Genomic DNA, 57169 nt, shown 5'->3' with positions numbered 1-57169 from the left:
CCTGCCCTGCTTCTCGACATTCTTGGTGATCCGCGTGCGCAGCACCTCGAACAGGCGCGGAACGACCACCATGATCGTCGGGCGCACTTCCTCGATGTTCGAGGCGAGTTTTTCGAGGCCTTCCGAATAATAGATCTCGCCGCCGAGCCCGATCGGGAAATGCTGGCCGCCGGTATGCTCATAGGCATGGCTGAGCGGCAGGAAGGACAGGAACACTTCATCCTCCCAGCCGAAATCCTCCGAGATGATCTCGCAGCAGCCGGCGACGTTGTGGAGGATCGCGCCATGATGCTGCATCACCCCGCGCGGGCTCCCGCCGGTGCCGCTGGTGTAGATGATGCATGCGAGGTCCTCGCGCCTGAAGGTCGCGCCGGCGGCGAAGGCGTCGGGGTCGGCGGGGTGGCGCGCGATCAGGTCGTTCCAGTCGTGGAAGTCCATCGTCCCCGACTGGCCGGCGCGCACTTCGTCGATGCCGATCACCATCCGCGCCGAGGAGGAGCGGATCGCGGCGGGGAGCAGCGTCTTGGCGAGCTTGGTGTTCGATACGACGATCGCGCAGGCGCCCGAATTCTCGATGATGTGCTGGTGATCGCGCTCGGTGTTGGTGGTGTAGGTCGGCACGGTGACGCAGCCCGCTGCCATGATCGCGAGATCGGTGATGCAGAATTCCGGCCGGTTCTCGGAGACCAGCATCACGCGGTCGCCCGGCTTGAGCCCGAGGTCCTGCAGCGCGGTGGCGAGGCTGGCGACCTGGCGTGCGGCCTCCGCCCAGCTGGTCGGCTGCCACTTGCCGCCACTCTTGTGCCAGAGGAAGGGCTTGTCGCCCTTCTCGCGCGCCCGCGTGAAGAACATCTGGACGAGGTTTTCGAACCGTTCGAGCTTCCGCATCATCTTCCCCTCCGGGCGCCGCTCGGGCGGCGTCCCTTTATTTTGCCTATTCGGCCGGGCGGTTGGGCCGGGCGCCCACGCGCGTGATTTCGCTCACGCTGCCGTCCTGCTGCATCACAACGCCTTCGCTGCGCGGATCGGCCCCGCCGGCCCATTTGCCGCCGACGCGCTCTATCGCATTGGCCTTGAGCCCGAGCGGCGCAACCTGCACGCGCTCGCCCAGCGCCTCGAGCGCCGGCACCATGGCCTCGCGCTCGGTACCTTTCTCGATCAGCGCGACCTGGCCGGGCGCGTAGATCAGGCCGAGACCGATCGCGTCCTGCGCCGGCAGCTTCCAGTCGACCACGGCGATGATCGCCTTGGCCACCTGCACGATGATCGTCGATCCGCCCGCCGCGCCGACCGCGAGACGGACCTCGCCGTTCGGGGCGTAAACGATCGAGGGCGCCATTGAGCTGCGCGGGCGCTTGCCGCCCTCGACGCGATTGGCGACGAGATAGCCGTCCTTCACCGGCGCGATGTCGAAATCGGTGAGCTCGTTGTTGAGCATCGTGCCGTCGACCGACAGGCCCGAGCCGAACGAGCCCTCGATCGTCGTGGTCACCTGCGCGACGTTGCCGGCGTCATCGGCGACCGACAGCGAGGTCGTTCCCGGCACTTCGCTGGTCGGCGCGCGCACCCGCGGCGGCGCCCCCGGCGGCGTGCCCGCGGTGACGTTGGTCATCGAGCGGTCGGTGCGGATCAGCGCCGAGCGGCCGGCGATATATTTCGGGTCGAGCAGGCCCTTGAGCGGGATCTTCACGAAATCGGGATCGCCGAGGTACATGTCGCGATCGGCATAAGCGAGGCGCGAGCTCTCGGCGAACAAATGCCATGCGACCGGCGAGTCCTTGCCCAGCTTCGCCATGTCGAAGCGCTCGAGCTGCTTGAGGATCATCAGCACCGCGATGCCACCCGACGAGGGCGGGCCCATCGAGCAGATCCTGTGCTTGCGATAGCTGCCGCACAGCACCGGCCGGTCCTTGGCTTCGTAGGAAGCGAGATCGCCGACGGTCATCTTCGACGGGTTGCGCTCGGCATGGTTGACGGTGTCGACCAGCTTCTGCGCCTGCGGGCCGACATAGAAGCTGTCCGGCCCCAGCTTCGCGACGCGCTCGAGCAACGCGGCCTGCTCGGGGTTGCGCGCGATCGCGCCGATCGCGAGCGGCTTGCCGTCGGGCCCGGCATAGAGCGCGCGCCCGGCGGGGGTGACATGGCCGGCATAGCGGCTGAGCGCGTTGTTGAGCCGCGGCGAGACCGCGAAGCCGTCGCGCGCCAGCCTGATCGCCGGCTCGAACAGCGTCGCCCAGGGCAGCTTGCCGCCCTTGCTGTGGGCCAGCGCCATCGCGCGCAGCGTGCCGGGCACGCCGACGCTGCGGCCGCCGGGAACCGCGTCCGAATGGCTGAGCGGCTTGCCGTCGGGTCCGAAGAACCAGCGCATGTCCGCCGCCATCGGCGCCGCCTCGCGGCCGTCGACCGTGGTGGTGGCCTTCTTCTTCGCGTCATATTGGACGAAAAAGGCGCCGCCGCCGATCCCGGCGCTCTGCGGCTCGACGACGTTGAGCGCGAGCATCGTCGCGATCGCGGCGTCGGTCGCGGTGCCGCCCTTGCGGAGGATCTCGACGCCCGCCGCGGCGGCGCGCGGGTCCGCCGCGCTGACGACGCCCTGTGCCGCGGCGGCGAAGGGCAGGAACAGGACGACGAGCAGCGCGACCAATTTTTTCATGAGCCGAGCCGTAGCGGGCTTTGGCCAGCGGGCAAAGACGCTACGTCAGGCCGTCGCGGCCAGCCCGCGCACGATCGCGCGTGCCAGCCCGGGACCGCGATAGACCAGCGCGCTATAGACCTGCACCAGCACCGCGCCGGCATCGAGCCGCCGCTTCGCCTCGTCGGCCCCGTCGATTCCGCCGGCCGAGATCAGCGGCAATTGCCCGCCGCTCGCTTCGCGCGCCTCGATCAGCTTGGCGCGGGCGAGGTCGCGCAGCGGCGCCCCCGAAAGCCCGCCGGCCTCGGCCCTTTCGGGCGCGCGCAGGCTGTCGGGGCGGCCGATCGTGGTGTTCGAGACGATCAGCGCGTCGATGCGGTTGTCGATCGCGGCGCGGATCGCGCCGTCCAGTCCGGCGCGATCGAGATCGGGCGCGACCTTGAGGAAGATCGGAGTCGAGCCGCGCGCGGCGTCGCAGGCGGCGAGCAGCTCGTCGAGCGCCGGGCGTGCCTGGAGGTCGCGCAGCCCCGGCGTGTTGGGCGAGCTGACGTTGATGGTGATGTAATCGGCATGCGCCGCCGCCTTGCCGACCCCGACGGCATAGTCGGCGACGCGATCGGTCGAATCCTTGTTGGCGCCGACGTTGATGCCGAGCACCCCCGGCCGCCTGCGCATCGCCGCGATCCGGCCGAGCGCGGCGTCGATGCCGTGATTGTTGAACCCCATCCGATTGATCACCGCCTCGTCCTCGACGAGACGGAACAGCCGCGGCCTGGGATTGCCGGGCTGCGGGCGCGGCGTGAGCGTGCCGACCTCGACCGCGCCGAAGCCGAGCCCGAACAGCCCCGCGATCGCCTCGGCATTCTTGTCGAGCCCCGCGGCGAGGCCCACCGGATTGGGGAAGTCGATTCCCGCGACTCGGACGGCGAGCGACCGGTCGGCAGGCGAGTCGCCGGCGAACGGCGTTCCCAGCCCGCCCCAAAGCTGCAGTGCAGCGATCGTGGCGCGATGCGCGGTCTCGGGATCGAGCGCGAAGAGGGCGGAACGAAGCGGATAGGCCATGGCGGCGCCTTCGCACCGCAGCGGCCACGCGTCAAAAATTATGGAAAAATACGGGATGTCGAATCCGTCCAATACGTGGGCGGGCGCTTGGGCTAATCGGGTTTTGCGACCCGAGGGGTTTCTTCTTCAACGGGGGGAACCCTTTCCACTGACCCGGCCGGGCAACCGGCCGGGTCACTTTTATCTGTGCGCCCCGCTCGTTATAGACATGTGCGAGACACAGATTCGGGGAAACCGGGGGGCTCGGGTCGCATATGAGGGTCGCAACCACACACAATACCGACGTCGCCAGCGCGAAAGCCGAAATTCCGGCCGCGCCGACCGTCGAGCTGAAGCGTGCCAAGGGGCGGCTGCTCCCGCACGTCGAATCCTATTATCTGTTCCGTTCGGACGGACCGGCCGAGTTCGAGCGCGCCGAGCGCATCGATATCGGCCATATCCGCTTCCTGATCCGCGGCGAGGGCGAGATGACCTTCCCCGACGGCCATGTCGAGAAGCTCAAGCCGATCATGGTGGCGGGCCCGGGCACCGCCGCCGCGAGCTATCGGATGCGCGGGCCGGTGCTGTGTTTCGGCGTGGTGCTGCGCGCGATCGGCTGGAAGGCGCTGATCGGCATTCCCGCGCACAAGGTCACCGATCACATCATCGATGGCGAGAAATTGTTCTGCGAGCGCGCTCCGCGGCTGCTCGAGCAATTGCACGCGATGACCGAGCTCGACGAGATGATCTCGGCGATCGCGCCGCAGCTGATCATGCGCCAGGAGGAAGTGAAGCCCGTTCCCGAGGCGCATTTCCCGTTCCTCAACGCCGTGCGCGACTGGGGCGCGAGCGAGGATCCGACGATCGACGCGCTCTACGCCACGATCGAGGCGAGCTCCGGGCTCGGCGAGCGCCAGGTCCAGCGGCTCTGCCTCGAATATTTCGGCGGGCCGCCGACCAAGCTCAAGCGCAAGTTCCGCGCGATCCGCGCCGCGATGCAGATCTTCCAGGGCGCGCCGATCTCGGATGTGGTCGGCCCGTTCGCCGATCAGTCGCACATGATCAACGAGGTCAAGCACTTCACCGGCCACACGCCGACGAGTCTCCGCGGCAATGTCGATCCGGCGCTCGCGCTGACGCTGCAGAACACCGGGCTGCACTTCCTGCCCGAAGTCATCCCCGAACCGGTTGACCTTCGCGCCGCTTAGGGCCATCTGCAATCGGACAGAATCAATCCGATTGATGCCCGCGGCGCGGTTGCGCCGAGGGCGGCTGGAGCAGAATGCGTCTTTCGAGCCTTGCCGATTATGCCGTGGTGATGATGGCCGCCGCCGCGCGCCATTGCGGCGCGTCGTGCCGGCTCAACGCGACCGCGCTCGCCGGCGAGACCGGGCTGCCGCTGCCGACGGTGCAGAAGCTGGTCAGCAAGCTGTCCGCCGCGGGGCTGCTCGAAAGCGCGCGCGGCACCGGCGGCGGCTTCCGCCTCGCCCGCCCGGCGGCGGCGATCACCGTCGCCGACATCGTTGAGGCGATCGAGGGGCCGATCGCGCTCACTGCCTGCGTCGACAGCGGCAAGCATGATTGCTGCGTCGAGGAAACCTGCCGCGTCAAACCGCATTGGAATGCCGTCAACGGCGCCGTAAAGGGCGCGCTCGCGGGCATCTCGCTCTCCCAACTCTCCGCTTCTCCGACGCCGGGGGCCTCGCGCCCCGAGCCCGGCGATCGGATCCCGGCGTTCGCCGGGGAACAGGTGTAAAATGGCTACCAGGAATGCCGAGGCGCTCGCCGCCGCGAACAAGAAGTACGAATGGGGCTTCGCCTCGGATGTCGAGCAGGAATTCGCGCCCAAGGGGCTGAGCGAGGACACCGTCCGCTATATCAGCGCCAAGAAGAGCGAGCCCGAATGGATGCTCGACTGGCGGCTGAAGGCGTTCCGCATGTGGCAGGAAATGGAGCTGCCGCAATGGGCGAAGCTGCAGATTCCCGAGATCGATTACCAGGACGCCTATTATTACGCCGAGCCCAAGCACAAGAAGACGATCGCCTCGCTCGACGATCTCGATCCCGAGATTCGACGCACCTATGAGAAGCTCGGCATCCCGATCGAGGAGCAGAAGGTGCTCGCCGGGGTCGAGGGCGCGCGCAAAGTCGCGGTCGACGCGGTGTTTGACAGCGTCTCGGTCGCGACCACCTTCCGCGAGGAGCTGAAGGCCGCCGGCGTCATCTTCCTGTCGATCTCGGAGGCGATCCGCGAATATCCCGAGCTGGTGAAGAAGTGGCTCGGCAAGGTCGTGCCCGTCCGCGACAATTTCTTCTCGGCGCTCAACTCGGCGGTCTTCTCCGACGGCACCTTCGTCTATGTGCCCGAGGGCGTGCGCTGCCCGATGGAGCTGAGCACCTATTTCCGCATCAATGCCGAGAATACCGGCCAGTTCGAGCGCACGCTGATCGTCGCCGACAAGGGCGCGTACGTCTCGTATCTCGAAGGCTGCACCGCGCCGATGCGCGACGAGAACCAGCTCCACGCCGCGGTGGTCGAGCTGGTCGCATTGGACGATGCCGAGATCAAATATTCGACCGTGCAGAACTGGTATCCCGGCGACGAGAACGGTGTCGGCGGCATCTTCAACTTCGTCACCAAGCGCGCCTTGTGCGCGGGGACGAACTCGAAGGTCAGCTGGACCCAGGTCGAGACCGGCAGCGCGATCACGTGGAAATATCCGTCGTGCATCCTGCAAGGCGACGGCTCGGTCGGCGAATTCTATTCGGTCGCGGTGACCAATGGCCGCCAGCAGGCCGATACCGGCACCAAGATGCTCCATCTCGGCAAGAACACCCGCTCGACGATCGTGTCGAAGGGCATTTCGGCCGGGCGCAGCGACAACACCTATCGCGGCAAGGTGCTGGTCCAGCCCGGCGCCGAGAATGTCCGCAACTTCACCCAGTGCGACAGCCTGTTGCTCGGCGACCAGTGCGGCGCGCACACCGTGCCCTATATCGAGGTCAAGAACCCGAGCGCGCAGATCGAGCACGAGGCGACCACCTCGAAGATCAGCGAGGACCAGCTCTTCTACGCGATGCAGCGCGGTCTCGATCAGGAGGCCGCGGTGGCGCTGATCGTCAACGGCTTCGCGCGCGAGGTGCTCAAGCAGCTGCCGATGGAATTCGCAGTCGAGGCGCAGAAGCTGCTCGGAATCTCGCTGGAGGGCTCTGTCGGCTGATGTTCGCCGCGCTGCTTCTCCTGCTCGCGCAAAACGTGCCTGCCGGATCTTCGCCCGCGGAAGCGGTGGAGACCGAGGAGGTCGTCGTGCAGGCGAAGCTCGGGCTGACGACGATGCTATTCGACAAGGGCTCGGACGGCAGGCTGCGCAATTGCCGGGTGATGGTGTCGAGCGGCAGCCAGAAGCGCGATACCGCGGCGTGCCAGGCGACGCCGGTCTGCTATGCGAAGACCGCCGATCAGGTGACCGATTGCCGCGCGCTCGGCCTGCTCGAGCTGGCGGCGGCCGCGGTGCCCGAGGCGCGCCCGGCAGGGGCTGGCGCGCCGCAGGCCTTCACCTTGCCCAAGCTCAACGACGACCGGCCGAAGCTGGCCGACGGCCAGGCCGGCCCGCTCGGGCTGCAGGAGCCGAGCCGCGAGACCGAGCGTCAGCGCGTCGTGCTGCCGCCCTTGCCCAAGGCGCCGTCGAACGGGCCGGTGGTCCGTTTCGGGCCGGCGCAGGAGGCAGGCGAATGAGCACGGCACGCGCTATGCAGAGGACGGGGCCAATGTTCGCGCCCCCGGGAGTATCGATATGATCCTTGCTACCATGCTGGCCTTCGCGGCCGGCGCCGCGGGCGGTGTCGCGGTGGAGGGCGTGCCCCAGATCGGCATCGCCACGCGGCACGCGCGCTGCATCGTCCGCGAGATCGGGGTGGCGCCGGCCGAGGATGGCGCGCGCGCCACCAGGGTCGCCGCCGCGGTGAAGGGCTGCCGCGCGTTCACCGAGGGGGATTTCACCCAGGGCCGGGTGCTGCTCGGCGATCGGCCGGTCAACCGGCGTTGGTGGGGCCGCATGCAGGTCACGCTCGACGCGGTCGAGGCCGATATCGTCGCCGCGGTGATCCAGCCCAAGCAATACAAGATCATCTGGGAGCTGCCCGATGGCGGGCGCGTCGACGCCTATAATGCGCCCGAGCCGCTGACCGTGATCAAGCTGCTCACGGTGCCGCTATGATTCTCGCGCTCGGCCTTGTGCTGCTCGGCATGCAGGATGCGCCGGGCGAGGAGATCGTCATCACCGGCAAGGCGCGTCCGTTGCAGATCAGCGTCCAGCTCGATGGGAAGCGCCGCGTCCGCGCCTGCGCGATCGCGCAGTCGAGCGGCGACGACAGCTTCGATCGGCTGACCTGCGAGACCGTCGCCGCCTGCTCGCGCGAAGAAGATCGCAGCCTCAAGGCCGTGAAGGCGTGCACCCAGACCCGCATGACCGCCGTGCTGAACGATCAGTTCAGCGGCAACGACGGCAACCCATAGGAATATGATGCTCAAGATCGACAATCTCCGCGCCGAAGTCGACGGCAAGGAAATCCTCAAGGGGCTCAGCCTCGACGTGAACGCGGGCGAGGTCCACGCGATCATGGGGCCGAACGGCGCGGGCAAGTCGACGCTCGGCTATGTGCTGGGCGGCCGCCCCGGCTACGAGCCGACTGGCGGCAGCGTCACCTTCGCCGGGGAGGATCTGCTGGAAAAGAGCGCGCATGAGCGCGCCGCGGCGGGGCTGTTCCTCGGCTTCCAGTATCCGGTCGAGATTCCGGGCATCTCGAACGTCCAGTTCCTCCGCGAGGCGCTCAACGCCCAGCGCCGCGGCCGCGGCGAGGGGCCGCTGTCGGGCGGCGAGTTCCTCAAGCTCGCCCGCGCCCAGGCCGATGCGCTCGGGATGGATCACGAGATGCTCAAGCGCCCGGTCAATGTCGGCTTTTCGGGCGGCGAGAAGAAGCGGAACGAGATGGTCCAGATGGGCATCATCGGCCCGAAGCTGGCGATCCTCGACGAGACCGATTCGGGGCTCGACATCGACGCGCTCAAGGCGGTGGGCGAGGGGATCAACCGGATCATGCGCGCGCCGGACAAGGCGGTGCTGCTGATCACCCACTATCAGCGCCTGCTCGATTATGTGCAGCCCGATTTCGTCCACGTCCTCGCCGAAGGCCGCATCGTCCGCTCGGGCGGCCCCGAGCTCGCGCACGAACTCGAGCGCGAAGGCTATGGCGCGGTAGCGGCGTGATCCTGGCCATGCTCCTCATGCTCCAGAGCGCGCCGCCGGCGCCGCCGCCCGAAGAGGAAATTCTCGTGCTGTCGCGCAAGATGCGCCTGATCGAAGTCGACATAAAGGCGCCCCGGCGCCGCGGAAAGCTGGTGCTGGAGCGTTGCCGCGTCACCAATCCGACCGGCCGGCCCGAGCTCGACGCGATTCCATGCGAGGCGGCCCGGGCCTGCATGCTCGACAATCCGGCGACGCGGAAGCAGCTCTCGCAGTGCGTCGAAGACAAGGCGCAAGTCCGGCTGGATGCCGTCGTCGCGGCATGGCGGACAGCGGCATGACCATTCTCGAACTTCCTTCGCCGCGGCTCGAGGAATGGCGCTGGGCCGACATGGCGACGCTCAAGGCGGCGGCCGACGCCGAACCGCGCGACGCCGGTATCAGGCCCGCCGATCTCTTTCTCGATGGTGACGGCCCGCGCCTGCTCTTCGTCGACGGCGTGTTCGAGCCCGCGCACAGCCGGCCCGGCCCGGTCAAGGTCGCGCGCTGGGCGCCCGAGACCGTGCATCCGCTCGGCGGGATGGCCGAAGGCGAGGGCTGGGTGCTGTCGCTCGAGGCCGAAGCGGCGGTCACCGGGATCCAGATCGTCCATCTCGGCTCGGGCGGTGAGAGCCATGTCCCCGCGCGGATCGCGCTCGGCGAGGATGCCGTGGCGACCATGGTCGAGACCTATGCCGGGACCGGCTGGGCCAATCGCTTCGCCCGGTTCGACCTCGCCCGCGGCGCGCGGCTGATGCGCTCGGTGCGGCTGCTCCAGGCCGACGGCTTCGTGTCGCTCCGCGACGAGGCGGTGATCGGCGAGGCGGCCAGCCTCGTCTCGATCTTCCTCGGTGCCGGCGGCATGGGCAGCCGGATCGACGGCGCGCTGACGCTCACCGGCAAGGGCGCGTTCGCCGAGATGGGCGGCGCGCTGCTCACTTCGGGCACGCAGAAGCAGGAAGCCGCGGTCGCGGTCCGGCACGAGGCGATCGAAGGCACCTCGCGCCAGCTGTGGCGTGCGGTCGCGGCGAACCGATCGGTCGCCAGCCTCGCCGCCCGTGTCGAAGTCGCGCGCGGCGCGCAGCAGACCGATGGCGAGCAGTCGCTGCGCGGGCTGTTGCTCGAGCGCGCGGCGACGGTGAACCTCAAGCCAGAGCTCGAGATCTTCGCCGACGACGTGAAGTGCGCCCATGGCGCGACGGTCGGCGAGCTCGATGCCCGCGCGCTGTTCTATCTCCAGAGCCGCGGCATCGACGAGGCGCGCGCCAAGGCGCTGCTCACCCACGCCTTCGTCGCAGACGCGCTCGGGCGGATCGGCGACGACGCTGTCCGCGCGGCGTTCGAGGCCGATGCGGCGCGGTGGCTGGAGGCTGCGCTGTGAGCGTGACCACCGACACCCGCCCGCTCGATCTGCTTGCCGATTTCCCGGCGATCCCGGCGGGCTGGGCCTATCTCGACACCGCCGCGACTTCGCAGAAGCCGAAGCCCGTGCTCGACGCGATCAACCGCGGCTATGGCGAGACCTATGCCACCGTCCATCGCGGCGTGTACCAGCGCTCGGCCGACATGACCTTGGCGTTCGAGGCGGCGCGCGAGCGGGTCGCCAGGTTCATCGGCGGCAAGCCGCAGGAGACGGTCTTCGTTCGCGGCGCGACCGAGGCGATCAACCTCGTCGCCGCATGTCTGCTGGAAAATAGGGACAGTCCCCATTTTCTGAAGCGCGGGGACCGCATCCTGCTGTCGATGCTCGAGCATCACTCCAATATCGTGCCTTGGCAGATGGTCGCCGAAAAGGTCGGCGCACATATCGACGTGATCCCGCTCACCGCCGATCAGCGCATCGATCTCGACGCGATGGCGGCGATGATCACCCCCGCGCACAAGCTCGTCGCGCTCGCGCATGTCTCCAACGTGCTCGGCTCGGTGCTCGACGCGAGGCGCGCCACCGAGATCGCCCATTCGGTCGGCGCCAAGATCCTGCTCGACGGCTGCCAGGCCGTGCCGCGCCTGCCGGTCGACGTCGCCGCGATCGGCTGCGACTTCTACGTCTTCTCGGGCCACAAGCTCTACGGCCCCACCGGGATCGGCGTGCTCTGGGGGCGCTACGAATTGCTCGACGCGATGCCGCCCTGGCAAGGTGGCGGATCGATGATCGACCGCGTCACCTTCGCGAAGGCCACCTACGCGCCGCCGCCCGGCCGCTTCGAGGCGGGCACCCCGCACATCATCGGCGTGGTCGGGCTGCATGCCGCGGTCGACTATGTCGAGCGCATCGGGCTCGATCGCATCCATGCGCACGAGACCGCGCTCGTCCGCCAGGCGCGCGAGGCGCTCGGCCAGATCAACAGCGTCCGGCTGTTCGGCCCCGAAGACAGCGCGGGGATCGTCAGTTTCGCGGTCGAGGGGGTGCATCCGCACGACGTCGCCACCATCTTGGATGAAGCCAATGTCGCGATCCGCGCCGGCCATCATTGCGCCCAGCCTTTGATGGACGCGCTGGGCGTGCCGGCGACGGCGCGGGCGAGCTTCGGCGTGTATAATGGCGCGGACGACATCGCCGCGCTGGTGAAGGGTATCGAGCGCGTGACGAGGATTTTCGGGTGAACGAGGAACGCAAGATCGCGATTGAGGAAGTCGACGCCGTCGAGGCGCCGCCCAAGGCGCGCGTCGACGCTGTTGATGCGCCGACCGAGGGATCGGCCGACGGCGTGCACGAGACCTTCGAGCGCAAGCGCGACTATCTGACCGGCTTTCTCCAGCAGAAACCCGAGCCGCATCCCGCGGGCGAGCCCGGCGGCGCATTGTATGAATCGGTGATCGAGGCGCTCAAGGAAATCTACGATCCCGAGATCCCGGTGAACATCTACGATCTCGGGCTGATCTATGGCGTCGACATCACCGCCGATGGCCATGCCGCGGTGCAGATGACGCTGACCACCCCGCATTGCCCGGTGGCCGAATCGATGCCCGGCGAGGTCGAGCTGCGTGTCGGCTCGGTGCCCGGGATCGGCCATGCCGAAGTCAATCTCGTCTGGGATCCGCCCTGGGACCCGCAGAAGATGAGCGACGAGGCCAAGCTCGAACTGGGGATGCTGTGATGGTTGCGGTCCGCGAACGTCCGCCCGCGCTCAAGCTCACTGCCGCCGCCGAGCAGCGCATCGCCGATCTGATGGCCAAGGCGCCCGAAGGCACGGTGGGCGTCAAGCTGTCGACCCCGCGGCGCGGCTGTTCGGGGCTCGCCTATTCGGTCGATTACGTCGCCGCGGCCAATCCTTTCGACGAGAAGATCGAGACGCCCGGCGGCACCTTCTATGTCGATGGCGGCTCGATCCTCTATCTGATCGGCTCGACGATGGACTGGCAGGAGGATGATTTCACCGCCGGCTTCGTCTTCCAGAACCCCAACGCCAAGGGCAGCTGCGGCTGCGGCGAGAGCTTCACCGTCTAGGCCGCCAGCCGGCCGCGCATGCCCGCGGCCATCTCGGCATGGAAGGCCGCGTCGTCGTCGATGCCGAGCGATTCGTAGAACATCGCGAGGTTCTGCGCGGCGAGCCAGCTGCCACAGCCTTCGACCGAGCCGTCGAGACCGGGCTGCTCGCCGATCTCGAGGCAGCGTTTCCACGCGCCTTCGACGATCGGCAGATAATCCTGCATCGCCCGATCGGGGCGGCGGCTCGCGGCCTCGAGATAGAGATCGGCGACCCCGAAATAGAAATCGGGCGAGCGCGGCCAATGGCCATGCTCGGCGTCGGCGAAGGCGAGCGCTTCGTCGAGGCGCGCGGCGCGCTTGAGCGCCTGCAGCGTCGCGACCACCACCCCGTGGCGCCACGCATCGCCCGGCGATCCGGTGCGGTGCGCCGTCAGCAAGGCGTCGGCGGCATCGCCCGCCTGCCCACGCACCAGATGCTCGCGGCCGAGCTGGAACCAGAGATACGAATCCTGCGGGTGCGCCTCGAGTTCGGCGCGCAGCAGCGCTTCGTTGCGCCCCGCCTTGCGCGCGAGCTGCGCCGCCTCGAACCCATCATGGCGCAGCGCAAGCGGCAGCACCGTCTTCGGCAGCGGCGATACCGGCTGTTCGTGGATCCGGCCTTCGTAGCGCACCCCGCGCGGCAGAATCCGCGGGATGAACTTGCGCGCCGCCGCCGCATCGCTGCCGCTGATGATCCGCACGCAGCCGACGAAGCGCGCCGGCGCGGGCGCCGGCGGCAGCGTGCCGGGGCCGAGCGCGCGGGCATCGTCCGCGATCCACTCGTCGGCGTCGAGGATCAGGTTCCAGTCGGCGTTCGAATGCGCGAGCGCCGCGTTGCGCGCCGCTGCGAAATCGTCGCACCACGCGAAATGGTGCAGCGTCGCGCCGCAGCTCCGCGCGATCGCCACAGTGTCGTCGGTCGATCCGGTGTCGAGCACGATCATCGCATCGACGTGCGGTCGCGCGCTTGTCAGGCAGCGCGCGATGCAGCGCGCCTCGTTGCGGACGATCATGACGAGCGCCAAACGCGGCACGTTCAATCCTTCATTTTCGGTAGCAGACGTCACCCTCCATTATAGGACGCTTGGCGGCTGTGCCGCGCCGCCGGATCGGCTACAGCGTCCGGCTCACGCGTCGGAGATTTGAGACCCATGCCCTATCCGCAGCCCTGGCACGCCGATCCCGCCCGCTACGACGGCCGCATGCCCTATCGCCGCTGCGGTCGGTCTGGGCTCGATCTGCCGGCGATCAGCCTCGGGCTCTGGCAGAATTTCGGCGGCACCGACATATTCGAGACCGGCCGCGCGATGCTGCGCCGCGCGTTCGATCGCGGCGTCACCCATTTCGATCTCGCGAACAATTACGGCCCACCTTATGGCTCGGCCGAGGAGAATTTCGGCCGGGTGATGGCGGCCGATTTCGCGCCGCATCGCGACGAGCTGATCGTCTCGACCAAGGCGGGCTGGGACATGTGGCCCGGGCCGTACGGCGATGTCGGCGGATCGAAGAAATATCTCATCGCCTCGTGCGATCAGAGCCTCCAGCGCATGGGGCTCGATTATGTCGACATCTTCTATTCGCACCGCGTCGATCCGAAGACTCCGCTCGAGGAGACGATGGGCGCGCTCGCCCAGATCCACCGGCAGGGCAAGGCGCTCTATGTCGGCATCTCGAGCTATTCGCCCGAGCTGACTCGCCGCGCCGCCGCGATCCTCGCCGAGCACAAGGTGCCGCTGCTCATCCACCAGCCGAGCTATTCGATGCTCAATCGCTGGATCGAGGGCGATCTGCTCGATACGCTCGGCGAGATCGGCACCGGCTGCATCGCCTTTTCGCCGCTCGCCCAGGGCATGCTCTCGTCCAAATATCTGAACGGCGTCCCCACCGATGCGCGTGCCGCAAAGGGCGGCTCGCTCAGTCAGGGCCTGCTCGGCGACGAGAACATCGCCCGGATCCGCGCGCTCAACGCGATCGCCGAACGCCGCGGCCAGACGCTCGCGCAGATGGCGATCGCCTGGGTGCTGCGCGATCCCCGGGTGACTTCGGCGCTGATCGGCGCACGCACGGTCGAACAGCTCGACAATTCGCTCGACGCGGTCAACCGGCTCGACTTCACCGATGCCGAGCTCGCCGAAATCGATACCCATGCAACCGAAGGCGCGATCGATCTTTGGAAGGTATCGTCCACGCTAGAGGAATTGCCGCAGACATGAGCGTCGCCTTCCGTCGCGACAGCGACGAGGAACATAAGGAACCGAAGTTCGAGATCCCGCTTCCGGCCGGCCCCAATCTGGTCACGGCGCGCGGGCTGGCGCTGATCGAGGCCAGGGTGGCCGAACTCGAAGGCGCGATTGCCGCCGAGCCCGAGGACGAGGCGCGCGAGGCGCTGAAGCGCGAGCTGCGCTATTGGAACACCCGGCGCACCACGGCCGAGATCGCGCCGCCGCCCGAGGATGGCGTGGTCGGTATCGGCTCGCGCGTGCGCGTCCGGCTGGCAGGCAAGGAACGGGCGATCGACGTGGTCGGCCATGACGAGGCCGATCCGCATGCCGATCGGCTGGCCTTCTCCGCGCCGCTCGCCCAGGCGCTGCTCGGCGCCGAGGCAGGCGAACGAGTCGATTTCAACGGCCGGCCCGAAGCGATCGAGATCGTCGAGGTCTCCGCGATCCCGGATTGAGCGTTCCGTTTCGATGAGCCTGTTCCCCGGCGAAGGCCGGGGCCCAGTCGCGGTGCGTTTCGAGAGAGCGGTCTCTGCTCGCTTGGTTCGCCGAGGCTGGGCCCCGGCCTTCGCCGGGGAGCAACCACATCATGACCAGAACGCCGCGGTGATACTTCCCACAAAAGAAAACCGCCGCTCCATCGCTGGAGCGGCGGTCTTTTCCGTTCCCGAAGGCGCGGGCTTAGAAGCCCACCACCAGCGAACCCATGAAGGTGCGCGGGTAGCCGATCTGCGAGTTCGGCGCGTTGCCGTACGCAGTGATCGCACCGGTGCCGTTGAAGGTCGGGCCCTGGTTCAGCGCGCCGTTGCCGCTGTTGAGCGAGCTCACCCACAGCTCGTCGAACACGTTGAGCACATTGAGCTGGAAGTAGGTCTTGTCGTTCAGACCTGCCCAGGTGAGCGGGAGACGCGCGTTGAAGTCGACGAGCGTATAGGCGGGGACCTTGTTGCCGAACACCTGGATCGTACGGGTGGTCGGCTGGCCGGCCGGCGGGTTCACCACGGCGACGATCTGCTGCACCGGCTCGTTGGTGTCGTAGATGTAGCGCGGGCCGGTCCGCTTCACGTTGAAGCCGAGATCGACGAAGCCGAGAGTGGCCTGTGCGCCACCGCCGAAGGTGTAGATCGGCGCGTTCGATTCACGCTTGCCCTTGGTGGCGGCGTAGATCGGCGCTCCCGTCGACGTGCGGCCGGCGACGACGTCGTCCTGGATCTCCGATTCGAGATACGAACCGAAGGCATAGACGCTCAGCGCGCTGATCGGGCGATAGGCGATCGTGCCGTCGAAGCCGAAGCGCTTCACCTTGCCGAGGTTGCGGTACACGGTCTTGTCGAGCTCTGCGTCGTACGACGAGGCCAGACGGTTCTCATAGTTGGTGTACCACGCCGCGACCTGCGCCTGCACCTTCGACGAGCGATAGCGCAGACCGGTTTCGAGGTTGTCGGTGGTCTCCGGCTTCGGGTTCGCCTGGTCGGCGGTCACCGGATAGAAGAACGCGTTGTACAGGTTGTCCGTACCCGGGACCTGGATGCTCTGCGAGAAGTTGCCGTAGAGCGACAGCTTGTCGGTGATGTCGGCGACATAACCGATGTTCGGCAGTGCGCGCTTGTAGTTGACGATGCGCTGCTGCGGCCCCTGGGTCGGGAAGGTGCAGTTGACTGCGCCGGCCACGCAGGTCGCGCCGTCGACATTGGCCGCCGCGGGAACGGTCTGCGTCGGGTTGGCAGCGAGCCAGGCCGCCTGGGCGGCGCTGTCCGAACCGAAGCACTCGACGAAGCCCGCCGCGCTCGACGTGGCGCAATAGTTGTTCAGGTTGCGGCGCAGGATCTTGTAGCTGATGCCGGCGTCGACGCGCAGCGTGCCGTCGAAGAACTCGCCATTATACTGCGCCGCGAGCTGGTGCAGGATGGCGTAGGACAGACGGTCGCGCTTCTGGAGCGCACGGCCGTTCACGTCGAGCACCGGATCGTTGACCGGGAAGACGTCGAAAGGCTTGCCGTTATACTGCAGGAAGCCGGTCTCGCCGGTCTGGCGGTGACGCGCGCGATCCCAGGTGTAGGCGACGCGGACGGTCTGGCCGGGCGAAACCGTGTAGCGCAGCGACGAGATCACGCCGATGCGATAGGTCTGTGTCTGGCTCGGCGCGAGCAGGCGGACGGTGTCGAGCGTGTCGCCGTCGCCGTTGAGGTCACGGCCGAAATAGGGCGTGCCGCCGATATAGCCGACCTGGCAGCTCACCGCCGCGCCGTTCGGCGTGGTGTTGCAGTTCGCGGCGCCGCCGGTCGGGTTCACGTCGCGACGCACTTCCTGGCCGACGACGGTGCCGCCGCCATTCGCCTTGGTGTACTGGAAGCTCGGATCGACCGCGAGGACGAGGCCTTCGGCCAGCGTGAAGCGCGAGTTGATGCGGATGTTGCCGGTGTTCGACGGGTTGAAGCGCTCGTCGAAGACCGAGCCGCAGCTGTTCGCGGTGTCGGCGATGCCGGCACGCTGGGTGTTGGTGATCTGGCAGAGCGGCACGGTGTATTCGCGCTCGTCCCGCGTGATCGGGAAGCGGTCGCTCGAGTTGGGGCCGACGTTGCGCGCGCCGAGGTCCACACCGGCCGCCGAAAGCTGCCGCAGATCGGTACGCAGCGGCACCGAGCCCTGGAAGTTGTTGCGGTTCTCGTTGTAGTGGCCGGCGATTGCGATGAAGTCGCCATTGTCGCCCAGCGGCTGGTACAGCTTGGCGTTGTACTGCTGCTTCTCGACCTGCGCACGGGCGTTGAACGGCGAATGGTTGCGCGCCGTGCTCGCCGAGACGAAGGCGCGGGTGCCGAACGACGTGAAGGTGCCGGTGTCGACCATGCCGAAGATGCGGAAGAAGTCGAAATCGCCCGCCGAGCCGATCAGCTTGACGCCGAAATCCTCGCCCGGGGTGCGCGTGCGGTAGTTCACCGTCGAGCCGGTGGCGCCGGCGGTCGGGCTGTCCACGTCGGTGGTGCCCATGTTGACGTTGACCTGCTCGATCAGCTCGGGGTCGAGCTGCTGGTTGCCGTAGATGGCATAGTTGCCCGAGTCATTGAGCGGGATGCCGTCGAAGGTCTGGCTGATGCGGGTCGATTCGAAGCCGCGGATGTTGAGCGAGCCACCCGACGAGCCGAACGGATCGTTGTTGGTGTAGCTCACGCCCGGCAGCTGGTTGATCAGGTCGTTGACCGACTGGCCCGGCGCCTGGCGCTGGATGAACTCCTGGTTCAGCACGCCGCGGGTCTTCGTGGTGTCCGGAACCACGATGCCGTTCACGCCGTTCTGCGTGCGCGTGCCGGTGACGACGACTTCCTCGCCGCCCTCCTCGAAGTCGATCGTACCGGTCGACTGCGCGTAGGCGCTCGCCGGAATCAACAGCGCGGCAAAAGCCACGCCCGCAAAAAGCTTGGTGCGCATTTCTTAGAATGTCCCTTTCGGAGTGCCCTAGGTGCACAAATCACGCGGTGCGGTTCACCGTCGCGGCCGCCCATGGAATTCAATTATGTCGACTCGATGACAGTCAATCGGGGACGCTCAACCAAGCTGTTGGTAACAGTTGATTCATTTTTGTGCGTTGCAAAAAGGTCACTTAACCGCAGCGACGATCTCCACCCATTCCGCTTCCGAAATGACCTTGATGCCCAGCTCGGCGGCCTTTTTGAGCTTCGATCCCGCGCCCGGCCCGGCGATCACCAGATCGGTCTTCGCCGACACCGATCCGGCGACGCGCGCGCCGAGCGATTCGGCCTGCGCCTTGGCTTCGTCGCGGCTCAGCGTCTCGAGGCTGCCGGTGAACACCAGCGTCTGGCCGGTGACCTGCGAGGCGCGGGTCTCGACGACGAAGGGCGGCGGTGAAACCTCGCCGAGCAGGTCTGCCCAGACGTCGCGATTATGCGGTTCGTGGAAGAAGTCGGCGAGTGCCTGGCCGACCGCGCCGCCGACATTCTCGACGCCGATATGCTCGGCGATCGCCTTGTCGAGCCGGGCGCGATGCTTTGCTTCGGTCTCGCCGAGCTGGGCGGGCGTGGCGTCGCGGAGCGCGATGACCTCGTCGGCGAGCGCCTGCAGCGCGGCGAGCGTGGTGTAGCGCTTCAAAAGGTCGCGCGCGGTGATCGCGCCGATGTGGCGGATGCCGAGGCCGAACAGCAGCCGGGCGGCGTCGGGCGCGCGCTTGGCCTCGATCGCGGCGAGCAGCGCGTCGACTGACTTTTCCTGCCAGCCCTCGCGCCCGAGCAGGTCATCGCGATGCGCGGCGAGGCGGAAGATGTCGGCGGGCTCGGCGATCCAGCCGAGATCGAGCAGCTCGGCCAGCGTCTTCTCGCCCAGCCCCTCGATGTCGAGCGCGCCGCGGCTGACGAAATGCTTGAGCCGCTCGAGCCGCTGCGCCGGGCAGATCAGCCCGCCGGTGCAGCGGATATCGACTTCGCCTTCCTCGGCGACGGCTTCGGAATCGCAGATCGGGCAATGATCGGGGAACGCCCATGGCGCGCGCGCCTCGTCGCGGGTCAGGTTCTCGACGATCTGCGGGATCACGTCGCCGGCGCGCTGCAGGATCACGCGGTCGCCCGGGCGAACGCCCAGCCGCGCGATCTCGTCGGCATTGTGCAGCGTCGCGTTGGTGACGACGACGCCGCCCACCGTCACCGGCTCGAGCCGTGCGACCGGAGTGAGCTTGCCGGTCCGCCCGACCTGGATGTCGATCGCGCGCAGCGTCGTCTGCGCCCGCTCGGCGGGGAATTTGTGCGCGATGCCCCAGCGCGGGGCGCGGCCGACGAAACCGAGCCGGCTCTGCCAGTCGAGCCGGTCGACCTTGTAGACGACGCCGTCGATATCGAACGGCAGGTCGGCGCGCACCGCCTCGATCGTCTTGTACTGCGCCAGCGCCGCGTCGAGAGCGACCGGGCCGACGAACAGGTCCGAGACCGGAAAGCCCATCGCGCGGATCGCCGCGATCACGCCGGTCTGCGTCTCGCCCGGCAGCGCGGTCACTTCGCCCCAGCCCCAGGCGAGGAAGCGCAGCGGCCGCGACGCAGTGACGCTCGCGTCCTTCTGGCGCAGCGATCCCGCCGCGGCGTTGCGCGGATTGGCGAACTGGCGCGCTTCCTTGCCGGTCTCCGCCGCCTCGGCGAGCAGCCGTGCGTTCAGCGCCGCGAAGTCCTGCTTCGCCATGTACACTTCGCCGCGCACCTCGAACACGTCGGGCGCGCCCTCGATCGCCTGCGGGATGTCGGCGATGGTGCGGACATTGGCGGTGACGTCCTCGCCGATCTGGCCGTCGCCGCGGGTGAGCGCCTGGACGAGCCGCCCCTTCTCATAGCGCAGCGCGCAGGACAGGCCGTCGATCTTGGGTTCGGCGGTCAGCGCCACCGGCTCGCTCTCCGCCAGCGCGAGAAAGCGCCGCACCCGGCCGAGAAAATCGGCGACGTCTTCGTCCGCGAACGCGTTGTCCAGGCTGAACATCGGCCGCGCATGCGCAACCTTGGCGAGCCGCCCGCCCGGCGCGGCGCCGACCAGCCTCGACGGCGAATCGCTGCGCACCAGCTCGGGAAAGGCCGCCTCGATCGCCGTGTTCCGGCGCATCAGCGCGTCATAATTGGCGTCGCTGATCTCGGGTGCGTCCTCGGCGTGATAGAGCCGGTTGTGGTGCGCGATCTCGGCCGCGAGCCGTTCGAGCTCGGCGGCGGCGTCTTCATGGGTCTCGGGCAGCGCGAAGGTCATGGCCCGCGGATTAGGGGAGCGGGCGGGGGGCGATCAAGCTTGATCGCGCGCGCGGCCCCCGCGACAAGGGCGCATGCGCCTGCTCAAGCCTGCCCTTGCCGGGCTATTGTGGATCGTCGTGGTCCTCTGCCTCGCGATCACCATCCTCCCGCACTTCCTCGATCGCATCTATTATCGCGGCCCCGCGAGCGCGCATTTCGACGGCGCGCATTTCTTCAATCCCGATGGCGACGATGACCGGCTTGCTGCCGGGCCGAGCCCCACCCGGCTGATCGCGCAGCGGCTGTTCGGCGATTCCACGCAACCCGTCTGGCCCGCGGATGTCGCGGTGCAGCCGTCGAAGCCGCCGGCGCGGGTCGAAGGCGCGGCGATGCGGGTCACCTGGATCGGCCACGCCACCGTGCTGGTGCAGGCCGACGGGATCAACATCCTCACCGATCCGGTGTGGAGCGAACGCGCCGGCCCGTTCGGCTTCGGCCCGTCGCGCGTCGCGGCGCCGGGCGTGCGCTTCGAGGACCTGCCCCGGATCGACCTCGTCCTCGTCAGCCACAATCACTACGACCATATGGATCTCGCCACGCTCGAGCGGCTCCGCGACCGCGATCATCCGCAGATCGTCACCTCGCTGGGCAATGATGCGGTGATCGGCAGCGTCGGCGTGCGCAGCGTCGCGCTCGACTGGGGGCAGACCGTCCTCGATGGCGCTACCCGGGCCGAGGATCCCCATGCGCTCCATGAATGCGTCCGGGGATGCCGGCGCTACGCGGTGACGGTCACGCGCAACCATCATTGGGACAGCCGCTGGTTCGCCGATCGCAATCGCGCGCTGTGGTCGAGCTTCGTCGTCCAGCTTCCCCACGGCAATGTCTTCTTCGCCGGCGATACCGGGCTCGGCGACGGCAAATGGCCGGCCGAGGCCGCGGCGCTCGGCCCGATCCGCTTCGCCGCGATCCCGATCGGCGCGTTCCGCTTCGAGGAAGGGCAGATGGCGAGCGGCAGCCATATCGGCCCGCAGGGCGCGCTCGCGGTGTGGGACGGGCTCGGCCGGCCCTTCGCGCTGCCGATCCATTGGGGCACTTTCCGCCTCTCGCGCGAAGCCCGGGATACGCCGCCGAAGATGCTCGACGCGATGCTGCGCTGCGCCGGCAGCGATCCGGCGCGGTTCGCGCCCGTGGCGATCGGCGTGCCGATCGATGTGCCGCCGCTCGGTGCGGCGCCGCCCCGCCCCGATATGGCACGCGTGGAGCAGTGCGTGCGCGCGGGCCGGTTTGCGCGGCTCCGCTGAACGCTTGAGGCGCCGCGCGCCACGGACTATTCTCGCGGCCGGGAGAGGGGCACTGGAACGGATCCATCGCCGCGCGTCGCGCGCGCCGCAACGCTACGATACCGCGATCGATCGCGCCGGGCTCGCGCTCGGCGCGGGCAGCGCGCTCGCCGGGCTCATCGTGCTCGCGCTGGTGCTGCTCGGCGGCCAGAGCGATCCGCTCAACCTGCTCAAGGGCTGGCTGATCGGCAGCGTCTTCTCGGGAATCGCGATCACCGCGGTCGGCGGCCCGATCTGGCTGGCGCTCCATGTCGCCGGACTGCGCCGCGCCTGGCATGCCGCTTTGGTCGGCGCGATGACTGCGATGCTGATCTTCGTCGGGGCGCAGACCTATGGCTTCGGGATGTTCGCCATGCCCGAGATCGACGGCCGCACCTGGCTGTTCCGCTGGCTCAGCGCGCTGGCGTCGAGCGCGCTCCTCGCCGTCATTTCCGCCATCATCGCTGCGCTGATGTGGCGGATCGCCTATCGCCGCCGCACCGACTGAGCGGCCTCAGCCGGCCGTGCCGGCGCACTCGCCGAGGCGCGCGCCGGTCGAGCGCATCCGGACCAGCGAGAAGCCCGGTTTGCCGGCCGTGCCGGTGCGGGTCTCGATGCCGACGTCGAAGCCGGTGGGCGCGCTGGTGCCGTTGATCCGCAGCTCGGTGATCGGCCCGTTGGGCTTCTTGCAGCGGATTTCGGCATCGACCTTGCCGCCCTTGGCGACATAGCGGACGAAGGTGCACTCGCCCGCCGCCTTTTCGAGTTTGGAGATGTCGAAGGGCTTCAATTGCTCGGCGGTCTTGCATTCGGTCGCGTCGCGCTCGAGCTTCTTCGCCATTGCGAGCTGCGCGGCATTGTCGCTGCCGGGGCCGACATCGACGCTCTCGATCCGTAGCGCGGCCTTCCACAGCCCCGGCCTGGCGGCGGTCTTCGGCGCAGCCGCCTTGAGCAGCTTCGCAACCTGCGCGGTCGGCGCATTGGTCACCTCGATCTCGCCGGTCTCGGCGGCGTGCTTCTCCTCGGCCGACTGACAGGCGGAGAGCGCAAGTGCAGCGGTTCCGAGGACGAGGATGGCGCGCATAAATGGTTCCCTGAAGGTGTTGCGCTTCCAAAAGCCGAATTGATGTCGCTTGGCAATCCGGGCTTCGTGGGAAGCGGCCGCGTCCGACCCACTTCCGATGGGGTCGCATGGCCTGGCTTCGCGCAAAAGCGGGCGCGGTCCGGCTCGCAAATCGACGCGTCGGAACCCCGGAATCACGCCAATCTGCCACCCTTGCGTTGAAGGTCGCCATTCCGGCGACCAAGGCTGCCCGCATGCCCCGTGGCCTGCTTGGACGCCGCCGGGGCCTATTGTAGCCCGGTTCGCAGGTGCATCGGGGGGATCCGCCGCAGCGATGCGGGCGTGGTCGACGCCAGACCGACAATGTTCGAGGGAGTCGATGAGCAAGCTGCGACTTATCCCGTCACTGGCTTTCGGCCTGATGCTCACGAGCGCGGCGAACCCGCCGCCGCCCGCCGCCGCCCCGCTCGCCGCCAAATGCGTCAGGGGATGGTCGGGGTCGGTTCAATTCACGCGCAAGCAAACGAGTTCGGTGTCCAAGTCCGTGCCGCGGATCGCCGGCAAGGGCATTCAGACCACCAGTTCGACGACGAGTTACGACTATTCGGCGCTGATCACGGTCCGGGAGACGCCCGAACGGACGGGGGACAGCGTCGCCAGGGCCAGGGCGACCTCGCTGCTCACTTTCTCCGAAAGCCGTTCGTCGACGGACCAGCTCATGTGCAGCGGTGAGCGTCAGCCGCGGACGATGTCGGGTTCCTTCACCACGAAACGGGAAACGCGCGCCGAGACGCCGGGCGTGCCTGCAACCTTCGGCGTCACGATGAGCTCCAACGGAGCCTATTCGATCGGCATCACCCTGCCATCGCTCCATTCGACGAGTACCGGTTCCAACTCGAGCAGCTACAGCGGCCAGTGCAAGCCCAAGGAAGGCGGCAGCACCACCGTGCCGGTTTCCTACGGCCGCACCGACCCCATCTCCTTCTCCACCGACGGCTCGCACCGCGCGCCGCTCTCCAACCTCGATCATCTGTCGAACAGCTACTCGAAGACGTATGGCAACATCACCGATACGCTGCGCTGGAATCTCCGGCGGTGCGGCTCGCCGCTTCGCATGGTGGACCTCAAGTTCGAGGACATGAAGTTTCCTAACTGGGAAGAATGGCGCGAGATCACGCCTCAGAATCGCACGATTGACGGCAATATCGTAAAAATGAAAGCGATCGTCGCCAATGATTCAAGCGAGGAACAGTCTGCCAAGCTGGTGTTCAAGGATAGGAGTAGTTTGAAAGGGGCCGACCCGAGAGATGCAGATCTACTGAAGGAGATTTCTTTCAGTGTCGCGGCCGGCGAGGAGAAAACCGTTGAATTCTTGTGGGATTCATCGGGCTATGCCTGGTTCGACAGCGGCCAGCAGAGGTCGCGCCAGATTATCAAGGCCGAAATCTGGGACAAGAACAAGAAGATCGACGATCTCGAACGTAATTTGAACCTCGCGCCCAGGCCACTCGTGCTGGTCCATGGCTACTGGACCGATTGGTTGATGTGGAGAGCCTGGTCCAGCATGCTCAACGACACGCATTACGGTGGCTGGCAGGCATTCGCGGTTGGCGAACGGCCGGAAAAGGGAAAGATGGACATGGGCGAAAGCGCTACGTCCTTCAAACCCACCAAGACGATCAGCCAAAACGCCGCCGAACTGGCAAGCTATATCCGATATGCGCAGGAATTCTCGAATGCGTGGCATGTGGACATCGTCGCGCACACGATGGGAGGTCTCGTCGCGCGGCAATATATCCACCAGTCGATGCCGATCTACCCGGATCGCAAGCCACAGGTTGTGCACCTCATGATGATGGGAACGCCGAATCTGGGCACCCCCTGCGCCGACATCATGAGCGCACCCCTCGAGGCGGTGGGCAAGCGGGTCGAGGCGTTGCGGGAAATGCGGACGAGTGTCGTCGCGCAGTTCAACAAGCAGATCTTCGAGCGCAAGGGCGTGGAATTCTCGGCGCTCGCCGGCGCCTCCAGCATCCTCTCGCTTCCAAGATGCTATTCGATGGAATCCCATGACGGCTTTACACCGGTGCCGTCCCAGCTGTGGACGATTGCGGACACGGCCAGGATGAACATTGCGTACGACGAAATGGCCAGCGGAGGGGTCTTCGGCTATTTCGTGTTGCCGAGGGTCAGAAGAGCCCCCGACGGCCGGGAGCGGGGGCAGGTGATAGAGCCTCCGACCCGCAGGAGATTTTAGCACCGTCCCATAACCTGATATCCGTCAGCGCCGGTTCCTGTCTACGGAGCGGACGATCAAGATATCGAGAGGTCGGGTCGCGCCGGTGTCGACCGATGGCCACTCTGCCAATGCGGGCTTGCACGCCTTGCAATGTAGGATTTCGGCTGCTGCCCTGCGCGCCGGTCCGGCCCGGCATAGGCCTGGCCGCGCTCTTTGACGCCGTCGATTTCCCTACAGCCTTGCGCAACAAGATTTCCTACCGGCGCAACGCGAGAGTCGTTCTATCGCGACTCTTGCGACTCTAGACCCGCCAACGCCTACAAAAAGCCGGCTTCCGGTTCCTACAGTCGCGATCGTTTGCGTCCTCGCGCAAAGGCCCCATATTCGCTGCGATGCCTATTCAGATCCGCACCAGTCTCGATGAGCCGGATACCGGCCAGAGCTTCGTCCCGCATCGCCCCAATCGCCCCGAAAAGGTCGAGGGGGGCAGGGCGTTCAAGCTGATCAGCGACTATCAGCCTTCGGGCGATCAGCGCTTCGCGATCCCCGAGCTGGTCGAGCAGGCGCGCGCCGGCGAGCGCGATCAGGTGCTGCTCGGGGTCACCGGCTCGGGCAAGACCTATACCATGGCCAAGGTGATCGAGGAGCTCCAGCGCCCGGCGCTGATCCTCGCGCCCAACAAGATCCTCGCCGCGCAGCTCTATGGCGAGTTCAAGAGCTTCTTCCCCGAGAACGCAGTCGAGTATTTCGTCAGCTATTACGATTATTACCAGCCCGAGGCCTATGTGCCGCGGTCGGATACCTACATCGAGAAGGAAAGCTCGGTGAACGAGGCGATCGACCGGATGCGTCACTCGGCCACCCGCGCGCTGCTCGAGCGCGACGACGTGATCATCGTCGCTTCGGTCTCGTGCCTCTACGGCATCGGCTCGGTCGAGACCTATTCGGCGATGATCTTCGATCTGAAGAAGGGCAAGGTCGAGGATCAGCGCGAGATCATCCGCAAGCTCGTCGCGCTCCAGTACAAGCGCAACGACCAGGCGTTCGCGCGCGGCAATTTCCGGGTGCGCGGCGACAGCCTCGAGATCTTCCCGTCGCACTATGAAGACACCGCGTGGCGGATCTCGTTCTTCGGCGACGAGATCGAGGAGATCACCGAGTTCGATCCGCTGACCGGCGCCAAGGTCGCCAGCCTCGATTATGTCCGCGTCTTCGCCAACTCGCACTATGTGACGCCGGGGCCGACGCTCAAGCAGGCGATGGAGGGCATCCGCCACGAGCTCGCCGAGCGGCTGAAGGAGCTCGAGGCCGAAGGCAAATTGCTCGAGCACCAGCGGCTCGAGCAGCGCACCAATTTCGACCTCGAGATGATCGCCGCTACCGGCAGCTGCGCGGGCATCGAGAATTACAGCCGCTTCCTCACCGGGCGCCTGCCCGGCGAGCCGCCGCCCACCCTGTTCGAATATCTGCCTGAGAACGCGCTGCTCTTCGTCGACGAGAGCCACCAGACGATCGGCCAGATCAACGGCATGTCGCGCGGCGATCACAAGCGCAAGATCACGCTTGCCGAATATGGCTTCCGCCTGCCCTCGGCGATCGACAACCGCCCGCTGCGGTTTAACGAATGGGACGCGATGCGTCCGCAGACCACCTATGTCTCGGCGACCCCGGGCGGGTGGGAGATGGAGCAGTCGGGCGGCGTGTTCGTCGAGCAGGTGATCCGCCCGACCGGACTGATCGACCCGCCGGTCGAGATCCGCCCGGTCGAGGAGCAGGTCCAGGACCTGATCCAGGAGTGCAAGAAGACCGCCGCGCTCGGCTATCGCACGCTGGTGACCACGCTCACCAAGCGCATGGCCGAGGATTTGACCGAATATATGCACGAGGCGGGGATCAAGGTCCGCTACATGCATTCGGACACCGAGACGCTCGAGCGCATCGAGCTGATCCGCGATCTCCGCATGGGGGTGTACGACGTGCTCGTCGGCATCAACCTGCTGCGCGAGGGGCTCGACATCCCCGAATGCGGGCTGGTCGCGATCCTCGATGCCGACAAGGAGGGCTTCCTCCGCTCCGAGACCTCGCTGGTCCAGACCATCGGTCGCGCCGCGCGCAACGTCGAGGGGCGGGTGATCCTCTATGCCGACCGCATGACCGGCAGCATGGAGCGCGCGCTCGCCGAGACCAATCGCCGCCGCGAGAAGCAGCAGGCGTATAATGTCGAGCACGGCATCACGCCCGAGACGGTCAAGAAGAACATCGGCGACATCATCGCGCATGTCGCGTCGAAGGATCAGGTCACCGTCGAGATCGACGCCGATCGCCCGCACATGGTCGGCCACAATCTCCGCGCCTATATCGAGGAACTCGAGAAGAAGATGCGCGATGCCGCCGCCAATCTCGAATTCGAGGAGGCCGGCCGGCTGCGCGACGAGATCCGCGCGCTCGAGGCCGAGGAGCTCGGCCTGCCCGAAGGCGATCGCAAGGCGCCGGTCATGGGCCGGTCGAACGAAGGAAAGCCGGGCACCCGCAAGACGCGTTACGGAAAGCAGACCAAGATGCGGATGGGCGGCGGCGCGCGCCGCCGCTGATCGCGGCGTCTATTACCCAAGCATAACGAATGGATATGCTTCGATAGCGATTCCGGGCCGGGGACTCTACGGACTTACCGTCGATTGCCAGTCATGCTTTTAGCTTCCCCGGCAATCAGGGAGTCGTTCGGGGTGATATCGGAGCTTTGCGCAGAACATCGGGCACTCGAAGCTCATGCCGCGCAATTGCTCGAGATCGTCGCCGCCCCGGTTCCCGATGCCGCCGCGGTTGCCGCGTTGCGCTGGGGCCTTGCGCAGGCGCTGCTCGATCATTGCAACCGCGAGGATCTGCTGATCTACGATCGCCTGCTCTCCTCGGGCGATGCGATCGCGACCAATATCGCGTGGCGCTATCGCCAGGAGCACGGCCTGCTCGGCCCGACCTTCGCCAACTACATCGCGGCCTGGCCGGTCGGCCGGATCAATCGCGAATGGGAGCGGTTTCGCGCCGAGACCGAAGCGCTGATGGCGGGCCTCGCCGAGCGGATCGAGCGCGAGGAGCAAGTGCTCTACAGCCATGTCGAGCGGATCATCGCGCGCCGGCGGGCGGCTGCCTGATCGCGGCCTGATCGACGGTTGAGGCGGCGGGGGACTTCCCGCATAAGGCGCGCCATGCGTCGTTCCTCCGTGTTCGCCGGCATCGCCTTCGGGGCCCTGCCGCTCGCCGCCTGCGTCGCCCCCAGCGCGCCGCCGCCGCGCCCTGCGCCGCCGGTCGCCATTCCCGCGCCCGCGCCCACGCCGACCCCTGCGCCGCCGCCGCCGGCCAGCGCCGACTGGCGCGACTGGCCGGTAACCCCGGGCGACTGGAGTGGGCGCCCCGACGGGCAGGGCGGCGTCGCCGCGTTCGGAGGCGTGGGCCGGATGCCCGAGCTGAGCCTTCGCTGCGATCGGACGCGCGGGCGAATCCTGTTGTCGCGCGCGGGCCAGGCGGCGTCGCCGAGCCTGACGATCCGCACCACCAGCCTGTCGCGAACTCTCTCGACCGCGCCCGGCACGGCCGGCGCCGTGGCCGAGCTCGGCGCGCGCGATCCCTTGATCGACGCGATGGGTTACAGCCGGGGGCGGATCGTGGTCGAAGGCGGCGGACTACCGACCCTCGTCGTCCCTGCCTGGTCCGAAATCTTGCGCGTTGCGGAGGATTGTCGCGGCTGAGTCGCGCGAAGCGGCGCGCGTCGCGAACCACAGAACTCTAAGAATCGCACCATCTTCGTCGCAAAACAAGACTTGTTCTACGATTCGCGATGATTCAAGATTCGCTCGTGGCCGCAAGTCACACTCGTTCTTCAACTGGCGAAAGGAGGTGATCCGATGTCTCATGGTTCAGCAATGGGGTCGGTTCAGTTCGTTCGGGAGACGCGCCGCTGAGCTGAAGACGCGAACGGAAGCCCTCCGTCCGTAGATGCGCGGGAGGTATCCTCCTCCAATCAACGCGCATCGGTCTTCGCAAAGCGGCCCGCATGGTCTCCCGGGCTGGAGCTCTCCGGCCGCTGACCATGTCGGAGGTCGCCGGGTACCCTGACGGGGCCCGGCGGCCTCTTTCATTTATGGGGCGCCGCTGCCCCGATCAGGATTGCGCGGCGAGCGCGGTCGCCGCCGCGCGATCGCCGAAGCGCGGATCGGCAAGCGCGGCTTGCGCCTGTTGCCGCGCCTCGGGCTTGCGGCCGAGATCGGCGTAGATCTGCGCGAGGTGCCAGCGCAGCCCGGCATGGTGCGGCGCGAGCACCACCGCTTTCTGGAGCAGCTCGACCGCGCCCTGCGCATCGCCATTGCGATAGAGCGCCCAGCCCCACGCGTCGGCGGTCACCGGATTGGCGGGGGCGAGGGCATAGGCCGCCTCGCCGAATTCCGCCGCCGTCTCGAATTCGCCGGCGCCGGTATAGGCGACCGCGAGATCGGCGTTGAGCGCGGCATCGCCATCGCCCGTGCGCGTGCGCAGCAGCTCTAGCGTGTCGATCGCCGCGTCGTAATCGCCTGCGGCGAGTTGCCAGCGGCCCGAAACGCGCAACGCGGCGGCGTTGACCGGATTTTGCGAGAGGAACAACGCAAGCACTGTGGCGGCGTCGGCGCGGCGATCGGCGCGATCGAGCGCCTCGATCAGCCGCAGCATCGCGGGCTCGTCGAAACGCATATCGGCGGCGCTGCGATAGGCAGCGGCGGCGTCGGCGAAGCGGTGCATCGTCATCAGCGTGTCGCCGACGAGCAGGTGCGCGGCGGGCGCCCCGGGATGGCGCCGCGCCATGTCCTGCGCCCTTGCGAGCGCGCCCGCCTTGTCGCCCTGGCCGATCAGCGCGCGGATCAGCGGGACGAGCGCGGCCGGATCGCCCGGGCGCTGATCGGCATCGGCGGCGAGCACGGCGGTGCTGTCATCGGTCGAGAAGGCAGCGGCATCGCCGCGCTCCGGCCAGGCGGCACGATCGAGCAATTGCGCCGCGGCGGCGCGGTCGCCGATGCGTTCATAGCCGCGCGCGGCAAGGGTGAGCGCATAGCTGTCCGCGTCACCGCGTTCGATCACCGGGCGCAGCAAGTCGATCGCATTGCGCGCGCTGTCGGTGCGCAGCAGCGCGACCGCGAGCAGCTTGCGCGCCGCGAGATTCATCGGTTGATTGGCGACGACCGGCCGGAGCTTGTCCATCGCCTGCTCGTAATCGGCGGATTCGACGTCGAGCGCACCACCGAGCAGCAAGGCCGCGGGGATCTGGGCGAGCCCGGGGCCGGCGCGTTCGATCAGGCTGCGGGCGAGATCGGTGTTGCCCGCGCGCGCGGCGATCACTGCCTGAAGATAGAGCGCCTGCGGGCTGCCCGGTCGCGCCGCCAGCGCGCGCCGCGTCGCGTTGAGCGAATCCACCGCGCGCCCGGCATCGCCCAGCGTCGCGGCATATTCGATCAGCGCGCCATAGTCCTCGGGGTCGCGCTGTAGAGCGGCCTCGAACCAGGGCAAGGCGGCGATCAGGCCGAACTGGCTGCGCACCATCTCGCCGCGCAGCACCAGCGCGTCGGTATTGCCGCCGTCGAGCTTCACGGCCTGTTCGGAGGCGCGGATCGCGCCGAGCACGTCGCCCGCGTCGAGCTTGAGCCGGCCGGCATCGACCTGGATGTCGGCGTCGCGCGGCGCGGCGCGGACGGCCTGATCGAGCGCGGCAAAGGCCTCGGGGAGCTTGCCGAGCGCGGCGAGCGCGCGGGCGCGGATGCGCAGCGCATAGCCGCGCGCCCGCGGATCGGCCTTGGCGACTTCGGCCAGCGCCTTTTCCGCCTCGCCCTGCAGCAGCAGCGCATGCGCACGCAGATGCGCGACCTGTCCGGGCTTGTAGCCGGCCTCGAGCGCGCGGCGCAGCTCGGGTTCGGCAGCGGCGCCGTCGTCGAGCGCGAGCAGGGCTTTGGCGAGTATCAGATGCGCCTGGGCGTTGCCCGGATCGGCGCGCACCGCGACACGCGCCTGATCGCGCGCGGCGCTGGCGTTGTGCGCCTCGAGCAGTTTTCCGCTGCGCTCGACCGCTTGCTCTGCCGCCGCCGGATCGGGCCGCCCGCGGACGAGCGCGAACCATGCCGCGAGCACCAGCGCGAACGCGCCGATCGCGCCGCCGAGCACGATCAGGCGGCGGAGGATCGGCTTGCGCCGGGCGGAGCGGGAGCGGTTACGGCTGGAGGTCATAGGCCTTCATCAGATCGTAGAGCGTGGGGCGGCTGATCCCGAGCAGCCGCGCGGTGCCCGAGATATTGCCTTCGGCGCGCGCGAGCGCGTGACGGATCGCCTTGCGATCGGCGAGCTCGCGCGCCGCCTTGAGGTTGATCGGGATCGGATCGGCCTTGTTCTCGAGGTCGAGATCGGCGGCGGTGACATGTTTGCCCTCGGCCATGATCGCGGCGCGCTTCACCCGGTTCTCGAGCTCGCGGACATTGCCCGGCCAGCCCCAGGCGTCGATCGCGGCGAGCGCATCGGGCGCGAAGCTGCGCGCGCCGGTGTTCATCTGCGCGGCGTATTTCTGGAGAAAATGCCGTGCGAGCAGACCGGCATCGCCGGGACGCTCGGCGAGGCTGGGGATGCGCACGACGATCTCGGCGAGGCGATAGTAGAGGTCCTCGCGGAAGCGGTTCTCGGCGACCATCGCGTCGAGATCCTGATGCGTCGCGCAGACCACGCGCGTGTCGACCGCGATCGGCTTGCGAGAGCCGATCCGTTCGATCACCCGCTCCTGCAGGAAGCGGAGCAGCTTGACCTGCAAGGGCAGCGGCACGTCGCCGATCTCGTCGAGGAACAGCGTCCCGCCTTGGGCGAGCTCGATCTTGCCCTCGGTGGTCTTCACCGCGCCGGTGAACGCGCCCTTCTCATGGCCGAACAGCTCGCTCTCGAGCAGGGTCTCGGGGATCGCGGCGCAGTTGATCGCGACGAACGCGCCCTTGCGGCGGCTCTTCTCGTGCAGCCCGCGCGCGAGCAGCTCCTTGCCGGTACCGCTGGCGCCGAGCAGCATCACCGAGACGTCGGCGCCGGCGACGCGCTCGATCGTGCGGGTGACCTTGAGCATCTCGGGCGCACCGGTGATCATGCCGCCGAGCACCGCGCCGGCCTCGGCACGCCCGGCGAGGCGGCGGTTCTCGGCCTCGAGCGCGTGGACGTGGAAGGCGCGGGCGACGATCAGCCCGAGCGCGTCGATGTCGATCGGCTTCTGATAGAAGTCCCACGCGCCGAGCGCGATCGCCTTGAGCATCGATTCATGCGCGCCGTGCCCCGAGGCGACGATCACCTTGGTGTCGGGGGCGAGGCTCAGGATGGTCTCAAGCGTCGCGAAGCCTTCGGTGGTGCCGTCGGGGTCGGGCGGCAGGCCGAGATCGAGCGTGACGACCTGTGGCTCCTCGGCGCGGATGACGGCGATCGCCTCCTCGCGATTGGCGGCGGTGTGGATCGCATAGCCTTCATAGGCCCAGCGCAGCTGGCGCTGGAGCCCGGCATCGTCCTCGACGATCAGCAGCTTCTTCATATCGGTCATGCGGCGCGATCCCGCGGCAAATCGGCGGCGTGCGCGGCCTTGAGGATGACGCGGAAGCGCGTCCCCTTGCCTTCGCGCGACGCGACTTCGATCCTGCCGTCCATCGCGGCGGCGAGCTGGCGCGCCTCGAACGCGCCGATGCCGAAGCCGCCGGGCTTGGACGAGACGAAGGGCTTGAACAGTTTGTCGCGGACGAAGGCAGGCGACATGCCGCAGCCGCGATCGACGATGTTGATCGCGACGGTGAGCCCATCGGCGGCGATGGTGAGCACCACCGGCTCCTCGGCCGGGCTGGCGTCGATCGCGTTCTGGAGGAGCTGGTTGAGCAGCTGCTCGAGGCTCGCCGGATCGGCATGCGCCACCGCGCCGCGCACGCCCGACACGGTCACCGGATGCTGACGCCGGCGCGCGACAGCGAGGCGCTCGACCAGCGGCATCACTTCGATCGCGTGCGGCGCCTCGCTCCGTCCGCGATGATGCTGCGAGAGGCGGGCGAGCAGCGCGTTCATGCGCTCGGCCGATTCCTTGAGTGTCGCGACCATGTCGGCGCGGAATTCGGGCTTGTCGGCATGCCGCTCGGCGTTGCGCGCGGTGAGCGTGAGCTGGCTGACGAGGTTCTTGATGTCGTGGAGGATGAAGGCGAAGCGCCGGTTGAACTCGTCGAAACGCTGGGCGTCGGCGAGCGCTTCCTGCGCGCGCGCCTCGGCGAGATAGCTCGCGACCTGGCGGCCGGCGACCTTGAGCAGGTCGAAATCCTCCCAGTCGAGCGCGCGGTTCAGCGGCGGACGTGTGAGCAGGATCGCGCCCGCGATGCTCTCCATGTGCGGCAGGGGCACGATCACCCAGGCGTCGGCGAGCTCGAGCATCCACCCGGGCACCGCGCCGGCATCGGGGCAATGCGGATCATCACGCACCCGGTCGAGCTCGACGATCCGGCCGGTTTCGGCGAGATGGGCGGCGAGCGTCGCGTCGCCGGTGGCGGGGAACAGGCTGCGGTCCCAGTTCCAGCTCGCGCCGGGGCCGAGCCCCGCATCGTCGGGCACGAGCAGCAGACCGGCGGGCGATTCGGTGAGATCGGCGATCGCCTTGACGATGCGCTCGTCGAGCGGCGCGGCGCCGCCGGGGGCGCCGAGCGTGTCGGTGAATCGCATCCACTCCGCGCGATAATCATAGCGGTGGCGGAAGAAGTGCTTGGCGAGCTTGACCTTGATCCACACGCGCAGCCAGCCATTCGACACCAGCGTGAGGATCGCCGCGGTCGAGCCGAGCACGAAGGCGGTCTGGAAGACGCGGGCGTTGCTTCCGCCGATCGTCGCGAGCGCGCTGGTGGCGAGCGCGAGCAGCGCGAAATAGGCGCCGATCGCGACCAGAGACAGCGATTGATAGGCGACGGCGCGGGAGACCTGGACGTTGAGCGCGCCCTTGCGCTGGAGCGCGGTGACCATCGCCAGCGCGACGGCGATCATCGCGACGCCGCGCGCGGCGATCGACTGGGGGTGCGGCTGGGCGCCGAGATATTCGGTGCAGAACAGGACGAAATCGGCGACCCACAGCCCGGCCAGCGCGGCGACGATCCAGCGCAGCCCGCTGCCCGCCGACGGATTGAGCGCCGAATGGAGCGCCTGCACCAGCACCAGCGCCGCGACCGCGACGAGCATGCGCAGCAGCAGCACCGCGCTCTCGATCGATTCGAGCGCGTCCGGGCCGTCGACGCTCGCCGCGATGTGGAGCACCAGCGCGGCGATGCCGACGAGCGCGACCACGCCATAGACGGTGCCGAGCGCGAGCGGCGGGCGGACATTGGCGTCGCGCCGGTGCAGCGTGACCATGAAGCCGAGCCAGGCGAGGCTGCGCAGCGTCTCGAAGATGCGCGTGACCATGTCGTCGGCGCCGATCCCCGAAACCGCGAGCGCCCACAGCGCGGTCAGCGCGAAGGCGGCGGCGAGCGGGCGGCGCGGCAGGCCGCCCGCCGGCGCGCGCACCGTCCACAAGGTCAGGCCGCCGAACAGCAACGCCGCGAGGGCGTGGCTCCACAGAATCAGCGTCGCGGTCATCACCGCGCGCCTTCGGGGAAGAGCACGACGCGGATCGTCTGGAGCAGGATCAGCAGATCGAGAAAGGGCGAGTAGTTCTTGGCGTAGAACAGGTCATATTCGAGCTTCTGGCGCGAATCCTCGATCGAGGCGCCATAAGGATAGTTGATCTGCGCCCAGCCGGTGATGCCGGGCTTCACCATGTGGCGCTCGGCATAATAAGGCAGCTTCTGCTCGAGATCCTCGACGAACTGGGGCCGTTCGGGGCGCGGCCCGACGAAGCTCATCTCGCCCTTGAGCACGCTCCAGCATTGCGGCAGCTCGTCGACGCGCAGCTTGCGGATGATCCGGCCGATGCGGGTGATCCGCGGATCGTCCTTCTCGGCCCACACCGCCTTGCCGCCCACCTCGGCGTCCTGGCGCATCGAGCGCAATTTGATGACGTCGAAACCGACGCCGTAGAGGCCGACGCGGCGCTGGCGATAAAAGGCCGGGCCCTTGCTCTCGAGCTTGATCGCGAGCGCCGTGAGCAGCACGAGCGGGAGCGTCAGGAGCAGCAGCACGAGGCTCGCGCCGATGTCGAACAGCCGCTTGAACGCGCTCGACACCATGCGCCCCGACGAGAAGCCGTCGGAGAAGATCAGCCACGACGGATTGACGCTGTCGAGATCGACGCGGCCGGTCTCGCGTTCGAGGAAGGTCGAGATCTCGTTGACATGGACGCCGGTGGTCTTGATCCGCAGCAGGTCCTTGAGCGGCAGCGCGTTGCGGCGTTCCTCGAGCGCGAGCACGACTTCGCTCGCATTGAGCAGCACGACATGATCGGCGAGATTGTAGATCGCGTCGCGGGCGATCGCTTCGGGGATGACGCGATTGGCCTCGCTCATCGAGACATAGCCGACCACCGCGAAGCCGGCGCCGGGGGTCTTGGACAAGGTCTTGAGCCGCGCGGCGCGCGGTCCGGCGCCGAGCACGACGATGCGGCGCTTGAATGCCTGGCTGCCGAGCGTCTTGCCGAGCAGGATGCGCAGGAAGATCAGCAGCACGACGGTGACGCCCATCGCGTAGAGCAGATTCGAGCGCCAGAAGCTGATCTGGGGGATCAGGAAATAGAGCACGCTGAGCCCGATCACGCCGAGCGAGACCGCGACGATCAGCCGCGCGGTGGCGTAGCGGAGCGACTGGAGCGCATCGGCGCCATAGACGCCGACCGCGATCATCGCGACTTCGATGAACGCCATGTAGCTGAACAATTGCGCCGCGCGATCGGACATGGCGCCGGGCACCATGCCCAGCTGGTGCGCGCGCAGGATCCATCCGAGCTCGCCTGCCACGAGCAGAAGGACGATATCGAGCAGGCCGAGCAGCAGCACGGCATTCGGCACGTAATGCTTGAACAGGCGGATCATGACCGCGGCAGGAATAGCGGCCAAGTGTAAACAAACCCGACACGCATTGCCCGTATCGGGAAAGTGTCGGAAAACGATAGCGGGCACGAAACCGTTTCGAGCCCGCATCGTTAAGCTGGGCGGGGCAAGTACCTAAATCTACAGCTTAATCAGGGAACCAATCGCCATGCCGGATGCGAAGCCGATCATTCCTGTCATCCTCTCCGGAGGGGCGGGAACCCGGCTCTGGCCGCTCTCGCGACCGGAACAGCCCAAGCAGTTGCTCCCGCTGACCGCCGAGCAGACGATGCTGCAACTGACCGCGCTGCGCGCCGCCGGCGAGCGTTTCGCGCCGCCCATCGTGGTCGCCAACGCGCGCCATGCCGATCAGGTCGAGGCCCAGCTCGCCACCGTCGCGACCGCGGCGCAGGCGCTGATCCTCGAGCCCGCGGGACGCAACACCGCGCCGGCGATCGCGCTCGCCGCGATCGCCGCGGGCGGCGGTGCCGATCCGGTGCTGGTGATGCCGTCGGATCACGTGATCGCCGATGTCGAGGCGTTCCATGCCGCGATCCAGGCAGCGCTGCCGCTGGTCGAGCAAGGCTGGCTGGTGACCTTCGGCATCGCACCCGACGCGCCGGAGACCGGCTATGGCTGGATCAAGGTTGGCGAGCCGCTCGCCGCCGGCGTCCATCGCGTCGAGCGCTTCGTCGAAAAGCCCCCGCGCGACCGGGCAGAGGAGATGCTCGCGGCCGGCGATCATGCGTGGAACGGCGGGATCTTCCTGTTCCGCGCCGACATGTATCTCGGCGCGCTCAGCGTCTACGCGCCGGCGATGCTCGTGGCCACGCAGCGCGCCATGGAGAAGGCGCGGCGCGAGGGGATTCGGGTCTGGCCCGACGCGGAGGAATTCGCCGCCTCGCCATCCGATTCGATCGACTATGCCGTGATGGAGAAGGCGCCCCGCGTCGCGGTGGTTCCGGTCGCGATGGGCTGGAGCGATGTCGGCAGCTGGGACGCGCTCCACGCGATCAGCGAATGCGATGCGCAGGGCAATGTCTGCCGCGGCGACGTGATCGCGATCGACGCGGAGAATTGCCTGATCCGCAGCGAGGCGGGGAAGCGCGTGGCGCTGGTGGGCGTGCGCGACCTCATCGTGGTGGCGACCGGCGACGATGTTCTGGTGCTGCCGCGCGGCCGCAGCCAGGACGTCCGCAAGATCATTGAGGCGATGCAGAACTGATGGGCGGGCGAGTGCGGCGCAAGGCCGCCCTCGCGGCCGCGGAACGGGTCGCCACGACTCCTCCGGCGCGGTGCGCGCTGTGCGATCGCACCCTCGGCGCGCGCGTCGAATGGCACCATGTCGTGCCCAAAAGCGAAGGCGGGCGCGACACGGTGCCGCTCCACCCGATCTGCCACCGCACGATCCACGCGATCGCATCGAACGCCGAGCTGGCGCGCCTTTACCCGACGATCGAGCAACTCCGCGACCGCGAAGAGATCCGCCGCTTCGCCGCATGGATCGCGGACAAGCCGCCCGATTTCCATGCGCCGACGCGGCGGGGTTCGCGTTAGGCGAGCAGCGCCTCGGCCTGATCGAGCGTATCCTTCATCGTCGCGACCAGCGCCTGATACGGCGCCGGCGAGGCCATATCGAGCCCCGCGCGCCTGAGGATGTCGACCGGGTAATCCGAACCGCCTGCCTTGAGCACCGACAGGTAGTTGTCGCGCTCCTTCGGCCCGCCCTTCAGGATCGCCTGGGCGAAGTAGGTCGCTGCGGCGATGCAGGTGGCATATTGATAGACGTAGAAGCTGTTGTAGAAATGCGGGATGAACGCCCATTCGTTGCCGTAGGACGCTTCGAGCTTCAGGTTGGGCCCGTGATAGCGCCGCAGCAGGTCGAAATAGACCTCGGTGAACTTCTTGCCCGACAGGCCTTCGCCCGCTTCCGCCAGATCGTGCGCCTTCAGCTCGAACTCGGCGAACATCGTCTGGCGATAGAAGGTGCCGCGGAAATTCTCCATCTGCTGGCCGAGATAGAAGAGCTTCTCTTCCTTCGTCTTCGCCTGCTTGAGCATGTGCGCGACGAGCAGCTGCTCGTTGAGCGTCGAGGCGATCTCGGCGAGGAAGATCGGATAATCGGCCTTGTCGTACGGCTGCGCGGCGTTGGCGAGCAGCGAGTGGAGCGCATGGCCCCATTCGTGCGCATAGGTGCTCAGCCCGTCATATTTCTCCGAGAGGTTGAGCAGCAGATAGGGATGCACTTCGGACGCGCCGGGATTCATGTACGCGCCCGGCCGCTTGCCCTCGCGCGGCCACGGATCCATCCACTTCGCGGCGGTCGCCTTGGCGATGCGGGTCTGATAATCGGGGCCGAGCGGCTTGACTGCCTCGAGCGTCAGCGCGCGCATCTGATCGAGGCTGAACGGCCGGTCGAGCGACACCAGCGGCGGATAGATGTCGTAATAGGCGATGTCGGGCAGCTTGAGCATGCGCCGGCGCAGCTCGAAATAGCGATGGAGCTGCGGCAGGCCCTTGTTCGCCTCGGCCACGAGCGTGCGATAGACCGCCTCGGGCACATTGGCGCCCGAAAGCGCGCTCGCCAGCGAGGTCGGGTATTTGCGCGCCTTGGCGTAGAAGATGTCGCTCTTCACCTTGGCGTTGTAGGTCGCGCCGAACGAGTTCTGGAACTTGCCATGGGCGTCCCAGAAGGCGTCGAACACGGCCTTGCGATCGGCGCGATTGGGCGCGTCGCGGTTGAGCGTATAGCCTTGGCTGTCGAGCCGGACCTCCTTGCCGTCGGAGAGCTTGATCGTCGGCCACGGAATGTCGGACGAACGCAGCTGGCCGGAGATGTCGCCCGGCGCCTGGAGCGGTGCCGTCGCGCTGGCGAGGATCGCCTCGCCCTCGGGCGACAGCGTGTGCTCGGCCTGGCGGACGATATTGGCGAGATAAAAGTCGAAGCGGGTCTTGAGCGTGGGATTGGACGCGACGAAACCGTCGATCTTCGGCTTGCCGACGGTGAGGAGCTCGGGGGCGAACCACGCCGTGGCCTCGCCGAACGCGGTGTAGAGGTCGATCGCCTGCGCCTGCTTCTCCTGCCACGCCGCGACGCGGACATCCTCGTCGCCCTTGAGGCTGACATAGGTGTAGACCCGCGCGATCGTCCGGCCGAGATCGGACTGGAGGACCAGCGCCTCGGCCAGCGTCCCCGCGCTTTCGCCGAGCCGGCCCTTATATTTCGCGATCCCGGGCAGCGCGGCGAGCGCGCCCTTGCGCGCCGCGTCCCACGCCGCCTCGGTGGCATAGATTTCGGTCAGATCCCACGCGGCGCCCCCTGCCGGAGCGGCGCCCTGCGCCCACCCGGGGGCGGACAAGGCGAGAGTCGTGAGCGCGCCTGCGGCCAGCGCCTGGCGGCGGGATAGTTCGGTCATGAAAGGCTTCCCCGAAGAGGGCGCCGCGTAGGCTCGGCGCGAGATTGGAAGCCGTCAGTCTGTCGCGCTTTTGGCGCGAGGGGAAGCGCTTTGTTGCCTTAGGGTGCCAACACACCCCGATCCGTCACGCGCGCCGCGCGTTGCGATAGTCCGCGCGCGAAATCACGACCCAATCGCGCTTGGCACGGCGGCGCATCGGGGTTCCACAGAAGCGGCATTTGCTGACGAAACGCTCGTCCTGTCCCGTCCGCTCGATATGTTTGTCCGACCGTTCATGCTTTCCGCCCAAGCAACGCAACCGACCCGAAATCCAGCTAAACACCGACGCAAACCTTGTCTGGCTATTTTGGCCACGTTCCTGATCCCTGCCACGAGGTCAAGGTTCGGGGCGCACATTCGTCGCAAATTTGTCGCAAAGCAAAAGGGCCGGGTTTCCCCGGCCCTTCGCTCATTGGTTCGGACAGAACGGAAGGACTTTAGAAGTCCATCCCGCCCATGCCGCCCATGCCGCCGCCCATCGCGGGCATCGCCGGCTTGTCTTCCGGAAGCTCGCTCACCGCCGCTTCGGTGGTGATGAGCAGGCCGGCGACCGAGGCCGCATCCTGCAGCGCGGTGCGGACGACCTTGGTCGGGTCGATCACGCCGGCCGCCACCAGGTTCTCATAGGTGTCGGTCTGGGCGTTGAAGCCGAGGTTGGTGTCGTTGCCGTCGAGCAGCTTGCCCGAGATCACCGCACCGTCGTGACCGGCATTCTGCGCGATCTGGCGGACCGGCGCGTAGAGCGCCTTGCGGATGATGTCGACGCCGCGGGTCTGGTCGTCATTGGCGCCCTTGAGGCCTTCGATCGCCTTGGTCGCGTAGAGCAGCGCGGTGCCGCCGCCGGGGACGATGCCCTCTTCGACGGCCGCGCGGGTGGCGTGCAGCGCGTCGTCGACGCGGTCCTTGCGCTCCTTGACCTCGACTTCCGAAGCACCGCCGACCTTGATCACGGCAACGCCGCCGGCGAGCTTGGCGAGACGCTCCTGGAGCTTCTCGCGGTCGTAATCGCTGGTGGTGTTCTCGATCTGCTGGCGGATCGCGTCGGTGCGGCCCTTGATCGCATCGGCTTCACCCGCACCGTCGACGATGGTGGTGTTGTCCTTGTCGATCGAGACGCGCTTGGCGGTGCCGAGCATGCCGAGGGTAACCGACTCGAGCTTGATGCCGAGATCTTCCGAGATGACTTCGCCCTTGGTGAGAACGGCGATGTCCTCGAGCATCGCCTTGCGGCGATCGCCGAAGCCCGGCGCCTTGACGGCTGCGACCTTCAGACCGCCGCGGAGCTTGTTGACGACGAGCGTGGCCAGCGCCTCGCCCTCGATGTCCTCGGCGATGATCAGGAGCGGACGGCCCGACTGGACGACGGCTTCGAGGATCGGAAGCATCGCCTGCAGGTTCGACAGCTTCTTCTCGTGGATCAGGATGTACGGATCGTTGAGCTCGACCGTCATCTTGTCCGGGTTGGTGATGAAATAGGGCGAGAGATAGCCACGGTCGAACTGCATGCCCTCGACGACGTCGAGCTCGAATTCGAGACCCTTCGCCTCTTCGACGGTGATCACGCCTTCCTTGCCGACCTTCTCCATCGCCTCGGCGATCTTCTCGCCGACTTCGGTGTCGCCATTGGCCGAGATGATGCCGACCTGGGCAACCTCGTTCGAGCCGGCAACCGGCTTCGAGCGCGACTTGATGTCCTCGACCACCTTGGTGACGGCGAGATCGATGCCGCGCTTGAGGTCCATCGGGTTCATGCCGGCCGCGACCGACTTCATGCCCTCGCGGACGATCGCCTGTGCCAGAACGGTGGCGGTGGTGGTGCCGTCACCGGCGAGGTCGTTCGTCTTCGACGCGACTTCGCGGATCATCTGCGCGCCCATGTTCTCGAACTTGTCCTTGAGTTCGATTTCCTTGGCGACGGTGACGCCGTCCTTGGTGATGCGCGGGGCGCCGAACGACTTGTCGATCACGACGTTGCGGCCCTTCGGGCCCAGCGTGACCTTGACCGCGTCGGCGAGGATGTCGACGCCGCGCAGGATGCGTTCACGCGCGTCGCGGCTGAATTTCACGTCCTTGGCTGCCATGTTGGCTGACCTTTCGAATTGGGAAAGTTAGGGGAAAGTGAGGCTAGCGAAGGGTCAGCCGACGATCCCGAGGATGTCGGATTCCTTCATGATCAGCAGGTCTTCGCCATTGACCTTGACCTCGGTGCCCGACCACTTGCCGAACAGGATGCGGTCGCCGGCCTTGACGTCGAGCGGAGTCACCTTGCCGTCCTCGGACTTGGTGCCGGTGCCGACGGCGACGACTTCGCCTTCCTGCGGCTTTTCCTTGGCGGTGTCGGGGATGATGATCCCGCCTGCGGTCTTTTCCTCGGCTTCGACACGACGGACGAGCACGCGGTCATGCAACGGACGAAAGCTCATTGCGCTGCGATCCTCTACTAGGGTTGAACGGGTTTGGCACTCACGCGAGGTGAGTGCTAGCGAGCGGGGATATGCGTAGGCCGGCCGGTTTCGTCAACGGGCTTGCGGCGGAATCTTTCGCGGGGCGGATCAGCTGCACCATGCTCCGGCGAAGCCCGAGCGCCCGTTTCGGGCGATGCGCCTGCCGCCAGTGCTCCGGCCTTCGCCGGAGCACAGCTCAGCCGCGCGTGGACAGCAGCTTCTGGAGTGCCTCGGCGACGCTGGGAAAACGCTCGTTGACGTCGCTCGACACTTTGTCGCGCAGCACCGGCGCGGTGCCGTCTAGGTTGACCGTGAACAAGTCCATGTCGGTCTCGCCGAGCACCAGATATGCGTCGTGGCCCGGCCCCTCGCGCCATAGCCGGTTGGCGGCGATCAGGCCCTGCCAGAAGCCGCCGGGGCCCGGCGCGGCCTCGCTCTGCGCGCTGCCGTAGAGCACGAGGCCGTCGAAATCGACGCCGTCCGAGCGGCGCAGCAGCGCGGCATAGTCATCGGGGAGCGTCGCGCCGAACGCGCGCTGGAGCGCGCCGCGGAGCACGGCGATCCGCGCCTCGTCGGCGCCGGGCTGGACCACCTCGCCCACCGCCACCTGCGCATCGCGCGCCGCCACTATCACTGCGTCCATCTTCTCGTCTCCGGCCATCCGCTCCTAACGCTCCGTCCGACGACTAGGGAGTCGGAGGATAGACGAAGCCGCGCGGGATCGGGAAGTCCACCTGTCGGCTCTGGCCCACGGCGAGGTCGCCGACGAGCGAGCGCTGGGCGTTCGTCAGCGCGATATGGTGCGGATCGTTCTTGATCAGCACCAGATTGTCGAAGCTGTTGGTGCCGCCATCGTCGAGCGGGAGCTTGTGATGGACCTGCCAGCCCTGCGGCACGCGGCCCGAGGCGATGCGATCGATCGCGGCCTGATCGAGGCCGGCGCGGCGCAGCGCGTCGACCTTGGTCGGATCGCCAGCGAGATCGCGCAGAAAGTCGCCGCGCACCTTCGAGTCGAAGGTGTTGCGGAGCTCCTGATAGGCAGCGCGGTCACGCTTCACATAGTTGACCGACACCGCGTCGACGCCGCGCAGCTCGACCGTCTGGCCGCGCACGGTGCCGCGATAGACGCCCTCGTCGGCCTGCCGCGCGCCCGCGCCGAAGAATTCGTCGAGCTGGCCCTTCATCCGGTTGATCGCATCGCGCGCGCTGCCGGGGAGCGCGTCGATCGCGCCCTGTGGTATCGCGTCGACGGCGTTCTTGACCTGGCGCAGCGCGGGCTCGAGCGCGCCGCGCAGCGCCGGATTGGTGGCGACCGCCGATACCGCGTCGCTGACGGTTTGCGCCCATTTGCCGACCTTGCCCGCCTTGGCTGCGTCGCCGAGATAGGGGAGGATCCCGGCCGCCGAGAGCACGCCGTTGAGCGCATGTCCGCCGGCTTCGCCGAAATCGCCCGAGAAGAGCGAGCCGATCGCGCGGCCGGCCGAGATAACGGTGTTGCTGCCGTCGGAGATCGGCGTCGGCTCGATGATGCCGGTGATGTCGAGCGCCAGCTGGGTGAGATCGAGCCCGAGCTCGACCGGATCGGGGCCGGCGTCGTTCGCCGCGGCCGGCGGTGTCGCCGTGCCGCCCTCGAGCGTGCGGGCGAGATCGCCGCGCTCGACCGGGGTGAGGTTGCGGTCGATCTCGGCCTCGACCCAGCCGGCGGCCTGTGGGTTGTCCTGCCGGATGCGCGCGACGCTCGCGGCGAGGCCGGGGACATCGACGCCGCCGCCGGGCAGGCGATTGGCGCTGAGCGCGAGCTGGGCCTGGGTCGCGAGTTGCGGACTCGGCGGACCGATCGGGTTGCCGGACGTGGCGGTGGAGCGGGCGGGGTCGACCATGCGGCTCTCCGGGGCTGGCGCTGGTGTCGCCTGTTACCCCGTGCCGAGCGCGGCGGCTGTAATCGATTTGCTTATCCGGCGCCCTGCGCGACCGCGAGCGGCGCAGCCTCATGGCTGGTCAGCCGCACCAGCGCCGCCGCCAGATCGGCCTGGCGGAAGGGCTTGGCGAGCTGCGGGACGCCGATGTCGAGATCGCCGCCGGCATAGCCGGTGACGACGAGCACCGGCAGCTCGGGATAGCGCGCGTGCACGCGCGCGGCGAACTCGGCGCCGTCCATCCGCGGCATCATGTAATCGGTGACGATCGCATCGACGGCGAGCCCCTCGGCAAGCCGCGCCAATGCCTCGCCGCCGCCGGCGGCCTGGGTGACGCTGTGCCCCATCTCGCGGAGCATCTCGGCGGTGCCGAGCCGCACCAGCTCCTCGTCGTCGACCAGCAGGATCGAGAACGTGCGGTCGATCGCGCGCTGGGCATGCTCGGCGCGCCACGAGACGCCGCTGGCTGCCGAGGAAGCCACCGGAAGATAGAGATCGGCACGCGTGCCCTTGCCGACCTCGCTCGACAGACGGAACTCGCCACCAAGCTGGGCCGCGAGGCCGTGGACCATCGACAGGCCGAGCCCGGTGCCCTTGCCGAGCTCCTTGGTGGAATAGAAGGGCTCGACGGCGCGGCTGAGCGTCTCCTCGTCCATGCCGGTACCCGTATCGAGCACCGACACGCGCAGATAGCCGGCGGCGGGCGAGGGCGGCGCGCCCGCGGTTCCCGGCTCGGCATATTCCATCGCCAGCGTCAGCGCGCCGCCGGCGGGCATCGCGTCGCGCGCATTGACGCACAGATTGAGGATCGCGAGCTCGAGCTGGTTGGGATCGACCGAGGCCGCGGGCAATGCCTCCGCGGCGGTGATCCGCAGCTCGATCGCGGGTCCGATCGAGCTGACGATGAGATCGCGCATCCCCTCGACGAGATCGGCGACGTCGACGGCGCGGGTCTCCAGCGCCTGCCGCCGCGCGAAGCCGAGCAGGCGCTGGACCAGCGTCTTGGCCCGCTCGGCCGATTGGAGCGCGCCATCGATCAACCGCGCCGAGCGGGCATCGTCGCCATAGCGGCGCGCCATGAGATCGAGCGCGCCGGTGATCGGGGTGAGCAGGTTGTTGAAATCGTGCGCGATGCCACCGGTGAGCTGGCCGAGCGTCTCGAGCTTCTGCGCTTCGTGGAGCTGGGCGAGCGCGGACTCGCGCTCCTTGATCGCATCGTCGACGCGGCGCTCGAGCGTCTCATTGAGATCGCGCAGCGCGCGTTCCGCGCGGGTGCGCTCGGTCACGTCCTGGAAGATCACCGCGACCTCGCGCCGCGCCAGCGGTTCGACCCGGAACGCCGCCAGCTCGAGATGGCGGCCGGTGGCGACCAGCTCGCGCTGGAAGCGCATCGGCCTGCCGGTGACCAGCACTTCGCGATAGAGCGCGACCCACTCCTCGGCCTCGTCGGGCACCATCTCGCGGACGCGCTGCCCGACCACGTTCGGGATGCCGGCGTGGCGCTCATAGGCGGGATTGGCCTGGACATGGACATAGTCGCTCATCGGCCCCTCGGGTCCGTCGAGGAACTCGATGACGCAGAACCCCTCGTCCATCGTGTCGAAGAGCGTGCGGAAGCGCGTCTCGCTCTCGCGCAGCGCGATCAGCCGCGCGCGCGCCTCATATTGGCGGCGACGGGCTCGGACCGCCGAGCGGGCGAGGCTGACCAGCGTCGTCGGGTGGAAAGGCCGTTCGAGAAAGGTGACGTTGCCGAGCACGTCGAGATGGCGCGCCGCCGCCGGATTGCGCTCGAGCCCGCCGCCGCGCGTGGTCAGCAGGATGAACGGCAGATCGGACCATTCCTCCTGATCGTCGATCCACGCCGATAGCGGGTGGAGATCGGCGGTGGCGATCGCTTCCTCGGTAACGACGATGAAGGCGGCGCCGCGATCGAGTTCCTCGATCAGCGCGGCCAGCGAGGCGCAACCGGTCGCCTCGATCCCGGCTTCGGCGAGCATGGTCGCCGCGATGGTCGAGTCCCGACCGCGCGGTGCCAGCACCAGCGCCCGTTCGGAAACCGTCGTACGCTTCACGCGTCCTCGCGTTTCAGCAGCTTCGCATCGCCGATGATGGTCGGGACGCCGCGCAATACGCCCTGGAAATTATCCAGCGGCTTGCCGAGCGTGAAGCCGCGTCCGCCGATCTGATACTCGCGAATCGAATGCTCGTGCGCGCCGGTGCGCTTCTTCACCACCGAGACCGCGCGGCGCACTTCCCCGACCGCTTCGAAATAGCGCAGCAGCACCACGGTATCCGCGAGGTAGGTCAGATCGACGGGCGACTTCATGTCGCCGACCAGGCCGTGCTGCGCGACGGTGAGGAAGGTCGTCGCGCCCTGGCGATTCAGATATTGCAGCAGCTCGTGCATGTGGAGGACGAGCGCATGCTCGCCGGGCATCGACGCCTGATAGCCGTTGAGGCTGTCGATCGTCACGGTGCGTGCGCCATGCGTCTCGACGCAGATTCGGACACGTTCGGAGAATTCGCCGGGGGTCAGCTCGGCAGCGTCGACCTGATCGAGCACCAGTCTGTCGGCGTCGATCATCTTCTGCAGATCGATGCCGAGACCCTTGGCGCGCTGGATCAGCAGCTCGCGTTCCTCGTCGAACACGAACATCGCCGCGCGCTCGCCGCGCTCGACCGCAGTCTTGATGAAAGTCAGCGCGAGCAGCGACTTGCCCGTGCCCGCCGGGCCGAGGACGAGCACGCTCGACCCACGATCGATGCCGCCGCCGAGCAGCGCATTGAGCTCGGGCGAGTCGGTCGACAGCATGTCGCGATCGAAATCGGACTTGTGCTCGGCGGAGACGAGGCGCGGGAACACGCGGACGCCGCCGGTTTCGATCGCAAAGTCGTGATAGCCGCCGCGGAACCGTCGGCCGCGATATTTGATCACGCGCAACCGGCGGCGCTCGGCGCCATATTCGGGCGCCAGTTCGTTGAGCCGCACCACCCCATGCGCGACCGAATGGACGGTCTTGTCGTTGGTGTCGGTAGTGAGATCGTCGAGCATCAGCACCGTCGCGCCGCTGCGCGCGAAATAATGTTTGAGCGCGAGGATCTGCCGGCGGTAGCGCAGCGAGCTCTGCGCGAGCAATCGGATCTCGGACAGGCTGTCGAGCACGACGCGCTGCGGCTTGAGCCGTTCGAACGCCTCGAACACGCGCCGCGTGGTCTCGCCGAGCTCGAGGTCCGACGAATAGAGCAGGCTCTGCTGCTGGTTGTCGTCGAGGAGATTTTCGGGCGGCGTGAGCTCGAAGACTTCGATACCCGCGAGCGACAGATCATGGGCCGCGGCGGAAGCGCGCAATTCGTCTTCGGTCTCGGACAAGGTGACATAAAGGCAGCGCTCGCCCGCCGCCGCGCCCGTGACGAGGAACTGGAGCGCGATCGTCGTCTTGCCGGTGCCCGGGCTGCCTTCGACCAGAAAGGTGCGGCTCCGCTCGAGGCCGCCGCCCAGCACATCGTCCAGCCCCTTGATACCCAGCTTCGCATCGTCCGGCTTCGGCAAGGGCATTGCATTGGTCTCCCCGGTTTTCGGCATGGCTATCACAGGCTTACGGCGACGTCAGCGTTTCGGCGGCGAATTGGTTGCGTCGGCGAAACCGTGGGAACCCGGAGCGCGTTGCCGTGGCGCCGGAACAGGCGTACAAATCCTTCGCCGGGGACATCGAAGGAGCGCGTCATGACTGTCGCTCGTATCGACGCTGCCGAGCGCCCCGCCGAGGCGTTCGAGGTCCGTACCGTGAGCAATGCCGATCTCGGCGCGGCGCTGCGCCAGGGCTGGGCTGATTTCCTCGAGCATCGCGGCGACCTGCTGTTCATCGGCTTCATCTATCCGCTGGTCGGTTTCGCGGCGGCGGCGGTCGCGCTGCAGGATTCGCTGATCCCGCTGTTCTTCCCGATCGCCGCGGGCATCGGGCTGATGGGCCCGGCGGCCGCGGCGGGCTTTTACGAACTGGCGCGGCGCCGTGAGGCAGGGCTCGAATCGGACTGGTCGCATTTCCTCGACGTCGCGCGGCGGCCGTCGTTCGATGCGTTCCTCGCGGTGGCGGGGCTGTTGCTGCTGCTGTTCCTCGCCTGGCTGGCGACCGCGGCGGGGCTCTACATGGCTTTGATGGGCCCCGCGGCGCCCGACAGCGCGACGGGCTTCCTGACCCGCCTATTCACCACCCCCGAAGGCTGGACGCTGATCGTGCTCGGCAATCTCGCCGGCCTCGCCTTCTCGGCGGCGGTGCTGACCGTCAGCGTGGTGGCGATGCCGATGTTGGTCGACAAGGACGTGGACGCGCGCACGGCGATCCATACTTCGCGCTTGGCGGTCGCCGCCAACAAGGGCGCGATGCTGCGTTGGGGCGTCACCGTCGCGGCGCTGCTCGTCATCGGATCGATCCCGTTCTTCGTCGGTCTGGCCGTGGTGCTCCCGGTGCTCGGCTATGCGACCTGGCACCTTTATACGCGGCTGGTGGTGCGCTGAGACCGGGCCTGTATTGGTTTAATAATACACGGGCCGTTTACTCGCCTCCCGCCATCCGGTAGCAGGGGCGCGCAATTGATGGAGCGGCACACGTGAAGCTGGTTCGGGGCGCCTGGAAGATTCTTGTCGGGATCAAGGACCTCCTCGTCCTCGTCCTGCTGCTGCTGTTCTTCGGGGCATTGTTCGCGGTGCTTTCGTACAAGCCGAACAAGGCCGCGGTCACCGATGGCGCACTGGTCGTCGCGCTCGACGGGACGCTGGTCGAGCAGCCCGAGCAGGTCGATCCCTTCGCGCAGCTCGGCGGCGGCGAGGTGACCCGGCAGAATCGCCTGCGCGACGTGCTGCGCGCGCTGGACACCGCGCGGACCGACGGACGGGTCAAGGCGGTGGTGCTCGATCTCGACCGGTTCATGGGCGGCTATCCCGCGGCGATCGACGAGGTGGCGCAGGCGATCGGCAAGATCCGCGCGAGCGGCAAGCCGGTGCTCGCCTATGCCACCGGCTATACCGATGACGGCTATGCGCTCGCCGCCAATGCCAGCGAGGTCTGGGTCAATCCGCTGGGCGGCACGCTGTTCGCCGGGCCGGGCAGCACGCAGCTCTATTACAAGGGGCTGATGGACAAGCTCGGCGTCAATGCGCACGTCTACAAGGTCGGCAAGTTCAAATCGGCGGTCGAGCCCTATATCCGCAGCGACATGTCGCCCGAGGCGCGCGAGGCGAACGATGCGTTGTACGGCGCGCTCTTCGCGCAGTGGCGCGAAGCGGTGACCAAGGCGCGGCCCAAGGCGCGGATCGCCGATTATCTTGCGCAGCCCGACGCGGTGGTGACCGGCGCGCACGGTGACATCGCCGCGGCGAATCTCTCCTATGGCCTCGTCGACAAGCTCGGCGATCGGCTGGCGTTCGGCAAGCGCGTCGCCGAGATCGTCGGCGCGCCGGGCGGCAAGCCCGCGGGCAGCTTCAAGGCGATCAAGCTCGGCGACTGGATCGCCGCCAATCCGGCGCCGACCGGCGGCGACGCGATCGGGGTGATCACCGTCGCCGGCGAGATCGTCGACGGCCGGGCGGGGCCGGGCCATGCCGGCGGCGAGACGGTGAGCAATCTGCTGCTCAAGGGGCTGGCCGATAAGAATCTCAAGGCACTGGTGGTGCGCGTCGATTCACCCGGCGGTTCGGCGATGGCGTCCGAGCAGATCCGTCAGGCGGTGCTCCACGCCAAGGCGCAGGGCCTGCCGGTGGTGGTGTCGATGGGCAGCCTCGCGGCGAGCGGCGGCTATTGGGTGTCGACCGCGGGCGATGCGATCTTCGCCGAGCCTTCGACGATCACCGGCTCGATCGGCATCTTCGGCGTGCTGCCGTCGTTCGAGAACAGCCTCGCCAAGATCGGCGTGACCACCGACGGCGTGCGGACCACGCCGCTTTCGGGCCAGCCCGACGTGATGGGCGGGATCAATCCGGTGACCGATCGGATCCTGCAGTCCGCGATCGAGGCCGGCTATGCGCGCTTCATCGGGCTGGTCGCCCAATCGCGCAAACTGACGCCGCAGCGCGTCGACGAGATCGGCCAGGGCCGGGTGTGGATCGGCGGGACCGCGCACCAGCTGCGGCTGGTCGATCGGTTCGGCGGGATCGACGCGGCGATCGCCGACGCGGCGCAGCGCGCCAAGCTCGATCCGGGCAAGGTGCACGCGGTCTATCTCGAAAAGCAGCCGAGCGGCTGGATGCAGTTCCTCGCCTCGCTGGCGGGCGGCGACAGCGATGACGACGATTGGGCCGATCAGCCTGCCGGGGCCGATCTGTACGGCCGCATCGCCGCCGAGCGGCGCGCGCTGCTCGGCCAGGCACTGGGCGACGCGCGGCGACTGGCGCTGGGCGGCTCGGTGCAGGCGCGTTGCCTCGAATGCGCCGCGTTGGCGCCGCCCAACCCACGAACGGAGGATCGCAAGCTGCTCGACCTGTTGCTCACGAGGATCGGCCTGTGATCGCGATCCGCGCGGCGGGGCCCGCTGATGCCGCATCGATCGCCGCGATCTACGCGCCGCACGTGTTGACCGGCACCGTCTCGTTCGAGATCGACCCGCCCGACGCGCGGGCGATGCGGACGCGCATGGCGGCCAGCGACGGCCTCTATCCTTGGCTGGTCGCGACCAACGGCGAGGCCGAGGGCGGGGTGATCGGCTATGCCTATGCCACCAAGTTCCGCGACCGGCCGGCCTATCGCTATGTCTGCGAGACCTCGATTTATCTGACCGACGCGTCGAGCGGCTCGGGGGTGGGGCGATTGCTCTACGAGGCAATGATCGACACGCTCCGCGCGCAGGGCTTCGTCCATGCGATCGGCGCGATCGCGCTGCCCAATGACCGCTCGATCCGGCTGCACGAAGCGGTCGGCTTCCGCCGCGCCGGAGTCTATCGCGAGGTCGGTTTCAAGCACGGGCAGTGGATCGACGTCGGCATCTGGCAATGCCAGCTCAACGATCCTGTGGTGCCCCCGGTCGAGCCGAAGAAGTTCAGCGACGTGGGTGTGGTGCGGGCCTAATCGGTCCGGACGAAGCGAACGCGCGCGCCTTCGCGGAGCATCACATAGGCGGTATCGCCGTCCCAGCGCCATTGGACATGGCCGAAATCGATGCCCTCGGGGCTGACCGTGGCGAGGCCGCTCGTCACCGGTCCGCCGGCGTTGCGATAGGCGAAGGCGATGCGGCCGGCCGTCGCGTCCCAGCTGAAATCGGATTCGCCCCAATAGACCGTGCGCCCGGCGACCACGACTTCGTGATGGTCGCGCACGCCGGTGCCGTTGCGGTCGAAGCAATGCGTGTCGAACTCGCCGGGCTTGAGCTCGCCGCGCCAGCAATGGCCGACGAGCCGATCGAGCGGCGCGAGATCGAGCATCATGGCGAGCACCAGCATCAGCGGCTCCCCCGATATGCGGGAAGCCCCAGCTTCCAGACGATGGCAGCGGCGCGCAGCGCAAAGCCCGCGGCGGCGGCGATCAGGCCTGCCGCCAGCGGGGTGAGGCCCGCTAGGCTCAGCGCGACATAGACCGCCGATGCCAGCGCGGCGGCGGTGACGTAGAGCTCGGGGCGCATCAGGATCGACGGCTCGCCGACCAGCACGTCGCGGATGATCCCGCCGACGCACGCGGTCATGATCCCCATCAGCGCGGCAGGGACCGGCGGGATGCCCCAGCCCATCGCCTTGGCGGCGCCGAACGCGGCATAGGCGGCGAGCCCGAAGGCATCGAGCCAGTCGAAGGTGCGATCGCTCCACCAGCGCTGCGGCGTGAGCCATACCGCGACCGCCACCGCGAGGATCAGCACCGCGACGGTAGCGTCGTGCACCCAGAAGACCGGCGCGCCGATCAGCAGGTCGCGGATCGTGCCGCCGCCGACCCCGGTGATCAGCGCGAAGAAGGCGGCGGTGACGAAGGTCTGCCCGCGCCGCGTCGCCGAGAGCGCGCCGGTGGCGGCGAACACGGCGATCCCGCACATGTCGAGCCAGGGAAGGATGGGGCCGATATGCTCGGCGACCTGAGCTTGCATGCCGGCCTTCTCCCCCGTCGGCGCGGGCGCGTCAAACACGGGCTGGCGGCGCGCAGCGCGGTACGGCATTAGGAGGCGCATGCACCGTACGGAATCGCCGCTCGTCGCCGTCGCCGTCTGCCTCGCGGCGCTCGCCGGCTTCGTCGACGCGCTCGCTTTCACCAGCCTCGGCGGCTTCTTCGCCTCGTTCATGAGCGGCAACTCGACCCGGCTCGGCGTCGGGCTCGGCCAAGGGCTGGGCGGCGACGCGCTGACTGCGGGCGGGCTGATCCTGAGCTTCGTCGCCGGGGTGATCGTGTCGAGCGTGCTCGTCCGTGCGGCGGGGCACCGCCACAAGCCCGCGGTGATGGCGGTGGTGAGCGCGATGCTGCTGCTCGCCGCGATCGTCGCGACGGTGGCGCCGGGACCTTGGGTGCTCGTCCTGCTCGCCATGGCGATGGGCGCCGAGAACGGCGTGTTCAACCGCGACGGCGAAGTGACGATCGGGCTGACCTATATGACCGGATCGCTGGTCAAGATCGGGCAGAAGCTCGCCGGCGCGCTGATGGGCGATCGCGATCGCTGGGTGTGGGTGCCCTATCTGGCGCTATGGCTGGGCTTCCTCGCCGGCGCGGTCTCGGGCGCGGCGAGCCAGCTGCGCTGGGGCTGGGACGCCCTGTGGCTCGCGGCGCTGATCGCGGCCTTGCTGACGATCGCCTTGGCCCGACTGACCGGCGCGGCCCAGCCCAGCCCGGCTTAGGGCGCCCAGGCGGTCACTTGCGTTTCGCCGGCGCGTCGTGCCCGTTCTGATGGAGGACGAGCCCGGTCACCTTGCCTGCGGCATCGCGCGTGAAGTCGACTTGCGCGTCGACGACCTTGAGGAAGAAGCGGTCGGGTTTCTCGGCGAACAGCTCGAACGCGTCCTGCCCGGTCGCCTGCGTCATCAGCTTGTCGCCCTCGACCCGCATCGTGATCGCGAAGGTCGGCGCGAGCTCGTAGACGCCTTCATATTCGCGGAGCTTCTCAGGCGGCACCGCGACGGCTTGTCGCTCGCCGGGGAGCACGACCGGGCCGCCACGCGCGAGAGTCATCAGCGACTTGCCGATCCGATTGGGCGCGCCGCCGTTGAGGTTGCCGAGCACCACGACGGTGAGCTTGCGATCGGGATCATAGCCGAGCCAGGTATTGAAGCCCTCGATCCCGCCGCCGTGATTGATCACCGTCGCGCCATCGGCATTGGCGACGAACAGGCCGAGCGCGTAATTGTCCTTCACCGGGGTGGTCATCGCCTTCAATGAGTCGGGCTTGAGCAGCTTCCCGCCGAATAGCCCCCGATTCCATTTCAGCAGATCGTGAGTGGTCGAATAGAGCGCGCCCGCGCCTTGCGGGATGGTCATGTCGATATAGTCGGTGTTGACCACGCCGTGCGGCGACGGCGTGTAGCCCGAAGCGCGATGGGACAGCACGGCGGCGTGGCTGTCATAGCCGCTGTCGCCCATGCCGAGCGGCTTGAAGATATTGTCGGCGACGAACGCGGCATAGGGCTGGACGCTCGCCTTTTCGACGATCGCGGTGAGCAGGATATAGCCCGAGTTCGAATAGGCGAACTTCTCGCCGGGCTGAAAGTCGAGCGGCTTGTCGCGGAAGCGGGCGATCAGGCTGTCGAGCGTGGCCGGGAGACCCTTGGTCTTCTCGTAATCAGGAAAGCCAGTGAAGTTGGGAATGCCGCCGGTGTGGCTGAGCAAGTGGCGGACGGTGACCTTTTCCCACGCCGCGGGCGCATCGGCGAGATAGGTCTTCAGCGGCGCGTCGAGGCTGAGCTTGCCGCGCTCCTGAAGCAGCAGGATCGCGGCTGCGGTGAACTGCTTGCTCACCGATCCTAGGCGGAATTTGGTGTCGCCGTCGTTGGGAATCTTCCACTCGAGATTGGCCGAGCCATAGCCGCGATCGAGCAGCAGCTGGCCGTCGCGCGCGACCAGCACCGCCCCCATGAACTCGCCCTTGTCGGCGTCGAGCGCGATGACCTGCTGCATCCGGTTCGCGTCCTGCGCCAGCGCCGGGGCGGCGCAGACGGTGAGCGCGAGCAGGCTGATGGCGAAGCGGTGCATGAGGTCCCTCCCGTTGTGTGTTATATCGATATAACACCAAGAGAGCGACCGCAAGTCGTGGCTAGCGTTTGGGGTGGCTGTCCGAACGCTGCATGCGGCCGTCGAGGCCGTGGATGGTCAGCTCGGTATGCTGATGCTGGCTGATTGGCCGGGCATAGCCTTCGGCCTCGACCTTGGTGGTCGTCACATGGCTGGCGCGTTCGCCGTTGTCGCGTTTGACCTGCCAGCCATCGGGATGGGGCATCACGCGATGGGTGTCACGGGACATGATGAATCTCCTGATTCTGCTGGAGATTCAACGGGACGCGGTGGTGAAAGGACTCGGCAAAGGGGACGAATGGTGGCTGCTACCAGCCGAACCGCGCGCGCATCGCCTGCGCCTCCGCGGGCGGCATCCGCGCGATCAGCACACGCATCGTCGCGCCGCCCTGCATCACGCCCTCGCGCCACCAGGCCCAGTCGATCACCTCGCCATCCTGGACGGTGACCTGCTGGCCTTTGACGAAGCCGCGAGCAAGCGGCGCGTTGACGAGCCGGGCGACGCTGGCGCCACCGCGATGCGAGACGATCTCGGCCCAGACGAACTCGGCAGCCGCGCCGGGGATCAGGTCGAACTTGATCAGGAAGCCGCCTTCGCCGGGCGCGGGGGCGGTGACGTGGCCAAAGAATACCGGCAGCCCGGCGCGCGCCTTCGCGATCGCGGCGCGCATCTCCGGGTCGTTTTCGGGAACGCTGATCGTGGCGTCCTGCGCGGACGCCGGCAACGGCGCGGCGAGCAACAGCAGCGCCGCGCCGAGCCGGATCATCAGATGTGGATCGGCTTGCCGAGCACGCCCATCGCGGCTTCCTTGATCGCCTCGCTGTGCGTGGGATGGGCGTGGCAGGTGTACGCGATATCCTCGGACGTCGCGCCGAACTCCATCGCCTGCGCGACCTGCGCGATCATCGTCCCGGCCACCGAAGTGATGATCCACGCGCCGAGCACGCGATCGGTCCTGGCGTCGGCGATCACCTTCACCCAGCCGACCGTGTCGTCGATCGCCTTGGCGCGGCTGTTGCCCGCCATCGGGAACTTGCCGACCTTGATCTCGCCGCGCTCCTTGGCCTGCTCTTCGGTCAGGCCGACGCCGGCGATCTCGGGATGGGTGTAGACCACTGACGGGATGACATCGTGGTTCACGATGCCGGTGAGGCCGGCGATGTTCTCAGCGACCGCGATGCCTTCATCCTCGGCCTTGTGCGCGAGCATCGGGCCGGGGATGACGTCGCCGATCGCCCAGACGCCTTCCACCTTGGTGCGGAAGTCGTGATCGGTCTCGACCTGGCCGCGCTTGTTCACTTCGAGCCCGATCTTGTCGAGGCCGAGGCCGTCGGTGTTGGGCTTGCGGCCGATCGAGACGAGCACGGCATCGGCCTCGATCGTCTCGGCAGCACCCCCCGCGGCGGGCTCCACCTTCACGGTCGCCTTGCCGCCATTGACGGTGACGCCGGTGACCTTGGTCGAGAGCTTGATCTCCATGCCCTGCTTCTTGAAGATCTTGGCGGCTTCCTTGCGGACTTCGCCGTCCATGCCGGGGAGCAGCTGATCGAGGAACTCGACCACGGTGACCCTGGCGCCGAGGCGCTGCCACACCGAGCCCAATTCGAGCCCGATCACGCCGCCGCCGATCACGACCATGTGCTCGGGAACCTTCTCCAGCGCGATCGCGCCGGTCGAGTCGACGACGACCTTCTGGTCGATTGTGACGCCGGGGAGCGGCGTGACCGACGAGCCGGTGGCGATGACGATATTCTTGGCGGTGACTTTCCGCTCGCCGACCTCGACGGTGTGCGCGTCGATGAAGGTGCCGAGGCCCTTCACCCATTCGACCTTGTTCTTCTTGAACAGGAACTCGATGCCGCCGGTCAGGCCCTTCACGGCCTTGTCCTTGTCGGCCATCATCGCCGGCAGATCGAGCTCGACGCTGCCCAGCTTGACGCCGTGCTTGGCGAGCGCGCCCGAAGCGGCCTCGTGGAACAGCTCGGAGGCGTTGAGCAACGCCTTGGACGGGATGCAGCCGACATTGAGGCAAGTGCCGCCCAGCGTCTCGCGGCTCTCGACGCAGCCGGTGCGCAAGCCGAGCTGCGCGGCGCGGATCGCGGCGACATAGCCGCCGGGGCCGGAGCCGATCACGAGAACGTCGAAGTCGTATTCAGCCATTTTCTTCTCTTCCTTGTTCCCCGGCGGATGCCGGGGCCCAGTTTCGAGACGGGATTTGGTGAGCGTCTCGCGTCGTTACAAATGTCGGCCGGACTGGACCCCGGCCTTCGCCGGGGAACAGTGGATTACAGGTCGATCAGCAGCCGGGTCGGATCCTCGATCGCGTTCTTGAGTGCGACGAGGAAGGTCACGGCCTCGCGGCCGTCGATCAGGCGGTGATCGTAGCTGAGCGCCAGATACATCATCGGGCGGACGACGACCTGGCCGTCGCGGACCACCGGGCGGTCCTCGATGCGGTGCAGGCCGAGCACGGCCGACTGCGGCGGGTTGATGATCGGAGTCGACATCAGCGAGCCGAACACGCCGCCGTTCGAGATGGTGAAGGTGCCGCCCTTCATCTCTTCCATCTTGAGCGTGCCTTCCTTGGCGCGCTTGCCGAAGTCGCCGATCGTCTTCTCGATGCCGGCGACCGACAGGTCCTGCGCGTCGCGGATCACCGGGACGACGAGGCCCTGCGGCGCGGAGACCGCGACCGAGATGTCGGCATAATCGTGATAGACGATCTCGTCGCCCTCGATCGAGGCGTTGACCGACGGGATGTCGCGCAGCGCCTGGACGGCGGCCTTCACGAAGAAGCCCATGAAGCCGAGGCGGACGCCGTGCTTCTTCTCGAACAGATCCTTGTACTTCGTCCGCGCCGCGATGACTTCGGTCATGTCGACGTCGTTGAACGTCGTCAGCATCGCGGCGGTGTTCTGCGCTTCCTTGAGGCGCTTGGCGACGGTCTGGCGCAGGCGCGTCATGCGGACGCGCTCTTCCTTGCGGCCGCCCGCGGGGGCCGCGGCGGCAGGCGCCGGCGTCGCGGAGGGCGCAGCGGCGGGCTTGGCGGCAGCAGCGGCGACGACATCGTCCTTGGTCAGGCGGCCGTCCTTGCCGGTGCCCTGCACGGTCGAGGGATCGACCCCGGTCTCGAGCACCGCGCGGCGCACCGACGGCGACAGCGCGGCGGCGGCGTCGCC

The 57169-nt window shown here is 67.8% G+C and carries 51 protein-coding genes (1 of these 51 cut by a window edge); 26 read left to right on the top strand and 25 right to left on the bottom strand.

Annotated elements, in window-relative coordinates:
- The 3 genes in view from E5A74_RS19395 to E5A74_RS19385 are tightly spaced (at most 46 nt apart) and all read right to left on the bottom strand, a layout consistent with a single transcriptional unit that may run on beyond the window.
- Positions 1–888 carry the beginning of an AMP-dependent synthetase/ligase gene (locus tag E5A74_RS19395; RefSeq protein WP_135987325.1) on the bottom strand. The gene continues 897 nt to the left of window position 1, outside the view, so the window shows 888 of its 1785 coding nt (coding positions 1–888); it begins with the start codon at positions 886–888; the stop codon falls past the left edge of the window.
- Positions 889–934: 46 nt separating this feature from the next.
- Positions 935–2653, bottom strand: a complete 1719-nt coding sequence (gene ggt, locus E5A74_RS19390) for a gamma-glutamyltransferase (protein ID WP_135987274.1) — start codon at positions 2651–2653, stop codon at positions 935–937.
- Positions 2654–2698: 45 nt separating this feature from the next.
- The gene (locus E5A74_RS19385; RefSeq protein WP_135987273.1) at positions 2699–3694 is read right to left on the bottom strand and encodes a quinone-dependent dihydroorotate dehydrogenase; all 996 of its coding nucleotides are present in this window, start codon (positions 3692–3694) and stop codon (positions 2699–2701) included.
- Between the two features lie 254 nt (positions 3695–3948).
- On the opposite strand from E5A74_RS19385, the gene E5A74_RS19380 reads away from it, so the two are divergent.
- The 12 genes from E5A74_RS19380 to E5A74_RS19325 all read left to right on the top strand — a co-directional run bounded on the left by E5A74_RS19380 (position 3949) and on the right by E5A74_RS19325 (position 12403).
- A complete protein-coding gene (locus E5A74_RS19380) occupies positions 3949–4881 on the top strand; it encodes a helix-turn-helix domain-containing protein (protein ID WP_135987272.1) in 933 nt (310 codons plus the stop codon).
- Between the two features lie 74 nt (positions 4882–4955).
- A complete protein-coding gene (locus tag E5A74_RS19375; RefSeq protein ID WP_135987271.1) occupies positions 4956–5429 on the top strand; it encodes an SUF system Fe-S cluster assembly regulator in 474 nt (157 codons plus the stop codon).
- Between the two features lies 1 nt (position 5430).
- Positions 5431–6894, top strand: coding sequence for a Fe-S cluster assembly protein SufB (gene sufB, locus E5A74_RS19370; protein ID WP_135987270.1), 1464 nt, complete (start codon positions 5431–5433; stop codon positions 6892–6894).
- On the top strand, positions 6894–7409 hold the full coding sequence (locus tag E5A74_RS19365; RefSeq protein WP_135987269.1) for a hypothetical protein: 516 nt from the start codon (positions 6894–6896) through the stop codon (positions 7407–7409). The genes sufB and E5A74_RS19365 overlap by 1 nt, the downstream gene beginning before the upstream one ends.
- A 58-nt stretch (positions 7410–7467) precedes the next feature.
- Positions 7468–7890 (top strand): hypothetical protein, encoded by a 423-nt coding sequence (locus E5A74_RS19360; RefSeq protein WP_240699891.1) that lies wholly within the window; start codon positions 7468–7470, stop codon positions 7888–7890.
- Positions 7887–8189, top strand: a complete 303-nt coding sequence (locus tag E5A74_RS19355) for a hypothetical protein (protein WP_135987268.1) — start codon at positions 7887–7889, stop codon at positions 8187–8189. The genes E5A74_RS19360 and E5A74_RS19355 overlap by 4 nt, the downstream gene beginning before the upstream one ends.
- 4 nt (positions 8190–8193) lie before the next feature.
- A complete protein-coding gene (sufC, locus tag E5A74_RS19350) occupies positions 8194–8940 on the top strand; it encodes a Fe-S cluster assembly ATPase SufC (protein WP_420822508.1) in 747 nt (248 codons plus the stop codon).
- A gap of 8 nt (positions 8941–8948) precedes the next feature.
- Positions 8949–9257 carry a hypothetical protein gene (locus E5A74_RS19345; protein ID WP_135987267.1) on the top strand — a complete coding sequence of 103 codons (309 nt, stop codon included), beginning with the start codon at positions 8949–8951 and terminating at the stop codon, positions 9255–9257.
- Positions 9254–10336: a SufD family Fe-S cluster assembly protein gene (locus E5A74_RS19340; RefSeq protein ID WP_135987266.1), complete on the top strand. Its 1083-nt coding sequence runs from the start codon at positions 9254–9256 to the stop codon at positions 10334–10336. Before E5A74_RS19345 ends, E5A74_RS19340 begins: the two co-directional genes overlap by 4 nt.
- Entirely contained in the window at positions 10333–11559 is a 1227-nt protein-coding gene (locus E5A74_RS19335) for a cysteine desulfurase (RefSeq protein WP_135987265.1), read from the top strand. The genes E5A74_RS19340 and E5A74_RS19335 overlap by 4 nt, the downstream gene beginning before the upstream one ends.
- Complete coding sequence (locus E5A74_RS19330; RefSeq protein ID WP_135987264.1) at positions 11556–12053, top strand: SUF system Fe-S cluster assembly protein; 498 nt, start codon at positions 11556–11558, stop codon at positions 12051–12053. The genes E5A74_RS19335 and E5A74_RS19330 overlap by 4 nt, the downstream gene beginning before the upstream one ends.
- Positions 12053–12403, top strand: coding sequence for a HesB/IscA family protein (locus E5A74_RS19325; protein WP_135987263.1), 351 nt, complete (start codon positions 12053–12055; stop codon positions 12401–12403). Before E5A74_RS19330 ends, E5A74_RS19325 begins: the two co-directional genes overlap by 1 nt.
- Here the strand turns inward: E5A74_RS19325 and E5A74_RS19320 are convergent.
- Positions 12400–13458, bottom strand: coding sequence for a glycosyltransferase (locus tag E5A74_RS19320; protein WP_240699890.1), 1059 nt, complete (start codon positions 13456–13458; stop codon positions 12400–12402). The two genes, E5A74_RS19325 and E5A74_RS19320, sit on opposite strands and share 4 nt — an antisense overlap.
- A gap of 117 nt (positions 13459–13575) precedes the next feature.
- Here E5A74_RS19320 and mgrA point away from each other — a divergent pair, with 117 nt between their 5' ends.
- Entirely contained in the window at positions 13576–14637 is a 1062-nt protein-coding gene (gene mgrA, locus E5A74_RS19315; protein ID WP_135987262.1) for an L-glyceraldehyde 3-phosphate reductase, read from the top strand.
- Positions 14634–15101: a GreA/GreB family elongation factor gene (locus E5A74_RS19310; protein WP_135987261.1), complete on the top strand. Its 468-nt coding sequence runs from the start codon at positions 14634–14636 to the stop codon at positions 15099–15101. The genes mgrA and E5A74_RS19310 overlap by 4 nt, the downstream gene beginning before the upstream one ends.
- A 223-nt stretch (positions 15102–15324) precedes the next feature.
- Here the strand turns inward: E5A74_RS19310 and E5A74_RS19305 are convergent, their stop codons facing one another.
- Together E5A74_RS19305 and ligA are read right to left on the bottom strand one after the other, a co-directional pair.
- Complete coding sequence (locus E5A74_RS19305) at positions 15325–18069, bottom strand: TonB-dependent receptor (protein ID WP_135987260.1); 2745 nt, start codon at positions 18067–18069, stop codon at positions 15325–15327.
- Positions 18070–18237: 168 nt separating this feature from the next.
- Positions 18238–20370: an NAD-dependent DNA ligase LigA gene (gene ligA, locus E5A74_RS19300; RefSeq protein ID WP_135987259.1), complete on the bottom strand. Its 2133-nt coding sequence runs from the start codon at positions 20368–20370 to the stop codon at positions 18238–18240.
- Positions 20371–20443: 73 nt separating this feature from the next.
- Between ligA and E5A74_RS19295 the strand changes: the two genes are divergently transcribed.
- Positions 20444–21655 (top strand): MBL fold metallo-hydrolase, encoded by a 1212-nt coding sequence (locus E5A74_RS19295; RefSeq protein WP_135987258.1) that lies wholly within the window; start codon positions 20444–20446, stop codon positions 21653–21655.
- Between the two features lie 4 nt (positions 21656–21659).
- A complete protein-coding gene (locus E5A74_RS19290; protein ID WP_240699889.1) occupies positions 21660–22181 on the top strand; it encodes a hypothetical protein in 522 nt (173 codons plus the stop codon).
- 6 nt (positions 22182–22187) lie between these two features.
- Here E5A74_RS19290 and E5A74_RS19285 read toward each other — a convergent pair whose 3' ends face one another.
- Positions 22188–22757 carry a DUF3617 domain-containing protein gene (locus E5A74_RS19285; protein ID WP_135987257.1) on the bottom strand — a complete coding sequence of 190 codons (570 nt, stop codon included), beginning with the start codon at positions 22755–22757 and terminating at the stop codon, positions 22188–22190.
- 358 nt (positions 22758–23115) lie between these two features.
- Between E5A74_RS19285 and E5A74_RS19280 the strand changes: the two genes are divergently transcribed.
- The 4 genes from E5A74_RS19280 (at position 23116) to E5A74_RS19265 (ending at position 28718) form a co-directional block, all read left to right on the top strand.
- Positions 23116–24993: an esterase/lipase family protein gene (locus E5A74_RS19280; protein ID WP_166745639.1), complete on the top strand. Its 1878-nt coding sequence runs from the start codon at positions 23116–23118 to the stop codon at positions 24991–24993.
- A 374-nt stretch (positions 24994–25367) separates the two neighbouring features.
- Positions 25368–27566 carry an excinuclease ABC subunit UvrB gene (gene uvrB / locus E5A74_RS19275; RefSeq protein WP_135987255.1) on the top strand — a complete coding sequence of 733 codons (2199 nt, stop codon included), beginning with the start codon at positions 25368–25370 and terminating at the stop codon, positions 27564–27566.
- 93 nt (positions 27567–27659) lie between these two features.
- Positions 27660–28124 carry a hemerythrin domain-containing protein gene (locus E5A74_RS19270; protein ID WP_135987254.1) on the top strand — a complete coding sequence of 155 codons (465 nt, stop codon included), beginning with the start codon at positions 27660–27662 and terminating at the stop codon, positions 28122–28124.
- Between the two features lie 54 nt (positions 28125–28178).
- The gene (locus E5A74_RS19265; RefSeq protein ID WP_135987253.1) at positions 28179–28718 is read left to right on the top strand and encodes a hypothetical protein; all 540 of its coding nucleotides are present in this window, start codon (positions 28179–28181) and stop codon (positions 28716–28718) included.
- Positions 28719–29130: 412 nt separating this feature from the next.
- On the opposite strand, the gene E5A74_RS19260 is transcribed toward E5A74_RS19265, so the two are convergent.
- The 4 genes from E5A74_RS19260 to E5A74_RS19245 are packed head-to-tail and all read right to left on the bottom strand — an operon-like array spanning position 29131 to position 35990.
- Positions 29131–31215, bottom strand: coding sequence for a tetratricopeptide repeat protein (locus tag E5A74_RS19260; RefSeq protein WP_135987252.1), 2085 nt, complete (start codon positions 31213–31215; stop codon positions 29131–29133).
- Positions 31199–32548, bottom strand: coding sequence for a PEP-CTERM-box response regulator transcription factor (gene prsR, locus E5A74_RS19255; RefSeq protein ID WP_135987251.1), 1350 nt, complete (start codon positions 32546–32548; stop codon positions 31199–31201). The genes E5A74_RS19260 and prsR overlap by 17 nt, the downstream gene beginning before the upstream one ends.
- Positions 32545–34602, bottom strand: coding sequence for an XrtA/PEP-CTERM system histidine kinase PrsK (gene prsK, locus E5A74_RS19250; RefSeq protein WP_135987250.1), 2058 nt, complete (start codon positions 34600–34602; stop codon positions 32545–32547). Before prsK ends, prsR begins: the two co-directional genes overlap by 4 nt.
- The gene (locus E5A74_RS19245; protein ID WP_135987249.1) at positions 34602–35990 is read right to left on the bottom strand and encodes a TIGR03013 family XrtA/PEP-CTERM system glycosyltransferase; all 1389 of its coding nucleotides are present in this window, start codon (positions 35988–35990) and stop codon (positions 34602–34604) included. Before E5A74_RS19245 ends, prsK begins: the two co-directional genes overlap by 1 nt.
- 166 nt (positions 35991–36156) lie before the next feature.
- Between E5A74_RS19245 and E5A74_RS19240 the strand changes: the two genes are divergently transcribed.
- Entirely contained in the window at positions 36157–37212 is a 1056-nt protein-coding gene (locus tag E5A74_RS19240) for a mannose-1-phosphate guanylyltransferase/mannose-6-phosphate isomerase (protein ID WP_135987248.1), read from the top strand.
- A complete protein-coding gene (locus E5A74_RS19235) occupies positions 37212–37544 on the top strand; it encodes an HNH endonuclease (RefSeq protein WP_135987247.1) in 333 nt (110 codons plus the stop codon). The genes E5A74_RS19240 and E5A74_RS19235 overlap by 1 nt, the downstream gene beginning before the upstream one ends.
- Here E5A74_RS19235 and pepF read toward each other — a convergent pair.
- From pepF to E5A74_RS19200, 7 genes are all read right to left on the bottom strand, one after another.
- Positions 37541–39403, bottom strand: a complete 1863-nt coding sequence (gene pepF, locus E5A74_RS19230) for an oligoendopeptidase F (RefSeq protein ID WP_135987246.1) — start codon at positions 39401–39403, stop codon at positions 37541–37543. The genes E5A74_RS19235 and pepF overlap by 4 nt on opposite strands.
- Positions 39404–39879: 476 nt before the next feature.
- The gene (gene groL, locus E5A74_RS19225) at positions 39880–41523 is read right to left on the bottom strand and encodes a chaperonin GroEL (protein WP_135987245.1); all 1644 of its coding nucleotides are present in this window, start codon (positions 41521–41523) and stop codon (positions 39880–39882) included.
- A 54-nt stretch (positions 41524–41577) separates the two neighbouring features.
- A complete protein-coding gene (gene groES / locus E5A74_RS19220; protein ID WP_135987244.1) occupies positions 41578–41865 on the bottom strand; it encodes a co-chaperone GroES in 288 nt (95 codons plus the stop codon).
- 217 nt (positions 41866–42082) lie between these two features.
- Complete coding sequence (locus E5A74_RS19215) at positions 42083–42529, bottom strand: YrhA family protein (RefSeq protein WP_135987243.1); 447 nt, start codon at positions 42527–42529, stop codon at positions 42083–42085.
- 43 nt (positions 42530–42572) lie between these two features.
- Positions 42573–43766, bottom strand: coding sequence for an HNH endonuclease (locus E5A74_RS19210; protein WP_135987242.1), 1194 nt, complete (start codon positions 43764–43766; stop codon positions 42573–42575).
- 71 nt (positions 43767–43837) lie between these two features.
- Positions 43838–45874: a hybrid sensor histidine kinase/response regulator gene (locus E5A74_RS19205; RefSeq protein WP_240699887.1), complete on the bottom strand. Its 2037-nt coding sequence runs from the start codon at positions 45872–45874 to the stop codon at positions 43838–43840.
- Complete coding sequence (locus E5A74_RS19200; protein ID WP_206365923.1) at positions 45871–47358, bottom strand: ATPase domain-containing protein; 1488 nt, start codon at positions 47356–47358, stop codon at positions 45871–45873. The genes E5A74_RS19205 and E5A74_RS19200 overlap by 4 nt, the downstream gene beginning before the upstream one ends.
- Before the next feature lie 168 nt (positions 47359–47526).
- On the opposite strand from E5A74_RS19200, the gene E5A74_RS19195 reads away from it, so the two are divergent.
- The 3 genes from E5A74_RS19195 to E5A74_RS19185 all read left to right on the top strand — a co-directional run bounded on the left by E5A74_RS19195 (position 47527) and on the right by E5A74_RS19185 (position 50860).
- Positions 47527–48318 carry a DUF2189 domain-containing protein gene (locus E5A74_RS19195; protein ID WP_135987241.1) on the top strand — a complete coding sequence of 264 codons (792 nt, stop codon included), beginning with the start codon at positions 47527–47529 and terminating at the stop codon, positions 48316–48318.
- A gap of 92 nt (positions 48319–48410) precedes the next feature.
- A complete protein-coding gene (sppA, locus tag E5A74_RS19190; RefSeq protein WP_135987240.1) occupies positions 48411–50303 on the top strand; it encodes a signal peptide peptidase SppA in 1893 nt (630 codons plus the stop codon).
- A complete protein-coding gene (locus E5A74_RS19185; protein ID WP_135987239.1) occupies positions 50300–50860 on the top strand; it encodes a GNAT family N-acetyltransferase in 561 nt (186 codons plus the stop codon). Before sppA ends, E5A74_RS19185 begins: the two co-directional genes overlap by 4 nt.
- Here the strand turns inward: E5A74_RS19185 and E5A74_RS19180 are convergent.
- Both E5A74_RS19180 and E5A74_RS19175 read right to left on the bottom strand, forming a co-directional pair.
- Positions 50857–51231: a hypothetical protein gene (locus E5A74_RS19180; RefSeq protein WP_135987238.1), complete on the bottom strand. Its 375-nt coding sequence runs from the start codon at positions 51229–51231 to the stop codon at positions 50857–50859. The two genes, E5A74_RS19185 and E5A74_RS19180, sit on opposite strands and share 4 nt — an antisense overlap.
- Complete coding sequence (locus tag E5A74_RS19175; protein WP_135987237.1) at positions 51231–51863, bottom strand: trimeric intracellular cation channel family protein; 633 nt, start codon at positions 51861–51863, stop codon at positions 51231–51233. The genes E5A74_RS19180 and E5A74_RS19175 overlap by 1 nt, the downstream gene beginning before the upstream one ends.
- 79 nt (positions 51864–51942) lie before the next feature.
- Here E5A74_RS19175 and E5A74_RS19170 point away from each other — a divergent pair, with 79 nt between their 5' ends.
- Positions 51943–52602: a YoaK family protein gene (locus E5A74_RS19170; protein ID WP_135987236.1), complete on the top strand. Its 660-nt coding sequence runs from the start codon at positions 51943–51945 to the stop codon at positions 52600–52602.
- A gap of 13 nt (positions 52603–52615) precedes the next feature.
- On the opposite strand, the gene E5A74_RS19165 is transcribed toward E5A74_RS19170, so the two are convergent.
- The 5 genes from E5A74_RS19165 to odhB all read right to left on the bottom strand — a co-directional run.
- Positions 52616–53950: a serine hydrolase gene (locus E5A74_RS19165; RefSeq protein ID WP_135987235.1), complete on the bottom strand. Its 1335-nt coding sequence runs from the start codon at positions 53948–53950 to the stop codon at positions 52616–52618.
- A gap of 61 nt (positions 53951–54011) precedes the next feature.
- Complete coding sequence (locus E5A74_RS19160) at positions 54012–54218, bottom strand: DUF2188 domain-containing protein (protein ID WP_135987234.1); 207 nt, start codon at positions 54216–54218, stop codon at positions 54012–54014.
- A gap of 79 nt (positions 54219–54297) precedes the next feature.
- Positions 54298–54756 carry a DUF2314 domain-containing protein gene (locus E5A74_RS19155; protein ID WP_135987233.1) on the bottom strand — a complete coding sequence of 153 codons (459 nt, stop codon included), beginning with the start codon at positions 54754–54756 and terminating at the stop codon, positions 54298–54300.
- On the bottom strand, positions 54756–56150 hold the full coding sequence (lpdA, locus tag E5A74_RS19150) for a dihydrolipoyl dehydrogenase (RefSeq protein WP_135987232.1): 1395 nt from the start codon (positions 56148–56150) through the stop codon (positions 54756–54758). The genes E5A74_RS19155 and lpdA overlap by 1 nt, the downstream gene beginning before the upstream one ends.
- Positions 56151–56275: 125 nt before the next feature.
- Positions 56276–57169, bottom strand: an 894-nt coding sequence (gene odhB, locus E5A74_RS19145) for a 2-oxoglutarate dehydrogenase complex dihydrolipoyllysine-residue succinyltransferase (RefSeq protein WP_135987231.1), incomplete at its 5' end; no start/stop codon positions are given.

This window comes from Sphingomonas naasensis, from assembly GCF_004792695.1.
Lineage (GTDB): Bacteria > Pseudomonadota > Alphaproteobacteria > Sphingomonadales > Sphingomonadaceae > Sphingomonas > Sphingomonas naasensis.
Note: the sequence above shows the minus strand (reverse complement) of the source record. Positions and strands in the feature narration are given on the sequence as shown.

Bases quoted from the DNA above. Each gene is read 5' to 3' on its own strand.
- ggt (WP_135987274.1), bottom strand. From the start codon at position 2,653: ATGAAAAAATTGGTCGCGCTGCTCGTCGTCCTGTTCCTGCCCTTCGCC.
- E5A74_RS19385 (WP_135987273.1), bottom strand. From the start codon at position 3,694: ATGGCCTATCCGCTTCGTTCCGCCCTCTTCGCGCTCGATCCCGAGACC.
- E5A74_RS19380 (WP_135987272.1), top strand. From the start codon at position 3,949: ATGAGGGTCGCAACCACACACAATACCGACGTCGCCAGCGCGAAAGCC.
- E5A74_RS19375 (WP_135987271.1), top strand. From the start codon at position 4,956: ATGCGTCTTTCGAGCCTTGCCGATTATGCCGTGGTGATGATGGCCGCC.
- sufB (WP_135987270.1), top strand. From the start codon at position 5,431: ATGGCTACCAGGAATGCCGAGGCGCTCGCCGCCGCGAACAAGAAGTAC.
- E5A74_RS19365 (WP_135987269.1), top strand. From the start codon at position 6,894: ATGTTCGCCGCGCTGCTTCTCCTGCTCGCGCAAAACGTGCCTGCCGGA.
- E5A74_RS19360 (WP_240699891.1), top strand. From the start codon at position 7,468: ATGATCCTTGCTACCATGCTGGCCTTCGCGGCCGGCGCCGCGGGCGGT.
- E5A74_RS19355 (WP_135987268.1), top strand. From the start codon at position 7,887: ATGATTCTCGCGCTCGGCCTTGTGCTGCTCGGCATGCAGGATGCGCCG.
- sufC (WP_420822508.1), top strand. From the start codon at position 8,194: ATGATGCTCAAGATCGACAATCTCCGCGCCGAAGTCGACGGCAAGGAA.
- E5A74_RS19345 (WP_135987267.1), top strand. From the start codon at position 8,949: ATGCTCCTCATGCTCCAGAGCGCGCCGCCGGCGCCGCCGCCCGAAGAG.
- E5A74_RS19340 (WP_135987266.1), top strand. From the start codon at position 9,254: ATGACCATTCTCGAACTTCCTTCGCCGCGGCTCGAGGAATGGCGCTGG.
- E5A74_RS19325 (WP_135987263.1), top strand. From the start codon at position 12,053: ATGGTTGCGGTCCGCGAACGTCCGCCCGCGCTCAAGCTCACTGCCGCC.
- mgrA (WP_135987262.1), top strand. From the start codon at position 13,576: ATGCCCTATCCGCAGCCCTGGCACGCCGATCCCGCCCGCTACGACGGC.
- E5A74_RS19310 (WP_135987261.1), top strand. From the start codon at position 14,634: ATGAGCGTCGCCTTCCGTCGCGACAGCGACGAGGAACATAAGGAACCG.
- E5A74_RS19305 (WP_135987260.1), bottom strand. From the start codon at position 18,069: ATGCGCACCAAGCTTTTTGCGGGCGTGGCTTTTGCCGCGCTGTTGATT.
- ligA (WP_135987259.1), bottom strand. From the start codon at position 20,370: ATGACCTTCGCGCTGCCCGAGACCCATGAAGACGCCGCCGCCGAGCTC.
- E5A74_RS19295 (WP_135987258.1), top strand. From the start codon at position 20,444: ATGCGCCTGCTCAAGCCTGCCCTTGCCGGGCTATTGTGGATCGTCGTG.
- E5A74_RS19285 (WP_135987257.1), bottom strand. From the start codon at position 22,757: ATGCGCGCCATCCTCGTCCTCGGAACCGCTGCACTTGCGCTCTCCGCC.
- E5A74_RS19280 (WP_166745639.1), top strand. From the start codon at position 23,116: ATGAGCAAGCTGCGACTTATCCCGTCACTGGCTTTCGGCCTGATGCTC.
- uvrB (WP_135987255.1), top strand. From the start codon at position 25,368: ATGCCTATTCAGATCCGCACCAGTCTCGATGAGCCGGATACCGGCCAG.
- E5A74_RS19270 (WP_135987254.1), top strand. From the start codon at position 27,660: ATGCTTTTAGCTTCCCCGGCAATCAGGGAGTCGTTCGGGGTGATATCG.
- E5A74_RS19265 (WP_135987253.1), top strand. From the start codon at position 28,179: ATGCGTCGTTCCTCCGTGTTCGCCGGCATCGCCTTCGGGGCCCTGCCG.
- E5A74_RS19260 (WP_135987252.1), bottom strand. From the start codon at position 31,215: ATGACCTCCAGCCGTAACCGCTCCCGCTCCGCCCGGCGCAAGCCGATC.
- prsR (WP_135987251.1), bottom strand. From the start codon at position 32,548: ATGACCGATATGAAGAAGCTGCTGATCGTCGAGGACGATGCCGGGCTC.
- prsK (WP_135987250.1), bottom strand. From the start codon at position 34,602: ATGACCGCGACGCTGATTCTGTGGAGCCACGCCCTCGCGGCGTTGCTG.
- E5A74_RS19245 (WP_135987249.1), bottom strand. From the start codon at position 35,990: ATGATCCGCCTGTTCAAGCATTACGTGCCGAATGCCGTGCTGCTGCTC.
- E5A74_RS19240 (WP_135987248.1), top strand. From the start codon at position 36,157: ATGCCGGATGCGAAGCCGATCATTCCTGTCATCCTCTCCGGAGGGGCG.
- E5A74_RS19235 (WP_135987247.1), top strand. From the start codon at position 37,212: ATGGGCGGGCGAGTGCGGCGCAAGGCCGCCCTCGCGGCCGCGGAACGG.
- pepF (WP_135987246.1), bottom strand. From the start codon at position 39,403: ATGACCGAACTATCCCGCCGCCAGGCGCTGGCCGCAGGCGCGCTCACG.
- groL (WP_135987245.1), bottom strand. From the start codon at position 41,523: ATGGCAGCCAAGGACGTGAAATTCAGCCGCGACGCGCGTGAACGCATC.
- groES (WP_135987244.1), bottom strand. From the start codon at position 41,865: ATGAGCTTTCGTCCGTTGCATGACCGCGTGCTCGTCCGTCGTGTCGAA.
- E5A74_RS19215 (WP_135987243.1), bottom strand. From the start codon at position 42,529: ATGGACGCAGTGATAGTGGCGGCGCGCGATGCGCAGGTGGCGGTGGGC.
- E5A74_RS19210 (WP_135987242.1), bottom strand. From the start codon at position 43,766: ATGGTCGACCCCGCCCGCTCCACCGCCACGTCCGGCAACCCGATCGGT.
- E5A74_RS19200 (WP_206365923.1), bottom strand. From the start codon at position 47,358: ATGCCCTTGCCGAAGCCGGACGATGCGAAGCTGGGTATCAAGGGGCTG.
- E5A74_RS19195 (WP_135987241.1), top strand. From the start codon at position 47,527: ATGACTGTCGCTCGTATCGACGCTGCCGAGCGCCCCGCCGAGGCGTTC.
- E5A74_RS19180 (WP_135987238.1), bottom strand. From the start codon at position 51,231: ATGCTGGTGCTCGCCATGATGCTCGATCTCGCGCCGCTCGATCGGCTC.
- E5A74_RS19175 (WP_135987237.1), bottom strand. From the start codon at position 51,863: ATGCAAGCTCAGGTCGCCGAGCATATCGGCCCCATCCTTCCCTGGCTC.
- E5A74_RS19170 (WP_135987236.1), top strand. From the start codon at position 51,943: ATGCACCGTACGGAATCGCCGCTCGTCGCCGTCGCCGTCTGCCTCGCG.
- E5A74_RS19165 (WP_135987235.1), bottom strand. From the start codon at position 53,950: ATGCACCGCTTCGCCATCAGCCTGCTCGCGCTCACCGTCTGCGCCGCC.
- E5A74_RS19160 (WP_135987234.1), bottom strand. From the start codon at position 54,218: ATGTCCCGTGACACCCATCGCGTGATGCCCCATCCCGATGGCTGGCAG.
- E5A74_RS19155 (WP_135987233.1), bottom strand. From the start codon at position 54,756: ATGATCCGGCTCGGCGCGGCGCTGCTGTTGCTCGCCGCGCCGTTGCCG.
- lpdA (WP_135987232.1), bottom strand. From the start codon at position 56,150: ATGGCTGAATACGACTTCGACGTTCTCGTGATCGGCTCCGGCCCCGGC.